The organism is Sandaracinaceae bacterium, from assembly GCA_020633055.1.
In the GTDB taxonomy this organism is placed as follows: Bacteria; Myxococcota_A; Polyangia; order Polyangiales; family Houyiibacteriaceae; genus JADJJE01.
Genome location: JACKEJ010000012.1, coordinates 113,968 through 171,638, shown reverse-complemented (window position 1 = coordinate 171,638; position 57,671 = coordinate 113,968). Strand labels below are relative to the sequence as shown.

51 protein-coding genes and 1 tRNA gene (2 of these 52 only partly in view) are annotated in these 57,671 nt (G+C 70.4%); 19 read left to right on the top strand and 33 right to left on the bottom strand.

The window, feature by feature from the left end:
* Both H6726_27155 and H6726_27150 read left to right on the top strand, forming a co-directional pair.
* Nucleotides 1-1,167: the 3' portion of an FAD-binding protein gene (locus tag H6726_27155; GenBank protein MCB9661356.1), read on the top strand. Its footprint begins 417 nt before the window's first position; 1,167 of the gene's 1,584 nt are visible here — the last part of the coding sequence; its start codon lies off the left edge, out of view; its stop codon occupies nt 1,165-1,167.
* A gap of 43 nt (nt 1,168-1,210) precedes the next feature.
* The gene (locus H6726_27150) at nt 1,211-2,881 is read left to right on the top strand and encodes a neutral/alkaline non-lysosomal ceramidase N-terminal domain-containing protein (GenBank protein MCB9661355.1); all 1,671 of its coding nucleotides are present in this window, start codon (nt 1,211-1,213) and stop codon (nt 2,879-2,881) included.
* Nucleotides 2,882-2,902: 21 nt separating this feature from the next.
* Here the strand turns inward: H6726_27150 and H6726_27145 are convergent, their stop codons facing one another.
* The gene (locus H6726_27145; protein ID MCB9661354.1) at nt 2,903-3,379 is read right to left on the bottom strand and encodes a nuclear transport factor 2 family protein; all 477 of its coding nucleotides are present in this window, start codon (nt 3,377-3,379) and stop codon (nt 2,903-2,905) included.
* Nucleotides 3,380-3,475: 96 nt separating this feature from the next.
* Nucleotides 3,476-4,018, bottom strand: a complete 543-nt coding sequence (locus H6726_27140; GenBank protein MCB9661353.1) for a TetR family transcriptional regulator — start codon at nt 4,016-4,018, stop codon at nt 3,476-3,478.
* 61 nt (nt 4,019-4,079) lie between these two features.
* Here H6726_27140 and H6726_27135 point away from each other — a divergent pair, with 61 nt between their 5' ends.
* A complete protein-coding gene (locus H6726_27135; GenBank protein MCB9661352.1) occupies nt 4,080-5,540 on the top strand; it encodes a cytochrome P450 in 1,461 nt (486 codons plus the stop codon).
* Between the two features lie 22 nt (nt 5,541-5,562).
* Here the strand turns inward: H6726_27135 and H6726_27130 are convergent, their stop codons facing one another.
* The 5 genes from H6726_27130 to H6726_27110 all read right to left on the bottom strand — a co-directional run bounded on the left by H6726_27130 (nt 5,563) and on the right by H6726_27110 (nt 12,200).
* Complete coding sequence (locus H6726_27130; protein ID MCB9661351.1) at nt 5,563-6,954, bottom strand: filamentous hemagglutinin N-terminal domain-containing protein; 1,392 nt, start codon at nt 6,952-6,954, stop codon at nt 5,563-5,565.
* 253 nt (nt 6,955-7,207) lie between these two features.
* On the bottom strand, nt 7,208-8,539 hold the full coding sequence (locus H6726_27125; protein ID MCB9661350.1) for a Stp1/IreP family PP2C-type Ser/Thr phosphatase: 1,332 nt from the start codon (nt 8,537-8,539) through the stop codon (nt 7,208-7,210).
* A gap of 33 nt (nt 8,540-8,572) precedes the next feature.
* Nucleotides 8,573-10,168, bottom strand: a complete 1,596-nt coding sequence (locus H6726_27120) for a hypothetical protein (protein ID MCB9661349.1) — start codon at nt 10,166-10,168, stop codon at nt 8,573-8,575.
* On the bottom strand, nt 10,165-11,208 hold the full coding sequence (locus tag H6726_27115; GenBank protein MCB9661348.1) for a HAMP domain-containing histidine kinase: 1,044 nt from the start codon (nt 11,206-11,208) through the stop codon (nt 10,165-10,167). Before H6726_27115 ends, H6726_27120 begins: the two co-directional genes overlap by 4 nt.
* 5 nt (nt 11,209-11,213) lie before the next feature.
* Nucleotides 11,214-12,200: a hypothetical protein gene (locus H6726_27110; protein ID MCB9661347.1), complete on the bottom strand. Its 987-nt coding sequence runs from the start codon at nt 12,198-12,200 to the stop codon at nt 11,214-11,216.
* Between the two features lie 123 nt (nt 12,201-12,323).
* On the opposite strand from H6726_27110, the gene H6726_27105 reads away from it, so the two are divergent.
* From H6726_27105 to H6726_27095, 3 genes are read left to right on the top strand one after another with little or no spacing between them, the layout of a single operon-like run.
* The gene (locus H6726_27105) at nt 12,324-12,704 is read left to right on the top strand and encodes a hypothetical protein (protein ID MCB9661346.1); all 381 of its coding nucleotides are present in this window, start codon (nt 12,324-12,326) and stop codon (nt 12,702-12,704) included.
* Nucleotides 12,694-13,359 (top strand): hypothetical protein, encoded by a 666-nt coding sequence (locus H6726_27100; protein MCB9661345.1) that lies wholly within the window; start codon nt 12,694-12,696, stop codon nt 13,357-13,359. The genes H6726_27105 and H6726_27100 overlap by 11 nt, the downstream gene beginning before the upstream one ends.
* A complete protein-coding gene (locus H6726_27095) occupies nt 13,356-14,309 on the top strand; it encodes a site-2 protease family protein (protein MCB9661344.1) in 954 nt (317 codons plus the stop codon). The genes H6726_27100 and H6726_27095 overlap by 4 nt, the downstream gene beginning before the upstream one ends.
* Here H6726_27095 and H6726_27090 read toward each other — a convergent pair.
* From H6726_27090 to H6726_27080, 3 genes are all read right to left on the bottom strand, one after another.
* Nucleotides 14,281-16,023 (bottom strand): hypothetical protein, encoded by a 1,743-nt coding sequence (locus H6726_27090; protein ID MCB9661343.1) that lies wholly within the window; start codon nt 16,021-16,023, stop codon nt 14,281-14,283. The genes H6726_27095 and H6726_27090 overlap by 29 nt on opposite strands.
* Before the next feature lie 50 nt (nt 16,024-16,073).
* A complete protein-coding gene (locus H6726_27085; GenBank protein ID MCB9661342.1) occupies nt 16,074-18,077 on the bottom strand; it encodes an OmpA family protein in 2,004 nt (667 codons plus the stop codon).
* 184 nt (nt 18,078-18,261) lie between these two features.
* A complete protein-coding gene (locus tag H6726_27080; GenBank protein ID MCB9661341.1) occupies nt 18,262-19,962 on the bottom strand; it encodes an FHA domain-containing protein in 1,701 nt (566 codons plus the stop codon).
* A 235-nt stretch (nt 19,963-20,197) separates the two neighbouring features.
* Here H6726_27080 and H6726_27075 point away from each other — a divergent pair, with 235 nt between their 5' ends.
* From H6726_27075 to H6726_27045, 7 genes are all read left to right on the top strand, one after another.
* The gene (locus tag H6726_27075) at nt 20,198-21,769 is read left to right on the top strand and encodes a hypothetical protein (GenBank protein MCB9661340.1); all 1,572 of its coding nucleotides are present in this window, start codon (nt 20,198-20,200) and stop codon (nt 21,767-21,769) included.
* A complete protein-coding gene (locus tag H6726_27070; GenBank protein ID MCB9661339.1) occupies nt 21,766-22,179 on the top strand; it encodes a PDZ domain-containing protein in 414 nt (137 codons plus the stop codon). The genes H6726_27075 and H6726_27070 overlap by 4 nt, the downstream gene beginning before the upstream one ends.
* An 83-nt stretch (nt 22,180-22,262) precedes the next feature.
* Nucleotides 22,263-23,123: an S-methyl-5'-thioadenosine phosphorylase gene (gene mtnP, locus H6726_27065; protein ID MCB9661338.1), complete on the top strand. Its 861-nt coding sequence runs from the start codon at nt 22,263-22,265 to the stop codon at nt 23,121-23,123.
* Between the two features lie 53 nt (nt 23,124-23,176).
* Complete coding sequence (locus tag H6726_27060; protein ID MCB9661337.1) at nt 23,177-24,079, top strand: sugar kinase; 903 nt, start codon at nt 23,177-23,179, stop codon at nt 24,077-24,079.
* Nucleotides 24,080-24,344: 265 nt separating this feature from the next.
* Nucleotides 24,345-26,027, top strand: a complete 1,683-nt coding sequence (locus H6726_27055; GenBank protein ID MCB9661336.1) for an exo-alpha-sialidase — start codon at nt 24,345-24,347, stop codon at nt 26,025-26,027.
* 162 nt (nt 26,028-26,189) lie between these two features.
* Nucleotides 26,190-26,429, top strand: a complete 240-nt coding sequence (locus H6726_27050) for a hypothetical protein (protein MCB9661335.1) — start codon at nt 26,190-26,192, stop codon at nt 26,427-26,429.
* A gap of 54 nt (nt 26,430-26,483) precedes the next feature.
* Nucleotides 26,484-27,131, top strand: coding sequence for an AgmX/PglI C-terminal domain-containing protein (locus H6726_27045; GenBank protein MCB9661334.1), 648 nt, complete (start codon nt 26,484-26,486; stop codon nt 27,129-27,131).
* 40 nt (nt 27,132-27,171) lie between these two features.
* Here H6726_27045 and H6726_27040 read toward each other — a convergent pair.
* From H6726_27040 to H6726_27020, 5 genes are all read right to left on the bottom strand, one after another.
* Nucleotides 27,172-27,254: transfer RNA gene (locus H6726_27040), tRNA-Leu, on the bottom strand.
* 99 nt (nt 27,255-27,353) lie between these two features.
* The gene (locus tag H6726_27035) at nt 27,354-27,761 is read right to left on the bottom strand and encodes an aspartate 1-decarboxylase (protein ID MCB9661333.1); all 408 of its coding nucleotides are present in this window, start codon (nt 27,759-27,761) and stop codon (nt 27,354-27,356) included.
* A 91-nt stretch (nt 27,762-27,852) separates the two neighbouring features.
* Entirely contained in the window at nt 27,853-30,210 is a 2,358-nt protein-coding gene (locus tag H6726_27030; GenBank protein MCB9661332.1) for a hypothetical protein, read from the bottom strand.
* An 88-nt stretch (nt 30,211-30,298) separates the two neighbouring features.
* Nucleotides 30,299-31,417, bottom strand: coding sequence for a hypothetical protein (locus H6726_27025; GenBank protein MCB9661331.1), 1,119 nt, complete (start codon nt 31,415-31,417; stop codon nt 30,299-30,301).
* Nucleotides 31,414-32,337 carry a tetratricopeptide repeat protein gene (locus H6726_27020; GenBank protein ID MCB9661330.1) on the bottom strand — a complete coding sequence of 308 codons (924 nt, stop codon included), beginning with the start codon at nt 32,335-32,337 and terminating at the stop codon, nt 31,414-31,416. Before H6726_27020 ends, H6726_27025 begins: the two co-directional genes overlap by 4 nt.
* Nucleotides 32,338-32,409: 72 nt before the next feature.
* On the opposite strand from H6726_27020, the gene H6726_27015 reads away from it, so the two are divergent.
* A complete protein-coding gene (locus H6726_27015) occupies nt 32,410-32,670 on the top strand; it encodes a hypothetical protein (GenBank protein MCB9661329.1) in 261 nt (86 codons plus the stop codon).
* A gap of 53 nt (nt 32,671-32,723) precedes the next feature.
* Here H6726_27015 and aroC read toward each other — a convergent pair whose 3' ends face one another.
* Genes aroC through H6726_26990 form a run of 5 tightly spaced genes read right to left on the bottom strand, consistent with a single transcriptional unit; the run spans nt 32,724 to nt 36,468 of the window.
* Complete coding sequence (aroC, locus tag H6726_27010) at nt 32,724-33,830, bottom strand: chorismate synthase (GenBank protein MCB9661328.1); 1,107 nt, start codon at nt 33,828-33,830, stop codon at nt 32,724-32,726.
* Nucleotide 33,831: 1 nt separating this feature from the next.
* Entirely contained in the window at nt 33,832-34,659 is an 828-nt protein-coding gene (locus H6726_27005; protein MCB9661327.1) for a chlorite dismutase family protein, read from the bottom strand.
* A gap of 42 nt (nt 34,660-34,701) precedes the next feature.
* The gene (locus tag H6726_27000; protein ID MCB9661326.1) at nt 34,702-34,950 is read right to left on the bottom strand and encodes a hypothetical protein; all 249 of its coding nucleotides are present in this window, start codon (nt 34,948-34,950) and stop codon (nt 34,702-34,704) included.
* 1 nt (nt 34,951) lies between these two features.
* Nucleotides 34,952-35,614 carry a hypothetical protein gene (locus H6726_26995; GenBank protein MCB9661325.1) on the bottom strand — a complete coding sequence of 221 codons (663 nt, stop codon included), beginning with the start codon at nt 35,612-35,614 and terminating at the stop codon, nt 34,952-34,954.
* Between the two features lie 53 nt (nt 35,615-35,667).
* Nucleotides 35,668-36,468: a hypothetical protein gene (locus H6726_26990; protein MCB9661324.1), complete on the bottom strand. Its 801-nt coding sequence runs from the start codon at nt 36,466-36,468 to the stop codon at nt 35,668-35,670.
* Between the two features lie 56 nt (nt 36,469-36,524).
* On the opposite strand from H6726_26990, the gene H6726_26985 reads away from it, so the two are divergent.
* A complete protein-coding gene (locus H6726_26985; protein MCB9661323.1) occupies nt 36,525-37,196 on the top strand; it encodes an SDR family oxidoreductase in 672 nt (223 codons plus the stop codon).
* Between the two features lie 8 nt (nt 37,197-37,204).
* The gene (locus H6726_26980; GenBank protein ID MCB9661322.1) at nt 37,205-38,173 is read left to right on the top strand and encodes a fatty acid desaturase; all 969 of its coding nucleotides are present in this window, start codon (nt 37,205-37,207) and stop codon (nt 38,171-38,173) included.
* A gap of 67 nt (nt 38,174-38,240) precedes the next feature.
* Here the strand turns inward: H6726_26980 and recR are convergent, their stop codons facing one another.
* The 12 genes from recR to hslV all read right to left on the bottom strand — a co-directional run bounded on the left by recR (nt 38,241) and on the right by hslV (nt 52,642).
* The gene (gene recR, locus H6726_26975) at nt 38,241-38,840 is read right to left on the bottom strand and encodes a recombination protein RecR (GenBank protein ID MCB9661321.1); all 600 of its coding nucleotides are present in this window, start codon (nt 38,838-38,840) and stop codon (nt 38,241-38,243) included.
* 4 nt (nt 38,841-38,844) lie between these two features.
* Entirely contained in the window at nt 38,845-39,165 is a 321-nt protein-coding gene (locus H6726_26970) for a YbaB/EbfC family nucleoid-associated protein (protein ID MCB9661320.1), read from the bottom strand.
* Between the two features lie 21 nt (nt 39,166-39,186).
* Nucleotides 39,187-41,328 carry a DNA polymerase III subunit gamma/tau gene (gene dnaX / locus H6726_26965; GenBank protein ID MCB9661319.1) on the bottom strand — a complete coding sequence of 714 codons (2,142 nt, stop codon included), beginning with the start codon at nt 41,326-41,328 and terminating at the stop codon, nt 39,187-39,189.
* 50 nt (nt 41,329-41,378) lie between these two features.
* On the bottom strand, nt 41,379-42,662 hold the full coding sequence (locus H6726_26960) for an HlyC/CorC family transporter (GenBank protein ID MCB9661318.1): 1,284 nt from the start codon (nt 42,660-42,662) through the stop codon (nt 41,379-41,381).
* 114 nt (nt 42,663-42,776) lie between these two features.
* Complete coding sequence (locus H6726_26955) at nt 42,777-43,790, bottom strand: hypothetical protein (protein MCB9661317.1); 1,014 nt, start codon at nt 43,788-43,790, stop codon at nt 42,777-42,779.
* 21 nt (nt 43,791-43,811) lie between these two features.
* On the bottom strand, nt 43,812-45,644 hold the full coding sequence (gene dnaK, locus H6726_26950; protein MCB9661316.1) for a molecular chaperone DnaK: 1,833 nt from the start codon (nt 45,642-45,644) through the stop codon (nt 43,812-43,814).
* A gap of 40 nt (nt 45,645-45,684) precedes the next feature.
* Nucleotides 45,685-47,517 carry a DnaJ domain-containing protein gene (locus tag H6726_26945; GenBank protein MCB9661315.1) on the bottom strand — a complete coding sequence of 611 codons (1,833 nt, stop codon included), beginning with the start codon at nt 47,515-47,517 and terminating at the stop codon, nt 45,685-45,687.
* Between the two features lie 17 nt (nt 47,518-47,534).
* Nucleotides 47,535-48,449: an ornithine carbamoyltransferase gene (argF, locus tag H6726_26940; protein ID MCB9661314.1), complete on the bottom strand. Its 915-nt coding sequence runs from the start codon at nt 48,447-48,449 to the stop codon at nt 47,535-47,537.
* A complete protein-coding gene (locus tag H6726_26935; protein ID MCB9661313.1) occupies nt 48,446-49,672 on the bottom strand; it encodes an acetylornithine transaminase in 1,227 nt (408 codons plus the stop codon). Before H6726_26935 ends, argF begins: the two co-directional genes overlap by 4 nt.
* 60 nt (nt 49,673-49,732) lie before the next feature.
* Complete coding sequence (gene argB / locus H6726_26930; protein ID MCB9661312.1) at nt 49,733-50,602, bottom strand: acetylglutamate kinase; 870 nt, start codon at nt 50,600-50,602, stop codon at nt 49,733-49,735.
* Nucleotides 50,603-50,666: 64 nt separating this feature from the next.
* Nucleotides 50,667-52,109 carry an ATP-dependent protease ATPase subunit HslU gene (gene hslU / locus H6726_26925; protein ID MCB9661311.1) on the bottom strand — a complete coding sequence of 481 codons (1,443 nt, stop codon included), beginning with the start codon at nt 52,107-52,109 and terminating at the stop codon, nt 50,667-50,669.
* Complete coding sequence (gene hslV / locus H6726_26920) at nt 52,106-52,642, bottom strand: ATP-dependent protease subunit HslV (GenBank protein ID MCB9661310.1); 537 nt, start codon at nt 52,640-52,642, stop codon at nt 52,106-52,108. Before hslV ends, hslU begins: the two co-directional genes overlap by 4 nt.
* 204 nt (nt 52,643-52,846) lie before the next feature.
* Here hslV and H6726_26915 point away from each other — a divergent pair, with 204 nt between their 5' ends.
* The 3 genes from H6726_26915 (at nt 52,847) to H6726_26905 (ending at nt 56,884) form a co-directional block, all read left to right on the top strand.
* Nucleotides 52,847-54,583 carry a radical SAM protein gene (locus tag H6726_26915; protein ID MCB9661309.1) on the top strand — a complete coding sequence of 579 codons (1,737 nt, stop codon included), beginning with the start codon at nt 52,847-52,849 and terminating at the stop codon, nt 54,581-54,583.
* A gap of 72 nt (nt 54,584-54,655) precedes the next feature.
* Nucleotides 54,656-55,642: a tyrosine-type recombinase/integrase gene (locus H6726_26910; GenBank protein ID MCB9661308.1), complete on the top strand. Its 987-nt coding sequence runs from the start codon at nt 54,656-54,658 to the stop codon at nt 55,640-55,642.
* A 150-nt stretch (nt 55,643-55,792) separates the two neighbouring features.
* Complete coding sequence (locus H6726_26905; protein ID MCB9661307.1) at nt 55,793-56,884, top strand: metallophosphoesterase; 1,092 nt, start codon at nt 55,793-55,795, stop codon at nt 56,882-56,884.
* 89 nt (nt 56,885-56,973) lie between these two features.
* Here the strand turns inward: H6726_26905 and trmFO are convergent, their stop codons facing one another.
* Nucleotides 56,974-57,671: the 3' portion of a methylenetetrahydrofolate--tRNA-(uracil(54)-C(5))-methyltransferase (FADH(2)-oxidizing) TrmFO gene (trmFO, locus tag H6726_26900; protein ID MCB9661306.1), read on the bottom strand. 616 nt of this gene lie beyond the right edge of the window; 698 of the gene's 1,314 nt are visible here — the last part of the coding sequence; its start codon lies beyond the right edge, outside the window; the stop codon is at nt 56,974-56,976.

The following is a 57,671-nucleotide window of genomic DNA, read 5'->3' as shown; positions in this document are numbered from 1 at the left end:
GCCGGGGGTAGCACCCGCCATTCGATCTACGACGCCATCGTGTGCGTCCGGATGATGGACGGCACGGGCGCAATCCACCGCTGGACCCGAGACGATCCACGCTTCTTCGCGGTAGCCAGCTCGATGGGGCTGCTGGGGATCCTCGTCGATGTCACGTTCGCGTGCGAGCCGCGCTACGACGTCATCGGAGAGGAGCGAATCACGTCGCGCTCGGGCGCCGCGTTTCAGTGGGACCCCGCTGGTTCTCACGACGCATCGCCGCGTCCCTCGGTGGCCGAGTTCCTCCGCGCGACGGAGTACGCGCGCTTCATGTGGTGGCCACAACGCAACGTCGACCGCGTCGTGTCGTGGACCGCGGGCCGCGCGTCGCCGCGCGACCTCCCCGAGCACCGGGCGCCTTCCGGCAAGCTGACGCCCAAGCCGTACTCCGCGCTGGGTGATGGTCTGCAAAACCCCGCTCTCACGCCCGTGGTCAACTACGCATCACAGCTCGTGGCAGGAGCGTTCTACGACTCCATGGCCCAGTCGCGCCGCCACCGAGACACGCTGCTGCGGGCACTGCCACCGTCGAGCGTCGTATTGAGCAAGCTCCGCGACACATTCGAAGAGCACGTATTTCCCGCGGTGCTCGACGTATTCCTTCCCGAGAACACGAACTCCCACCAGCGGTTCTGGGGTCCATGGCACCACGTCTTGCCAATGGACAACCAGATGGTCGACGCCTTTCTCCCCACGGACTTCACCGAGCTCTGGTTCGACATCGACCAAGCGGACGAGGTGATGTGCGCGCTCCAAACGCACTTTCATCGCGGAGGACTGTCCGCGACGGGCACGTTTCTCTTCGAGTTCTACGCGTGTTCGTCCTCGGACTTCTGGATGCACCCGTCCTACGCACGAGACTCGTTTCGCGTCGATGTATTTTGGTTCAAGCGGAATCGTGGAGAGGCGGCCACGTTCTTCGAGCAGTTCTGGCAGCTCCTCGCGCCCTTTGGGTACCGGGTGCACTGGGGCAAGCACTTCCCGTCTTGGTCATCGGACCCGATGCGTGGCTGCCTCGCGTCATACCCGCGCGTGCGCGACTTCTTGGCACTCCGCGCCGCGTGCGACCCAGACGGAACGTTTCTGAACCCTCATTGGAGCGGGCTGGTGGCCTATGGCGAGAGCTAGTCGTGTTGGTCTGTGGGCGGGCGCCGCAACGTGCGAAATTGCCGTGCCGCAAACCGATCTCTGTCTGATGGGTTGGGGCGTCCCGACGAACGTCGGACGGTCGAAGGGAACCGCGCTCTGCGCTCGGGCCCTCGTCCTGGGCACACCGGGGTCCATCGCGTTCGTGTACGTCTGCTTGGACCTGTGCTTCATCAGCACCGAGGTCCGCGAGCGCGTGTTCGTCGCGCTCCAGCGCAGGGGCCTCGCGTGCGCGAGCGAACGCCTCCTGCTCACCGCGACCCACACTCACTCGTCGCTTGGTGGCTACACCCGTGACGTGTTCTACGCGTCCTCCGGTCCTGGCTTCTCCGAGGCGAACACTACCGCGATCGTCGAAGCCGTGGCTGGCTCGGTGCACGCCGCACACGGACGTCTTCGCGCAGCGAGCGCGTACGTCCACCAGGGGCCGCTGGCAGCACCATCGCCCGTCGCGTTCAATCGTTCACTCGCCGCCTACAACCGGAACCACGACGTACGCCCGCTGGGGGCTTCGGAACGGCATGAGGCCGTGCCCGACCACCTCACGGTCCTGCGCGTGGATGCCCGCGAGACGGGCACACCGATGGCGATCGTCTCCTGGTTCGGCCTGCACGGTACGTGCGTCCACGCGGACCAGAACGTCTTCCACGCGGACCACCCCGGAGCGACCGCGGACCACGTCGAACGCGAAGCTTCCCGCCGCGGCTGGGCCGACGTCGTCGCCATCGCGTCGCAGAGCGTGTGTGGCGACGTCACGCCGAACCATCGCTTCGACGCCGCGCGCCGGTGCAGAGTTGGCGCTTCGGAGGACGACTTCGCGGCGGCCAAACGCATCGGGCGTTTGGTGGGGGCGCGCGTGCTCGAGCTGGCAGAGGTCGCCCGCGAGGATGGAGTGGAGCTGAGTGGCAACGTCCAATGCTCCCTCACGTGGATCGACCCCGTGGGCGCCCCGGTCTCGCCCGAGTTCGCGTACGGACGTCGAGACGCGACGACGGACCCACCCACGCTCGGCCTGGCGTTCGCGTTCGGGACGGCTGAGGGCCCGGGCCCTGCTCGCCCCGCGCGGTGGCTGCAGCAGCGTTTTCGTCGCGTGGTCGGCGCTCTGCCACGGCACTTCGGCGTCGGGCGGCGATGGAGCAAGCTCCCGTTGTGGTCGTTCGGCCCACGAGCGCCGGCCAAGATCCTCGGCTTCCTCCCCGCGCACGAACGATTTCTCACCCATGTTCCGAACCGCTTCCTTCGGTACATCGGACGCGAGGTCCACGAACACGGGCTCGACACTCCGTGGGTTCCGCGTCTCCTACCGTCACAGCTCATCCGTGTTGGAACGCTCGTTCTCTGCGCGGTTCCCTTCGAGCCGACGACTCATGCCGGCACGCGCCTTCAGCGCACTGTGCGCGCTCACGCCCGCGATACAACGCACATTGTCGTGTGCGGATACGCCAACGACTACGCGAGCTACCTGTGCACGGACGAAGAATATTTGGAGCAAGCCTACGAAGGCGCATCCACACTGTTTGGCCGGTGGACACTGGGCGCGTGGCAGACCGTGGTCAAGAGGCAGACCGTTTCGATGCTCGCCGCGCGGGATTCGCCAGCGCCACTGCGCGAGCAGATGAGCGGCCGCGTCCAGCTGCGCGCTCCATCATCCGCGCAGCTGGACGCGGCCCTGGCCCGGCGCCACGCATCAAGGTGAGCTTGTGGCCCCAGGTGAGGCTCAGCGGATGGGGTCCATACGGCCGGGGGTTCCTTCGACGGACCGACCACCGCTGAGGAGCTTCGAGACTGCCCAACGGTATCCCCGAAAGGCCGGGACCCAGATGCTCGCGACGCCCCCGACGTTGTCCCAGTAGTCGATCTGCTCATGGCACTTTCCGTCGCGGACACGAAACAGCGCACCCACTGGGGTCTCCATCGGCCTGCCAACGCGCATCTGCACCTTCATCGTATAGAAGAGCGCAAAATTGTCCGACCCATCGACGAGCGTGAAGTCGTGGAACTCGAACATCTTGTAGGACGCGAAGGCGAACTCCCATGACCGCTTGAAGGTCGCGAGACCGTAGCGCGTTTCCATGGGACAGAAGAAGGCGATGTCGTCCGTGTAGAGGTCTGGTAGCTCCTCGAGAGCGCGCTCTCGATCGACGTTGAGCCTCTCATAGAATCTCTGCATTCGGACGCCGAGCGTGTTCGTCATGCGCGGGACTCTAGCACACCGAACCGGCCTTGCTCGGCCTTTGAAGGAGCCGGCCCAGAGTGGCGCACCTGAAGTAGAGTCCGCCGTCCGGGCACACTACCCGCTCGCGCTGAGCGCCACATCGAGCGCTCGCTCCAGGTTGCTCTCGAACACCCGCTGCGCACGCGTCGGTGTCCCGTCCGCGTGGCTCATGGTGATGGCACCGAGCGTGAAGCTCATGAGCAGGTGGTAGGCCTCCTGGGCGCGCCGGGCGCTGTGACCCTCCGCGGCCAGCTGCGCGAGCAGTTCGGTCATGACGCTGAGCGATACCTGGCCGCGCGTCTCGGGCTGGCCGATCAAGGGAAGGATCCCGGGGTGGTCGTTCAGCCCTTGGTACATGGTGCGGAACGTCTTGCGTGCGCGGTCGCGCAGGGTGCCCCCCTGACCAGGATGCACGTCGTACTGGCCGACGACGTAGTCCACCAGCTCGGCGACGAGCGCCGCCTTGTTGTCGAAGTGCCAATAGACGGCCATCGCCGAGACGCCCAGCTCGGCCGAGAGCGCGCGCATCGTCAGCCGGTCTACGCCGTCGCGGTCCACGAGCGACAGGGCGCTCTCCAGCACCTGGTCGCGAGTGAGCGGCGTGCGTCTCTTCGGCATCCCGCGAGTATGGATCGCGCGGCGACTTGTACTTAGTAAAGTTTGCCGCTAGAGTGTGCCCATGCCCAGCCCGAGTCACGACCTCCGCCGCAAGGCCACGCGCCTCGCCGTCCGCTCGCTCGCCCGCGCCCGCGGGCTCTCGCCGGAGAGCGCGATCGCGTGGCTCCCAGCTCCGCTGCGCGACCGGCTGGCGGGGCTCTTCCCCGCTCCCAGTACCGTGGGCATCGACGGCTTCGACGCGTTCGCGCCCGAGACGCTGGCCAACCCGTACGCGTTCTACGACACACTTCGGAGGAAGGCGCCGGTCTATCGCGTCCCGGGCGCCGACTACTACTGCGTGAGCACCTACGACCTAGTGCGGGAGGTCGCCCTCGACACTCAGACCTACTCGTCGAACCTCGTCGCCATCCTGCTCGCCAGCGGACGCAAGGGCGCCAAGACCTGGCAGCTGCCCACCGGACAGGGGCCGGTCGACGTGCTCGCCATCGAGGACCCACCCGTGCACACGCGCCACCGCAAGCTCGCGACGGCGGCCCTCTCCTCGCGCTTCCAGAAGAGCCTGGACGACGACATCCGCGCGATGGTCGACGAGCTGCTGGCCGCCGCTCTCGCGCGCGGGGAGTGCGAGTGGATGGACGACGTGGCGAACGTGGTGCCCATGCGCATCGCCTTGCGATTGGTGGGCTTCCCAGAGGAGGACCACCGTCGCGTGAAGTTCCTGTGTGACCACGCCGTCGCGCTGCTGAACGGCGTGAACACGCCGGCGCAGCTCGCGGAGCACGTGGACTTCGGCATCGAGCTGTTCGCGTACGTGCAGCGGCAGTTCCAGCGCCACGTGCGCGCGCCCGGCGACGACCTCACGGGCAGCTTGGTGCGGGCCACGCGCGGCAGCGGTGACGACTCGCTGAGCGAGGCCGAGGCGCTTAGCATCTTGCTGCAGATCCTCATCGCGGGGAGCGACTCCTCGGCGAGCGCCCTCGGCAGCTGCGTCGCGCGTCTCGCGGCAGACGCGGAGCTCCAGGCGGCCCTACGCGCCGCGCCAGAAGGCATCCCGGCGTTCGTGGAGGAGATGCTGCGGCTCGAGGCGCCCTTCCAAGGACACTTTCGCGTCACGACGCGCGCGGTGTCGCTCGGCGGAGTGCAGCTCCCGAAGGGCGCGCGGCTGATGCTGCTGTGGGCCAGCGCCAACCGGGACGCTGCGCGCTTCGAGGAACCTGACGCGCTCCGTCCGGAGCGTCCCGGGCTGCGCCAACACATGACGTTCGGCTATGGAGCGCACCTGTGTCTGGGCGCGCACCTGGCGCGGCGCGAAATCCAGATCGCGCTCGCGCAGCTTCTCGGCAGCACGTCGCACATCGCCCCTGGGCCCTCTCCACAGCGGCACCGACCGAGCGTGTTCACCCGGACGCTCGTGAACCTCCCCCTCACGCTCACGCCCTCCGCTCCAGCGACCGACGCGCGGCCCCCCACGCCCGCGCCTGAGGCTTCCCCGCTGCGCGCGGTCGGCGAGGACGCGCGCTGAAGGCGACGCGTTGTCCGCGCGCTCAGAGCCCGCGACGACGCAGCGGCACCAACACCGCCACAGCGACCAGTACGAAGACCCCGAGGGGCCACTCGCCACCCGGGTGCGTGGGCACATCGCAGGCGCCGCCATGCAGGTCGAGCGGGCCGTTCGCGCTCTGGCAGTCCACCCGGCAGCGCATGGGTTCGTCGTCCGAGTTGAACGGACCGTCGTCGCAGAATTCGCCGGTGTCCACTACGCGGTCACCGCAGCGCGGCAGCAGGCAGTCGTCCCGGCACGCGTCCGGAGCCCCCGCCGAGTTGTTGGGCCCGTCGTCGCACTCCTCCCCCGTGTCCGGCACGCCGTCGCCGCAGCTCGCGGTGCGGCAGTTGGTGCGGCACGCGTCCACGGCCGTGTCGGAGTTGGCGCTCCCGTCGTCGCACTGCTCCCCGGACACGCGCACGCCGTCGCCGCACACCGCGAAGGTGCAGTCGGTGCGGCACGCGCCAGCCGTGGTGTCCGAGTTCATGGCGCCCATGTCGCAGGTCTCGCCCGTGTCCTTCACCCCATCGCCGCAGCCCGCCGCTTCGCAGTTGGTGCGACAGCCGTCGATGGCGGTGTTCGAGTTGCCCGCCCCCAGGTCGCACCCCTCGGTGCTGTCGTGGACGCCGTCGCCGCAGCTCGGGGCCACGCACCCGGGCCGACAGGCGTCTGGCGTGGTGGCGCTCATGTCGTCGCCGTCATCGCACTCCTCGCCAGCCTCCACGAACCCATTTCCGCAGCCCGCTGGGAGCACCAGCGCGGGCATCGCGGAGGTCAGGACCACGCCCGTCAAGCGCACCATGCCCGTCGGCGCAGACATGCTGGTCACGTCCAGGGTGGCGAGCGCCAGCTCGCCGACGTTGCTGGCGATGACCGCCACGTGGTTGGCCACCAGCGTGGCGTCGTTCACCGTGACGTCCCCCGCGACGAGCCGGAGGTCGCCCGTGAGCGTCAGCGACGCAGCCTCGTAGGTGAGCGCGCCGAGCGCGCCCGACAAGAAGCCGAGGTGCGCCGGCGCCGTGTCGGGCAGCACCTCCGACGGGAAGGGAGGCACCTGGAAGCGGTCGCCGCTCGATGCGCGCACGTAGTCCGCCGTGGTGAGCACCAGGTCACCAGGGACGGTGAACAGCCCCCCCGCGCCAACCGTGATCCCCGCGGGGTTGGTGAGGATCAACGACGCCCCCGCGATGCTGACGGTGACGGGGCCGTCCAGCTGGGTGGCACTGCCGCCCGTGACGCGCACCACCACGTGCTCCACGGTGGCCGGACCGTCGATGACGAGCGACTCCGTCGCGCCGAGGCTCAGCGTTCCGAACGAGAGATAGAGCGTGTTGCCGACCACCGCGCCGTTGGACTCGTCCACCGCAAACGCTGGTCCCGTCAACGACGCCATGGAGGCGATGGTCGCGTCGACGACCACTTGCGCCCTCGTGGACGCTGGCGCGAGTGAGCCGAGCACGAGCGACGCCAGACACGCGAGCGCGGCGAAGGGGCGACGTGAGGCCCGGGGACGCGCGGCAGCGCCATGGGGCGTGGACGTAGACTCGGGCCAAGGGAGGGGATGGGCGCGGTGCGAGGGCGCGTGCGACATGGCGCGAAAGTACACGTTTCTTCTCCGAATGCGAGCGCAGCCTGGCGTCGCCCGCTCAGTCCGAGTCGGGCTTGCCCGGCGGCGCGCTGGGAGCCTTGGGGGGCACGGGGGGGGGTGCAACGCTGGCGCGTGCGGTCAGGGTGCGGTGCAGCTCGTCGCGGGCTTCACCGAGCTCGCGGCTGGTGGTGCGTAGGCGCTGGTTGAGCACGCCGAGGAAGCTCCACAAGAGCTTGACGGCAATGTCGTGGTTCTTGCGCACCAGATCGAAGAACCCCCGGCGGCCGATGATGAGCAGGCGGCTCTCCTCCTCGGCGGTGACGCTCGCGCTGCGCGGCGCCTTGTCGATCAGCGACATCTCGCCCAGGTGCTGCCCCGGCCCGAGGTGTGCGATGAGCGTCTCGCCCGTGTGGATCCGCACCTTGCCCGACAACACGAGGAACATCTCCTCGCCCTCGTCCCCCTCGGTGACCACCGTCTCGCCCGCCGCGAACGTCTTCACGTCGGTGATGTTCACGACGCGCACCAGCTCTTGGTACGTGACGAAGCGGAAGAGCGGCATCTTGTGCAGCATCTCCAGCTTGAGGTTCACCTCGCGCGCCAGCTTGTCGACGCCGCTGGTGTCCTCGGGCACACGCACCACGAGGGCCGTGATGTTGTCCTTGCCGCCACCGTCGTTGGCGAGCTGAATCAGGCGCTGGGCCAGTTCATCCTCGGCGATCTCGTCGAACATGCGCGCCAGCACGCTCTCTTCGAGATAGTCGTGCAGGCCGTCGCTGCACAGCAGGAACCTATCGCCCGGGAGAACGTCGAAGTCGAACACGTCGGCGTCGACGCTCTCGTACACGCCCACGGCCCGAGTGACCGCGTTCTTGTAGTTCATCTTGCCGATCTGCTCGCGGGTCAGGCGCCCGCGCTTGAGCAGCTCGTTGATGAGCGAGTGGTCCTCGGTGAGCTGATGAACGGCCCCCTGACGGTACAGGTAGATGCGCGAGTCGCCCACGTGGCAGATGAACCCGCGGTTGCCCACGATGGTGAGCGCCACCAGCGTGGTGCCCATCCCGCGCTTGCTCTCGTCGCGCACACCCTCTTGATGGACCGCCGAGCAGGCGCGCTGGCTGGCCTTCTCCATCAACTCGAGGATGGCCTGCCGTGAGGTGTCGTTGCCCTGCTCGTAGCTGAGGAGGAGGTCCTGCTCCTCGGCGAGCGACTCGCGCACGACGCGCGCGGCGATGGAGCTCGCCACTTCGCCCGCGGCGTGTCCGCCCATTCCGTCACAGACGACGAAGAGGTTGAGCTTCCGATCCACCAGGAAGCTGTCCTCGTTGTGGTCGCGGACCCTGCCTACGTCTGTGAGCGGCCAGAATCGGAGGCCATCGCTGCCGGACATGTCGGACGGCGTACTATGCCCAGGCGACCCCCGTCAATGACCGTCGCGTGGTAGGGCGACGCAGACGGTCCCCGGCGCCTCGAACCAGATCGCGCCGCCCTGGGCATCCACCAGAGCCCGCGCCAGGTACAGGCCGAGGCCGAGGCCCCCCCCGTGGGTCCCGGACGGGCGTCGCGCGACGCGAAACGCCTGGAAAAGCTCCTCTGGATCGCCCGGCGGCGTCATTCCCGGCACGTCCACGTACAGGCGCACTTGGCTGACGGGTCCCGGAGGACCTGCGGCGCGCCCGACTCGAACCGCGATCGCACTCCCAGGTGGGGACACGTGGGCAAGGTGAATCAGCAGCCCGACCAGGGCTTGCTGCATGCGCTGGGCGTCGACGTAGATGGCTGGCACCCCCGGCTCGACGCTGGTGTCCAGCTCCACACCCAGCGCGCGGAGCGTACGCCGCGCGCTGCCCACCGCACCGCTCAAGATGGCCGCAACCGGCACGTACGCAGAGTACAACTTGAGCTTGCCGGCCTCGAGCCGCGCGGCGTCGAGCACCTCGCTCACCAAGCGCAGCAGATCGGCAGCCGCATCGCGAACGATGGCGAGGCTCTCCGCCTGCTCGGTGTTGAGCTCGTCCCCCGCCACCAGCATGTCGCTGAAGCCCAGGATCGCGTTGAGTGGGCTGCGCAGGTCGTGGCTCATGTAGGCCATGAAGCGCGTCTTGAGACGCTGCGTCTCGGCGATGGACGAGCGCGCGTTGAGCTCTTCTTCGCACAGGCGGTCGTGAGTGGTCACCAACAGCTTCACCGCCAGATCCAGCTGCGCGCCCTCGCGGGTCTCGGCGTCGCTGGGGCGCTCCATGCGCACGACGCTGGTACCCTCTTGGATGCGAGCGACCCGACCGCGAGCCCGCTCGAGGTCCCGCACGACGCGGCGCCCGTGTTCGTAGAAGAAGAACCCGACGAGGGGCGCCACAATGCCAAGGAGCAGGAGCGCGGGGTCGAGCGCTGCGCGGGTGAGCCAGGAGAACATGGCTGCGCCCGGCAACAGCGGAGCCGTCGCGAGGGCCGCCCAGGCGCCCAGCTCGAACGGCAGGCGCGCGCCGAGATCGGGTACGTCCTCGCTGCGAACGACGCCCAACCGGTCGAGAGAGCGCAGGGCGACGAAGTGACCGGCAACCCAGGTCGCGAGCGCACTCGGGGCCGCCGTCGTCGCGCCGAACAGCAGCAGCAGGGTCGCCTCCTCGCGCCCCCAGGTCGCACCCGCGGCGATCGACGCCCCGGTGTAGACCGCGACGTGCACGGCGAGCGTCACTCCCGCGGCCACGCGTGAGCACGCCAGCAGGCTACGGCTCCCAGCGACGCGGCCGAGGAAGGTGCGCGCGCGCCGCTGCTGGCGCACACCGCGTCGGCAGAGCTCGAGCAGCCACGGGAGCGTGACGACCCATGCGGCCACCGAGGCGAGCAGCGCCCGCACGAAGTAGCCACGCGGGACGACGCCGAAGCCACGCGAGACGAGCCAGCCCGCGCACGCCAGCCCGGCGGAGCACAGGACGCCCGCGGCCATCGCCCAGCCCAGCGCCGTGAGGGCGCGCAGCTCGTGGCGCAGCGGGGCCCGCTCGAACACGCGTCCCGTCATGCGGCCGGCTCCGGGCCACGCGGCAGGAATACGCGGAACAACGAGCCTTTGCCGACCTCGCTCTCGACCTCGACGCGCCCGTGGTGAAGGTCGACGAGCTTGCGCGTGATCGCCAGGCCGAGCCCCGCGCCTTCGATGCGCGGGTCTTCGTCGGTGGCGCGCTCGAACTCCGCGAAGATGGCCTGCAGGCGGTCGCGCTCGATCCCCTGACCCGAGTCGCGCACGGCGATCTCGATCTCCCGCGCGCCCGCCGAGCGCACCGTGACGTCGACGTTGCCCGCCGCGGTGAACTTGAGCGCGTTGTGCGCGAGGTTGCCGAGGATCTGCTGAAGGCGCACCGGGTCGGCCCAGACGGTGTCGAGCTCTGGGTCCACGTACCACCGCACGTTGACGGAGCGCCCCGCGCGCGCCGCGTCCACTTCGCTGACCACCTCCTCGATGAGCGGCCGCAGCGGAACGTGGCGTGGAGCCACCGTCAGCTGGGCCGAGGTGGCTGCGGCGAGGTCGATGACGTCGCGGAACAGGTTGCTGAGGTACGTCCCGGCCCGGCGGATGTGCTCGAGGTCCTCGCGCTGCGAGCGCGTCAGCGGTCCGTCGAGTTCTTCGAGCAACACGTCCGTGAACCCGAGCAGCGCGTTCAAGGGGGTGCGCAGCTCGTGGCTCACCGACTGCAGGAAGTCCGACTTGTCCCGGTCCGTCGCCTCCACCGAGGCGCGCATCTCACGTTCGCGCGCGAGGCTCTCGGCCAGCAGGCGCTGAAGGTCGTTCAGGCCCGCGCCGAGGGGCGCGGCGTCATGGCACTCGTGCCACGAGAGGGGCTTGTCGGTCGCGCTCAGCGTGCTGGGGAGGCGATGCAGGGACCGCGTTCGCATCTGCACCAGCCAGGTCAAGGCCGCGAACGCGATGCAGCCCATCACCCACAGCGCCAGGTCCACGCGCGGGCTCCAGTCCCCGACGAAGGTCACGACCCCGAGCATCCCCACGAGCACCGACGCGCTGAGCCAGAGGTTCGTCTCGGTGGATGGTGGACGCGCGGGCACCGGACTCAGCTCCGAGCAGCGGCGGCGGAGGACGGACTGCGCGTGGCACGCGTGCGACGCCGGAGGGCGAGGCCCAGCGCGACGATGGTCCATGCGGTGAGCGGCGCGCCCGGTCTACTCCGCGACGACGGTCCACCCACGGTGCACAGCCCTGCGAAGTTGGCGCCTTCCACGGGGTCGAGGCAGTACGGAGACCCCACGGTGACATTCCCCACGCTGTCGCTCACCTGCAGCTGGAGGCAGATTGGACTCTCGGCGTAGCGACCCTCGAGCACGAACGAGATTGGGACGCGGGCGCTCGCGTCAGCCGTGAAGTTCCGCTGGACCGCCACCTCTACGGGCGCTTCGAGCCCCTCCGCGCGGGCGAGGTACAGGTGGTACTCGATGCTCCCCGGGGTGCCGTCGTCGTGCGACACGGGAAAGGCGAGGTCGAGCCGGTAGCCGCCCTCGGGCGCCTGGCAGGACGGCCCGACTGGAGTGGAGCCGAGGGAGCTGAGCGGCGCCACCGTCGGAGCACGCATGTCCACGCCAGAGCCCGTCCGGAATGCAAACGGCAGGTCGACCTCCCCGAATGCGGTCCCGGTGTAGGCGGCTCCCGACTGCCACCCGCCAGTCGGAAGAAAGAAGAGCACCTCCTCGCTGACGAGCTGGACGGATCCCGCGACGGGGAGTCCGTCGGGCCCCAGGATCTCGAGCGACTCCTCGGGCAGCGGCGCTGCCGCGGACGCGAAGTATCCGACCGTGAAGCGGAGACGCAGCGGCGCGTCCAGCAGGACGCCGTTGGCGCCCGACGCCGGCATCACCTCGATGGGTCCGCGTGCGCCAACCGGCTCGCAGTCGTCCTGTGCGTCAGCTCCGCGCGCGGCGAGCAGCGACAGGAGGAACACCGACACCGCCCACGGCCGGAAACACCGGGCGAGCACCTGCGGAGAGGGGGAGGCGGCGTAGACGGTGCGCCAGCTCTCACCCGGCGCGCCGAGGGGCTGCGCCATGGGGGGCGGGGTCGGGACGTGAGACCGTGGAGACGGCATGGATGCATTATGCACGCCCCTGAGCCGGGATCCCGAGCAACGGCGGTTGGCCGGGTCGAGGGATGTGATGCAAGGTTCCGTGCCATGCAGCGCGTCAGCCACGCCCCCCCCCTCGCGGAGGTCCTCGACGGGTTCGAGCTGGCCCACGCCATCGCGGGCGTGCGCGCGGGTCTATCGCGCCCGGACGAGGCGCTCGATGACGGGCTGGGGGCTCGGGTCGCGGCGACGGAAAGCGGCGCCGCGCGTCGTGCGGCGGCTGCGCTCACCACCCGCTTGGTGCCCGCTCACACCAGGCAGCTCGGCGCCAGGGAGAAGGCGCTGCTCGGGGCCGAGGTGGGTGGCGCGACGGGGCGGCGCTGGATGCGCGAGGCGCCCACGCGACCAGGGTTCAGCGTCCACCCGGAGGTGCGCGCGTGTGTCCGGGCGCTGGCGGTCGTCGCAGAGGGGGACGGTGATGGCCAGTAGCGTCGTGCGATCGCAGTATCCAGAGGTGCGCGCGCGCGCTGTGCTGGATGCCGAGCTCGAGGCGGCCCGCGTGCTGGCCGACGCCCACGCCGAGGCCGAGCGCGTCCGTCGCGCAGCAGAGGAGGAGTACGAGACCTGGCGCGCGCAGGCCCAGAGACACGGGGAGGAGCAAGCGTCGAGCGACGCGCGCGCGGCCCAGCTCGCTGCCCTCTCGCGCGAGCAGCAGGCCCTGCGCGCGCTGCGCGACGGGACCGTGCCGTTGGTGGTGCAGGCGACGCACAAGCTGGTCCGGGGCGCCTTCGAGCAGCACCCGGAGATCGTGCGCGAGGTGGTCCTCGAGGCGATGCGGCACCTGCGGCTGGCCACGACGCTCGAGCTCGAGGTCCACCCCGACGACGTCGCGTACGTGAACGGCCTGCGCGGCCTCGAGCGGCCACTCGTGGTGCGCACCGCCGACGACCTCCTGCGCGGGGAGTGCCGCGTCCTCTCCGACGTCGGGTCCGTGGACGCCCGCTTCAGCACGCAGCTGGAGGCGCTGGCCACCGCGTTGCAGACAGCCCTGCGTGGCGCCAGCGAGGCGGGTGCGTCCACACGCGACACCCGACCCCCGAGCGGGCCGACGGAGCGCGCCGACAGCGGCGAGGCGGAGGCGTGAGCCGCCGACCGTGGGGAGACGGCTGGCCCGCCTCGCTCGGGCTCATGGCGGTCACATGGTACAGCGTCTTCTACGTGGGGCAGATGCACGAGGGTGCGGAGTCGCTCTGGGGCGGCTACCCCTTCGCAGTGCCGCTCATGTCCATCCTCCTGGCGCACGAGTTCGGCCACTACATCGCTGCGCGACGCCACGGGGTCGACATCTCCCCGCCGTACTTCATCCCCTTCCCCAACTTCCTCGGCACGATGGGCGCGGTCATCTCGATGCGCGGGCGCATTCGGTCCCGTGACGCGCTGCTCGACATCGGCGCGGCGGGCCCCTTGGCCGGGATGGCCGTCGCGCTCCCGGTGCTGGTGGTGGGCGTCCTCGAGAGCCCGATCGCGCCTGCTCCCGCGCGAGGCACGCTCGGCCCCCCGGACGCCCTGGGCATACCGGAGTTCGTCGGGGGCTTCATCCAAGAGGGGCACAGCCTGCTGTACGACGCGCTGATCCTGGTGCTGCGCGGGGGCATCCCGGACGGCTACGACATCCACCTGACCGGCACGGCGCTGGCGGGCTGGGCTGGGTTCCTGGTCACCATGATCAACCTCATCCCGGCGGGGCAGCTGGACGGCGGGCACGTCGCCTACGCCGTGTTCGGCGCGCGTCAGGACACGTACTCACGGCGCGTGGTGGCCGTCCTGCCGTGGGTCGCGCTGGCGTCGAGCGCGCTCCTGGTCCTGCGCGGCTGGTGGTTGCATCACGGCCCGGTGTCCATGGCCGGCAACGTGCAAGCGGGCTTGCCCTGGCTGGTGTGGTGGGGCTTCCTGCGGTTCATCACGCGAGGTGACAATGCCCAACACCCGCCGACGGACGACGATCAGCTTTCGCCAGTGCGACGCAAGGTGGCGTGGGTCACGCTGCTCTTGTTCCCGCTGCTGTTCATGCCCGCGTGGATACGCATGCAATAGGGCGCTCACGTACGGGGCCGAGCACCCCCACGCTGGAGACACTCGGCGCGGGGGCGAGGCACAGCGTGTCGATGACCGCCGCAACACGCGACAGGGGCAGCGTCCGGGCCCGCCGGCCGCCCGGAGCGCTGCGGAACGGAACGGCCGGGAGCGCGGACGCGAGCCTCAGCTCCGCATCGCTGTCCTCCCGTGTGACCACCAGCAAGACGGGCTCTCGGACGTAGCGGCCCATGCGACGGCAATCCGCGATGGCCACGTCCAGCCGCACGAGGCCGCGGGCGCGGTGCTCGGTCACGAGCCGCAGGCGCGCGTCCTGCCCGTGCCCCGCCGCGTCGCGGTGCAACACCAGCTGGAGCGCCGCGGGCACGTTGCCCAGCTGCGCCGGGAAGCGACGTGCGAGGGCCACGAGCGCGCAGACACGCTCTGCCACGGAAGACGGTAGCTGCGCGCGTGTGGTCGTCAGCATCAGGGCCGCGAGCGGCACCAGCGCGTGGAGGACGGTGGCGTAGCCCGGGGGCACGTAGCGCGGGGCGTCAGCCACGACGAACCGGTCGACCGCCACCAGCGCGAGGACCATGCCGAGCAGCGACCCGAGCCCCGGTAACGTGGAGGCGTCCAGCCAGCGTGCGGGACCGAAGCGCTCGATGCGCGCGCGCGCGGCCGCCCAGAGCCGCTCTCGGGGCCCAACGGGGGCGTACGCGCCCAGTCCTGGCGCGCGTCCGACGCGGGGCGCCCGCTCGAGCACCAGCAGCACGACGGGCAGGAGGCAGAGCACGCCCAGGTCCGTCCGCAGCACGTACAGGAACGGGGCGAGCGCGGCGAAGAACACCACAGCCGCAGCGCGTGCAAACGGCGGGAGTGGCACGAGCCCGACCGGCAGCAACCCGAGGCCGCGCGCCGTGCGCCGGTGGAGCAAGAGCTTGGCGAGCGCCACACACGCGAAGAAGGCGGACAGCAGCGCGAAGGTGGGGTCGAGGGCCCGCTCACGCACGGTCGCCCATGCGGTGGGCTCGAGGGGCAGGCCCACGGCGGGCGCGCGACGCGACGGAGGGACGGCCGCGTTTGGCAGCGTGAACGCGACCCTGAAGGGCACCGTGCGGGGCAAGTGCGCCCGCACGTAGCGCAGCCGAACCCGTCCGTCGGGCAGCGTGTCGACCTCGCGCGTCACCATGGAGTCGCCGACACGCGCCTCCTCGTCGGGCTCCGCGCCGGCGGGCGCGATCAGCTCGACCCGGACATCGTCCAGACCCGAACGCCACCCGGGCAGGATCCACTCGTAGCGAGTGCGCTCACCATCGATGGCCTGCACCGCCGACTCTGCGAGCTCCGCGCGGTACGCGACGGCCAACGCGTAGTCCCCGCGCCGCGGCGCGTCCCGACGGCGAAACGAGAGCGCGATGGTGCCCGGCTGCGCGGCGTCCACGGTCGGCCGGAAGCGCTGCCCGCCGCTCTCGAGCAGCACGATGTCCTCGCCTGGGAGGAGCGTGAGCTCCGGGTCCAACCCAGCAATGTCGAGGCCCTCCAGCCAGCCTCCATGGACGTGCACGGCCAGCTGAAGACGCGCTTCGAGCGTGCCGCTGGGGCTGACCTCGACGTGCGCGTGGGCCGACTGCACCTGCGCCTCGGTCCATGCGCGCGCCGGCGCTGCGGCCCACGAGGCGGACAGCGCGAGAGGCACGAGCAGGGCGCGCGCGAGCAGAGAGTGGCGGAGCACAGCCGGAACCTATCCGGCGCCGCGCCCGGCGCCGAATTTCCGACAAGCGGCTACTGGCGGAGGTTCGCTGCCGCGTCGCAGGCGACCTGCACGCCCGTGGGTCCCTCGTCCGTCTCGATGACCTTGAACTCGACGCGGCGATTCTCCTCGTACGCAGCGCGGTTGTGAGCCGGGTTCACCGGGCAGAGCTCGCCATACCCTGCGCTGCGCAGGCGGTCGCGCGGGACGTTGCGCTGCACGAGGGCCTCCACGACCGACGCTGCTCGGTCCTGCGTCAAGCGCAGGTTGTGCTCGTCGTTGCCGCGCTCGTCCGCGTGGCCCTGCACCTCGATCAGCCGGATCTGCGGGTTGCCCAACAGGGTCGCGGCGACGGCGTCCAGGATCGCGTTCGAGCGGCTCAAGATCTGCGCGCTGTTCGTCTCGAAGTAGATCTTGTCGAGGATGATCAGCGAGTTGTCGTCGAAGATGACCGAGCCCTCGTCCGGGCAACCGTCCTGGTCATTCGTGCCGTTGTACGTCTCCGGTTCGTCCGGACACTCGTCGTCGGCGTCGAGGATTCGGTCATGGTCGTTGTCGGGCTCGGGACAACCGTCCTCGTCCTCGAACGCGTCGATGTCCTCGGGGGTGTCGCGGCACAGGTCTTCCGTGTCCGGGATGCCGTCTTCGTCGTTGTCCAGCTCGGGGCAACCGTCCTCGTCCTGGAAGCCGTCGCGGTCCTCCGCCTGGTCGGGGCACTGATCGACGTCGTCGGGGATACCGTCGCCATCACGGTCGCTGTCGTTGCCCTCCGGGCAACCGTCATCGTCGTGGTCGCCGTCCATGTCCTCGGGGATGAGGGGGCAGTCGTCCAGATCGTCGGGGATCCCGTCGTTGTCGTTGTCGAGCTCGGGGCAGCCGTCCTCGTCCAGGAAGTGATCGAAGTCTTCCGGGTCGTTCGGACAGTCGTCGATGTCGTCCATGATGCCGTCACCGTCGCGGTCGCCGATGGGCGGCTCGTAGATGAACGCCAGCATGGCGCGCCACTGAGCGGCTTGATAGCCCCGGCCGTCCGGGTTGGTCGGGATGCCCGCGCCCGCGCCGAACATCAGGTAGCTGTGGTCCTGCACGAAGAGCTTGAAGCCCAACAGCGCCTCGAGGGAGAGCGCGCCGCGCGTGCCGATGGAGTCGGCGATCTGCGTGCCGTAGACCTCGGTCACCAGGTCGAAGGTGCGCGCGAGGCGGAAGCTGGCGCCCGCCCCGAAGGTCATCACGTCGTCCACCTGCAGCAGCGTGCCGGTCTCGACGAGGGGGGACAGCGTGCCGTTGTTGCCCATCGTCAGCTGCGTCTCGCCGTAGATCGGGAAGGTGGCGCCAGTGCCGAACACCGCGCGGTACCCGAACTCGAGCGAAAACCGGATACGGGAGATGCCGTTGAAGGCTTGGTCCGGCCGGGTGCGGGCCTCCATCACCACGGACGGCCAGAGAGACACGCCCGGGGCGCCCGCGAAGCGGCGGTCGTTGCCCGTCGGGAGGCCGACGCGCACGATCGCCGCGAGGCCCACGGGGTCACGCTCCGCGCGCAGGATGCGCAGCTTGCCGTGGATGGACAGATCGCCGAGCCCCTGGTAACGCAACGCGCGGATGGTCGTGGAGGCCGGGTCCGTGTCGCTCCACCCGTAGTAGGGGTGAATGTGCACGGCCTCACCGTTGATGATCTGGATCGGCAGCTGGAGACCCACCACCGCCCAGTTCGCGATCCCGAAGTTGACCAGGATGGTGCCGGTGATGGCTTGGTCGACGATGTGGTCCGTCGTGCCGCCATCCTCGAGCCTGGCGTTCACCGCGCCGCTGAACTGGAGCAAGTTGAAGCCCGCGTCCAGCACCAGCCCGAAGCTCAAGCGGTTCTCGGGGAGGATGTCGGTGCCGTTCACCGTGAGGTGCCCGCGCGAGTCGATGGCAGGGCGGAACATCTCGATGTTCATGCCGCCGGTTTGCAGGCGGCTGGACTGCGCCGAAGCGAGCGAGGGGGCCGCGAAGGACAGCATCAAGGCGGCGAGTGCGAAACGGCGCAACATCAGGCGACTCCTTGCGGGTCGACGAGACCCGCTCGAGGCGATTATTCACACAACACTACCTGGGGGCAATCTTTCCTACCTCACCATACAACGCAAGCTCGTATCGATCGCGTGCACGAGTCGTAAGGCGAATCGCCTCGTTGGCGAACACGCCCCTGCAGGGGAACGTCAAGCGCCCAGACGGTCAGTTGCCGAGAGCAGCGGCGTAGTTCGTGGCGCGGCGATCGTCGGGGTAGCGCGTGACGAAGGTGCGCATGTGGCGGCGCGCAGCCTCTTGGTTGCCCATCTGCCGGTAGGTCTCGATCAGCAGTGAGAGGGATGCCGCGCTGCGCGCCCGGCCCCCCTCGAGCGCCGCGACCACACAGGCGTTGTCACCCGCGCGCATGCAGTCGCGCGCCTGGTCCATCGGGCTGCGTTCGTCCTCGGGCTCGGGAGCTGGGGCGGGGACGGGATCCCGCCGCGGGGTGGAAGCCTGCGCGGCGCCTGGTCCGGTCCCCTCGGTGCTGGCGCCCTCCTCGCGACGCTCGGCTGCAGCGATGCGGCGCTGCGCCGCAGTGAGGATGCGTTGCGCGTCCGCGACGATGTTGCGCGGGACGTCTGGCGTCTGCACGACCATCTGCGCCTGGTTGGCCGCCTCTTCGGGGTTCGCGGCCAGCGCTTCGCGCGCCAGTCCCACGTGGTGCCGCGCGAACGCCAACTTGGCGGCCGCGAACTCCGGCCGCGCCCGGAGCTCGCTCTCCACGGAGAGCTGCTCGAGCGTGAAGTAGGCGGAGTCCACGTCGTTCGCGGCCAGCTGTTGCTTGCCGCGCTCGAAGATCTCGAGGTCGGCGATGAGCTGCGCCGCGTAGAGCTTGCAGGCCTCCGCGCCCTCGAGCCCGGGCACCAACACGAGCGCGCGCTCGGCTCCGGCGAGGGCCGCCTCGAGGTCGCCCGCGTCGAGACCGTCGTGGCAGCTGTCGAGGGCCAGCTGCGCCTCTTGGCGCTGCGCGTCGGTCGGGGCGGGACGCACGGCCCCAGCGTCTTCGACCGCCGCCGGCTCCGCCGCGTGCGTGTCCGGCTGGCTGACCGGAGCGGGGGGCTCGGGCGCGGGGAGATCCGAGCTCGACCCCGACGTGGCGATGGCCGCCGCGAGGCCGATGGCGGCGCCCAAGATGAGGACCGCCGCGATGATGGGGAGACCCTCGCGCTCGTCGTCGTCCTCCTCCTCTGCGTGGGCGGACGCGCCCGTGAGCGCGGCACTCTCCCCAGAGTCGAACGAGAAGACTTCACCGAGCTCGACGTACCGGAACCGGACCTGGCCGAGCTCGACGATGTCACCCTGCTTGAGCACCGCCTCGAACACCTCTTGGCCGTTGACACGGACACCGTTCGCGCTGTCCAGATCCTGGATCTCGAAGGTGACGGTGTCGTTCTGCCCTTCCACCGGCGAGGGCTGCACCTTGCGGGTGATCTTGGCGTGCTCACGCGAGATGGAGCGGTGGTTGACCCACACGTCCATGACCTCCTCGCGGCCGATGCACACCTCTTCCTTACTGAGCGCGAACTCGGCGCCCGGAGCAGGCTGACTGAGCATGACCAGCCTGGCGGGGGGCACGAGGTCGTGCGCGCCGGACAGGCTGATGTCCAATTCCCCCGACGCGACCTCGGTCTGCTCGGACTCCAGCGCGATGCGGTAGTCGCCGATGAGGATCTGGTCGCCCGCGCCAAGGTCGGACTCCCCCCCCATGCGCGAGCCGTTCACCTTGATGCCGTTGTAGGACCCGAGATCCTCGAGCAAGAAACGCCCGTCCACGCGAGACAAGCGAGCGTGCTTGCGCGAGACGTTCCGTTCGGTCAGGCGGATCGTGTTCCCCTCTTCGCGGCCGATGGTGATCTCGTCGCGCACGAGCGGAACGACGGTCGTTCGGCCCTCATCATCTGAGATGACGAGTTTGTACATTCCCTAGGGGTCCTGCTTCTCTCGGTTGGCGGTCAAGGGCCAATGCCCGGAAATATCCCGGCAATCTGGCGATGGTACTGACCGCACGCAGGGTGTCAATTGCGTTGTCGTAGGGGGGATCAGAAACTCCCGTGGCTTGGAAGACAGCCCATCTTCATGGCACGAAGGAGCCGACTGCCCCATGCGCCGTCCACGCCCCACGCTCCTCGGGCCCCCCCGCCGAACGACGACCACCTCCCGTCGCGCCCCGCTCTTCGCAGCCGTGCAGCTCGCGGGATGGGGAGTCGCGGCGTGCATGACGGGCTGTAGCGATCCCCCCCCACCCCGCCCTCCCGTCGTGGACGGCGCGCTGTTCGTCGACGGCGGCGCCGGGGGCGACCTGGGGGCCGGCAACTCGCGCCCCGAGGAACCGAGGCTGCCCGCCGCGGACCGCACCGTCTCCCTTCCGTACCTCGCCCCCACCCTGTTCATCCGCTACACGGTGCAGGCCGTCCCGGCGCAGCTGGACGTGCACTTCTCGGTCGACACCACGGGGAGCTTCGGCGCAGAGATCGACGCGATGCAGCGCGACCTCGAGCGTCGCCTGATCCCCGAGATCCGGGCGCGCGTCGCCGATGCCGCCTTCGGCGTCTCACGCTTCGAGGACTTTCCCGTGCATCCGTTCGGCGAGCCGACGGACCACCCGTTCGAGCTGCTCAGCCCCATCTCCACGGACGTGGCCCGGGCGCGGGCCGGCGTGGACGCGCTCGACGGTCCATTGGGATCCGGTGGAGACATCCCGGAAGCGGGGTTCGAGGCGCTCTACCAGGTCGCCACTGGCGACGGGCTCGCGAGCGATGGGCTGCTGTTCATCCCGCACTACACGGGCGCCGGCCTCGGGGGCGTCGGCTTCCGTCCTGGAGCGCTGCACGCCATCGTCCACATCACGGACGCTCCCTCCCATGCAGCGCAGGACTATCCGGCGTCGATCCCTGGAGCTCACGGAGAAGCGGATGTCGCGCAGGCGCTCGCTGCCCTGCCCGCGTACCTGCTGGCCGCCGTGGGCACGGAGGAGGCCCGTAGCAGCGTCCACGACCTGGTGGTCGGGAGTGGCGCGACGATCCCTCCGACGAACGGCCAATGCCGTACGGGTCTGGGAGGCGCATCGCGGGCGCCCGAGTCCGGCCGCTGCCCGCTGCTGTTCGACATCGCCAGCGACGGGACCGGACTGTCGGACGTCATCCTGGACGCCATCGCAGGCTTGGTAGGGACCCTCAGTTTCGACCGCGTGAGCGCCGAGTTCGACACCGACCGCCTGGGCTTCATCGCATCGTTCGAGGCCGCGAGCGCCACCCCCCCTGACGGAGTCCCCCCTCCGACGCGCGTCGACAGCACCCCGACCGACGGCATCCTCGACGCGTTCGAGGGGGTCCACGGAGGGACGGAGCTGGTGTTCGACCTCGGGCTCCGCAACGTCCTCCTGCGCCAGCTCGACTACGAGCAAGTCTTCCGCATCCGCGTACGGATCGTCGGCGACGGGGTAACCCTGCTGGAAGAGACGGTGCGCGTGGTGGTCCCAGCCGCGACCCCGGTGTCCATGGACGGCGGGACGGACCTGGGCGCGATGGACCTGGGCGGGATGGACGAGCTCGGCTGGACCGATGGCGGGGCTCTCGATGGCGGCGCGACAGACGGCGGCGTCACGACCACGCAGGACGCCAGCGCAGAAGACCAGGGCGCTGTGGGGGACGGCGCGACCGGAGACGGCGCGTGACGGGGACGCACGACGGGCGACGCCGTCGGCCGGCGTGTGCGGCCGGCGCTTGGCTGAAGGCTGGCCTGATCAGCGTGGCGCTGCTCCATGCCCTCCCGAGCCTGACCGCGTGCGCCATCCTCGGCGGTGGTGAGGAGACGGGCGGGGTCTTCATGCGCCTCGGCTATGCGGAGAGCACCGGGCTGCGCGTGGCGGACGTGCCCGAGGGTCCTGCGCGCGAGGCCGGACTGCGCGAAGACGACCGGGTCACGCGCATCGACGGGGACGACGTGTCGCGCATGCCCATGCGCGAGATCGTGGAACGACTACGTGGTCCCGTGGGGAGCACGGTGGAGCTCGAGGTGGTGCGCGACGGAGAGTTCCACACGTTCGTGGTGCGACGGGCGGCCTACGAGCGCGAGGGGCGCTGATCGACGCGGACATCGGGCTGGGGATCACCGGGCGCGGGCCGGTTGCTCCGGGTCGGGCCGGGCTCTACAACCGGCCGATGTCGGTGAAGCGCACGCTAGGAGTGCTCGGGGGCAGCGGCCTCTACGAGCTGGACGGTCTCGAGCAGGTCTCGGAGCTCCGCGTCGACACGCCGTTCGGTGAGCCCAGCGACACCCTCGTCGAGGGCATGCTCGGGGACACGCGGCTGATCTTCCTGCCGCGCCACGGCAAGGGCCACCGCATCCCGCCGCACCGCATCAACTACCGCGCGAACATCCTCGCCCTCAAGATGGCGGGGGCCGAGCAGATCCTGAGCGTGTCCGCCGTGGGATCCATGAAGGAGGCCATCGCCCCTGGTCACATGGTGGTGGTGGACAACTTCATCGACCGCACGCGTCACCGCATCGACACGTTCTTCGACGACCTCGGCGTCGTCGCGCATGCCAGCTTCGCCACCCCCATCGACGACGCGCTCGCAGGGGCCGTCTACGACGCCTGTCAGCGCGTCGGAGCCACCACCCACCGAGGGGGCGTCTACCTGTGCATGGAGGGGCCGCAGTTCTCCACCCGCGCGGAGTCGCTGCTCTACCGCTCCTGGGGCGTGGATGTGATCGGCATGACGAACATGCCGGAGTGCCGCCTGGCCCGGGAGGCCGAGCTGCCGTACGCCACCTTGGCGCTGGCGACCGACTACGACTGCTGGCACGAGGGTCATGACGCGGTGACCCTCGAGGCCGTGCTGGAGGTCATGCACCAGAACGTGACGGTGGCCAAGCGCGTCATCCACGCGTTGGCCGCGAACCTCCCCGACCCGGCGCTGAGCCCCGCCAGCACCGCCATGGCGACCGCCATCGTCACGGACCGCAGCACCATCACCGACGCCGCCCGTGCGAAGCTCGCGCCGCTCGTCGGACGCTACCTGTAGGCACGGCCACCCTCGGCCTGCTCTCCTCGTTCCTCTCTCCCTCTGGTTCATCCATGTCGCCCATCCTCGTCGTTGGTTCCGTCGCGTTCGACACCCTGCACAACTCTCAAGGCTCCTTCCCGCGCGTGCTGGGTGGCTCTGCCGTGTTCGCGTCCGTGTGCGCCTCGCTCATGAGCGACGTGCGCCTGGTGGGCGTCGTCGGTGAGGACTACCCCGAGAGCGCCAAGGCGATGCTGCGCGATCGGGGCGTGGACCTCAGCGGCCTCGAGGTGAGCCCCGGGGAGACGTTCCACTGGGAGGGGCGCTACACGGACGACCTCACCAGCCGCGAGTCGATCCGCACGGACCTCAACGTGTTCGCGTCCTTTCAGCCCAAGATCCCCGAGGGCTTCAAGGACAGCCCGTTCGTGATGCTGGCCAACATCCAGCCCGAGCTCCAGCTCTCCGTACTGGACCAGATCCGTTCCCCGAAGCTCGTGGTGGCGGACACCATGAACCTGTGGATCGACATCGCCAAGCCCGCCCTCCTGAAGCTCCTCGCCCGTGTCGACGTGCTCATCATCAATGAGGAAGAGGCGCGGCAGCTCACCGAACGCCACCACCTGGTGGAGGTCCAGCGCGCACTGCTGGCCCTAGGGCCCAAGACGGTCATCGTGAAGCAGGGAGAGTACGGCGCCTGGCTTTTCCAGGAAGGCGTGGCGTTCCACGCGCCCGCGTTCCCGCTGGAGCAGGTGGTGGACCCCACCGGAGCGGGTGATTCGTTCGCGGGCGGGTTCCTCGGCCATCTGGCACAGAGGGACAGTATCGCCCTCCCCGATCTGAGGCAGGCGGTGGTCGTCGGGTCGGCGCTGGCCTCGTTCTGCGTCGAGGGGATCGGGACGACTCGCCTGGTGGAAGTCACAAAAGCGGACGTCGAGCAGCGTGTCGCCGACTTCGCAAAGCTCGTCCGGGTCTGAGCCGGGAACCCATCGACAGGGGAAACGCGCGAGATGCTTGTTCCCTGATGGTCCCATCGGGTATGCTGCGGGCCAGATCTTCATACGCACTGCGGCGGTTTCGGCTGCGGATGCGCGCCCTATCGACGCTCAAGACAAGACGGTGAGCCGAGTGTTTAAGAAAATTCGCGTATTTTGCCTGCTTTTGGCGTGGCCCCTGGTTCTGGGCGTAGCCGGTTGTGACTGTGACGAGGGTCGCTCCTTCACAGTTGACGATGGCGGCCTCATGGACTCGGACATGCCACCGGACATCTACGTTCCGCTCAACTGCCCGGGGACCGACCCGATGGTGTCGGTGGAGTGCAACGGCAACTCCCAGGTATGCTGCGTGAACGCTCAGGGCGCGCCGACCTGCGTAGCCCGAGTCATGTGCTTCTCGCCCTTCCTCTGCGATGACGCGTCCATCGAGCAGCCGAGCGCGGACAACAACTGCACATTCCGCGCGCCGCTCAACCCGGGTCAGCTCGCGACGCACCTCGACATCGCGACGGCCGCAGACGGCACCGTCATGCTCAGCGGGTATTCGGCGGGCATCGCGCCGCGCAGCCGCTTCGGTGACCTGGTGGTGGGGCGCGTCGAGAACGGCGAGGTGAGCTGGTCCATCATCGACGGAGTGCCTGAGGGCACTCCGCTCACGCAGGGCGGGTTCGCGGCGATCGAGTCGGGTTGGCGTGGCGGCATCCTCCCGGCAGGCGACAACGTGGGCGAGTTCAACGCCATCGCGTTCAACGGAAACACGGTCGCCATCAGCTACTACGACCGGACCAACGGCGACCTCAAGTACGCGAGCAGCACCGACGGTGGCACCACGTGGAGCATCCACACCGTGTTCACCGATGGAGACTCGGGCCGCTACAGCTCGCTGGCGTTCATGGTCGACGGTCGCCCGGCGATCTCGTTCCTGACCATGATGCCGAGCGAAGATCCGGGCCAACCCGCCCCCGGGTGCACGCAGGGCTGCCCCCGCAGCCTGCCGCGCGTGGCCGTGGCCTCGAGCCTCACCCCCAGCTCTGCGGCCGACTGGGTGACCTTCCCCATCGTGGCCGAGCCGGGGACCGCGATCGCGTGCCGCGCCGACCTCTGTGGCGATGGGCTCGTGTGCCGAGCGGACGGGGGCTGTGGCCTCACCTCTGCGGACGCGGACATCGATTGCAGCCACGTGGACTCGGACGGCGTGACCCAGCCCGGGTGCGGCAGCGGGACCCGCTGCCTCAGCGCTGCGGACGGCGTCACGTTCTCCTGCAGCGCGGTGACGCCGGACGAATTCATCGAGGACGTTCCCGAGGTCAACGGCCTCTACACAGCGCTGCGCGCCACCAACACGGGTCTCGCGCTGGTCTGGCACGACCGCGTGCGGCGCACCTTGTTGGGCAGCGCGTTCGACGCCTCGAACATGACGTGGCGTGCCCCGTTCCGCATCGACGGCTTCGACGCCGGCCGCGGCGGCGACTCGGGGTACAACGCGGACCTGTTCATCGACGCGGCGGGCAACTGGCACGTGGTCTACGTGGACGGTGCGTTCGAGGAGCTGCGCCACGCACAGATCGACGGGACGACGCTCGGTAACGCGAACCCGAACATGGTGCGCACCATGATCGACGACGGGACTCGCCCGCCCCGCGAGCGGAGCATCATCGGCAGCGACGCGGACATCGCGGTCCTCGCCAGCGGTGAGGTGCGTGTCGTCTATCAGGATTCCACGCAGTCCGAAGCTCTCCTCGCCGTGCGCGAGGCGGGCCAGACGGCGTGGATCCTCCAGGGTGGGACCCAGGGCGATCCGCTGGACGACACCGACTCCACCGGCTACTGGACCACCCAGGCGCTGGGGGGAGACACCTCGTTCATCGCGACCTGGTGGTTCAACGCCAACGAGGGCACCAACGGCACGCGCGTCTTCACAATCCCCTGACGCGCCGCTCCGAGCGACTCGCTTGGGCCACCCCCCGCGGGGTGGCCCTTTCGTTTCCGTCGACTCGGTCGGACCGCCCGCCCGTCGCATTTTTTGACATGCTGGCCGTTCCTGAGGCAGCTCTCGTGAGGTCGCGCCGGTGGTGCGACGCTGGAGGTCCACATGACGAGAGACGAGCTCAAGGACGCCCTGCGTGGGATGCTTCGGGACACGCTTCAGGCCCGCTTCGAGGGCGGTCGGTACGCTGACCTGGCGCGCGCCCACGGCTACGCCGACGGTTACATGCGCGCCCTACTGGACACAGGCGTTCTGGATCAAGCAGAGCTCCTGCAGCTGGTCAGCCGCGAGCGCCGTCGCTTCGTCGACGACGCTCAGGTGGGCGTGACTGGCGCCGTCGCCTGACCCCGCGGGAGGCACATGGTGCTGCGTGCCAGGGTATTGGGCTACAGTCGCACCATGCACGCACGTCCCGCGCGCTCGAGCGCCTCCCTTCACCTCCCGCATGCGCCCCTCGCGCTGCCTGCGATTGTCATGAGCACGCTCCTGATGTGCATCGCCGCCGGATGCGGCGGTCGGCAGCATGAGGAGTCCACACCCGAGCCGCCAGAAGACACCTCCGAGCCCGCACCGGCGCCCGAGCCGCCCGCTCGCACCGTCGCGACACCCCTTGCGCCCGCTGGCGGTCCCCGCACGCTCCCATCGACGGACCGCGCGACCCCTCCCGGCAGCGGCGTGGCGATGGAACCGTTCGTCGAACCGACGCGCGTTCCCCGCGTGCAGCCTCCGGGCACCACCCCCGAGCCCGAGCCCGAGTTCGACACGGAGATCGTGTCCGCCCGCATCCAGGCCTCCGCAGACGCCATCACGGCCTGCTACGACCGGGAGCTCGCGCGTGACCCGAACCTACGGGGGCGTCTCCACATCGAGTTCCGCCTGATGCCGGACGGCAGCGTCATCGACGTCATCGCCATCCAGAATTCCCTCACCCCCGTGGTCGCATCGTGCGTCACCGCCATCATCGGCGGCTTCCAGTTCTCGCCGGGCCCCGTGGGCGGTTCCATCCTGTACCGCTACCCGTTCGAGTTCGAGCCCCACAGCCGGTAGGGTGCCAACGCAATCAGCCGCGAGACGCTCGTACTGCTAGTGCCGGGAGCGGGACTCGAACCCGCATGATGTCGCCATCGAGCGATTTTAAGTCGCCTGCGTCTGCCATTCCGCCATCCCGGCCGGCGGACCGCGCAACGCACGGCCCATGAAGCCGAAGGGCCGCGACCAGCGCAGCCCTTCTCTCATTCTCGCGACGGGCCGCTCGCGCAGCCCACGGCGTCAGTTCGCCAGCTCGTCGATGTGCCGGGGCATCATCGGGCCGGGACGCTCCTTGGCCATGTCCGTCATGCGGTTCTGCGCGTCCACCAGCACGACCTTGGGCGTGTGGGCGCGGGCCTCTTCGTCGGTCATGTCGCCGAAGCTGGCGATGATGGCGATGTCGCCGGGGCGCATGAGGTGGGCCGCGGCGCCATTGATGCAGATGACGCCCGAGTCCCGGGGGCCGCGCAGCGCGTACGTGGCGAGGCGCGTGCCGCGCGTCACGTTCCAGATGTGGACCTCCTCGTGCTCGAGGATGCCGGCCGCCTCGAGGAGGCGCTCGTCGACCGTCACGCTCCCTTCGTAGTCGAGATCGGCGTGCGTCACGGTGGCCCGGTGAATCTTCCCGAGAAACATGCGTCGGCGCATTGGCGTTCCTTTCTGATGTCCGTGGCGTCCTCGTGGGTACACCCGGTGGCAGTACACTAGCGGTCCTAGGACGCCCCCGCAAGGACGAGATTCAACGCACCCGCATGCGGACCCGCGGCACGGGCAGTCGGTCGCGCGCGCAGGTGGCGTCCGCCCCCTGACAAGCGCGCAGCAGCCGGGAGGCGTCGTCGTGCACACGGTACGTCAGCGAGGCCTCGCGGGCGGCGCTCCCGTGCGGGTGACCGGCGGGCAGCGAGAGGGACTGCGTGCGAAGCATGTCGGCGTCGCGAGGCAGGAGCGCGAGTCCACGGCGCGCGGCCGTGAGCGCGGCCGGGTCCTCTCCCGCGCTCCCGAGCGCCCGCGTCCACTCCCGCAGCGCGACCGTGTCACCAGGCGACGACCGCACCACGTCGCCGAACGCCCGGGCCGCCTCGGGCCAGCGCCACACTTGGGCGTACGCCCTGCCGCGCGCCCGAGACGTGGAGGGGTGGTCGGGCAGCAGCGCCTCGGCGACGCTCACCTCGCGCAGCGCCTCCTCGGTACGTCCCTGCGCACCGAGCACGCGCGCCTGCAGGACGTGGAGCGCTGCGCGCATGCGCGTGTCCCCCGGGTCGGTCGCGCGCAGCGCCGCAGCCACGCTCGGGCGGACGTCGTCCAGGTGTTCCTGCAGCTCGTGGGACAGCCCCAGCGCGTGCTCGAAGAGCCGCGCGGCCACGTGGGCGCTCGCTCCCCCTTCGCCCGCCATCCCACGGCTCCCACGACCGACGTACACGCGCGCGAACGCGAGGTCCACGACGGGTTCGGCCACACACGGGTCCACCCGAGTGGAGCGCAACGCCGCGAAGGCGCGCCCCGCCGGCGTGCGCGACGTGTCGCAGGCCATCTGCGCGAACGCCAGCGGGTGACGCCGGTAACGCAGCTTCGCCTCCACGCGCAGAGGCCACGCGTCACGCGCGATGGGGGGCAGCGTGACCTCGTAGCGCACCACCGTCGCGTCGCGCGCGGCGATGCTGCGATCGTATCCGCCCACCTCGAACGCGTGTGCATCGTGCATCTGCTCAGGTAGGCCGTTCGAATCGAGGGGGACCGCACGGAACACGAACGCGGTCGGGTCGTCCCCGGTCCGCTCGTGCTCGGTACCCGCCTCGGCCACCGGCCGCCCCGACGCGTCCGTCAGCCTGAGCTCGAGGAACGTATCCTGGAGGTCGCGGGTCCCCCCGGGGAAGCGGTGGCCAACACCCAGGTTGCGAACGACGACGTCGAGCGCGAGGCGGGAACCGCTGCGCACGGCAGCCCCATCCAAGGGCAGCCGCAGCTGCCCGTCGACGCGGCCCGCCGGTATGTCGACGCGTACCACGTCGGCGAGCCGCGCCCGGACGGCCTCGTGTTGTGCGCGCACATCGGTGAGCGCCAGGTGCGACCCGGCGAAGCGATGCGAGGCCAGGGTCCCGTTCTCTGCGGCCATGTCGCGTGGCGCGGGGACGCGCGGCATGTGGCAGCCGCGACAAGTGGTCTCCTCGGGATCGGCGTCCAGGCTGTCTCCGTGCGCGCCTGCGAACCCAGACGTCGCGAAGGCGTCCAGGTCGTCCACCCCGGCGAAGTGGTGGCCATTGCCCATCTCCTCCCCCATGAACGAGCGATGGCAAGAACCGCAGAGGGCCTGGCTGCGCAGCACGTCGGAGGCGACCCGCGCGCGGTGGCGCTCGACCTGCGCCGGCACGGCTGGGTCTGGCAGCGGGATGGGCTCGGCGCTCCACACGAAGCTCCCGTTGCCGTCCGCGCGGGCCTCGGTCACCCCGTGGCACAAGCGACACGGGATGCCCACGGAAGCGACGGGGCTGGCGAGCACCTCGGGCTGGTCGATGGCGCCAGAGAGGAGCAGCGCAGGGTCGTGGCAGCTCGAACAGAAGCGGCTGGCGAGGGCACCCCGGGCCGCCCGGAAACGTTCGACAGACGCGCGATAGAAGGGATTGTCGAAGCTCGAACGCGCGTGCGCGCTGGTGGCCCAGTGCTCGGCTGCGTCGGGATGACAGCCAGCGCAATCTTCCGTGCGGCCGAGCTCGGCGATGGCATCGGGGCCCAGCGGGAGGCCCGCCCCATGTACCGTCACGTGGGCTGGGGCCAAGCTCCCCGGCGCCTGGGGCAGCGACACCCCGCGGTCGGCCGTGTCCGCAGGCACCGGCACGCGGCGTCCAGGCTGCTGCGGTGCGACGGTCTCGTCGCCGCGGCCCGGCCGGGCGACGATTGGGGCCGCACCCATCGGCGCCGAGACGCTCGGGCCGCCCTCTTGGGTGCGTGGCCCCCGCCCCGCCTCGGGTCCCGCGCCGCAGCCGAGCGCGACGCACGTGAGCCAGGTCAGCGTCAGGCGCGAGCCCATACGCCGCCGCGCGGCGGCTCGTGGCGAGGCGCGGCGGCGGGGCACAACGAGCTGAACGGACGGGTGCACCATGGTTCGACCATGGAACGCACCGGATGCTTGGTGCCTTACACACGCGACGAAGACGCGAGCCGTCACACGTAGGGCGGCGAAGACGCGGTCACGGTCGTGGCGCACGCCCCCGCCCACGTGGGACGCGCACCGCCGAGCGACCCGCCCCCTCCCGCTGAAGCTCGCTCAGCTGCGCCTCGATGGCGTCGATCCGCCGCTCGACGACCACGTCCCACGTCGACGGCACCTCGACCTCGCGCAGGTACGTTCGGAAGGAGCGCAGCGCGCGTTGCAGTGCTGCCACCTTCTCCGCCCGCTCCGTCTCGGACTCGGCCTGCGCAAGCGCACCGAGCCCCTCGTACCAATGCAGCTCACTCTCGGGCTCGAAGAACACCCCGTTGCTCCGCAGGATCGCCATGTCGCCCCCGCTCGCGCGCAGCGCCTGCACGGCGCGCTCGACGGCGCCACGGCCCTCGCCAAGGCGATCGCTGGCCACCGCGCTGCCCCAGAGAGCGAGCGCGAGGCTGACGCTGTCTCCTGCATACTGGCGCGCGATGTCGGTGGCGCGATCGTAGTGCCGCAGCGCGCGGGCGGCGTCCCCGCCGAGCATGATCACCTCGGCCATGTTCGCGTGTGCGGAGACCGTCGAGCGCGGGTCGAAGGCGCGCATGATCCCGCGCTGGTACTCCTCCACAGCGCGGTCGTACTGACGGAGCCTCGTGTACAAGAGGCCGAGCTCGAACGCGACCGACTCCGATTCGTAGTCCGCGTCGAGCGCGCGCAGCTCCTCGTACAGTCCGATGGCCTGTCGGATGGCGTCGCCCGCGTTGCCCTGCGTCTGCACGAGCTGCCGCTGCGAGCTGGCGAACGCGAGGAAGTAGAGTACGTCGAGATCGGCGGGGTCGTGCTCGTGGGCCCGCTCGAGCCGCGCGACGGCGCCCAACAGGGCGGCTTCGCGCTGCCGTGGGTCGTCCGTGCGCAGCGCCTGGGTGAGCTGGCGCAGCCCGTGGCGCAGCAGCGTCCCCGCACGGCGGACCCCCGGGGTCTGCACCTCGCGCCAGAAGTCGCTGACCACGGCGGCTCCCGGGCTGGCCTGACGCTGCGCGTGGGCCCCGGTCACACTCGATGCCAGCAGCGTGAATGACGCGAGCGCACCGCCCATCCAGCGTTGGACCGAGCGCCGCTTGGCGCGCCCCGCGGCCGTCCGAGACCGTACGCGTGGGGTCATCGAGCCCTCGCGCGTGGGCGCCTCGGCCCCCGCGTGGTGGTCCTCGACGCAGGGCGCGTGCCCTCCACGTCGTCGAGGGTGGCCCGCGCCCACGTCGCATGCGGCGAGTCCACGGCGGCCACCGCCAGCGCGGCACGTGCCGCGCTCACGTCCCCCGCAACGACGGCCAGCACCGCCACGCGCGCGGCGCGCTCCGCCGCGGACAGCGGCAGCCCAGCGATGAGCTGATCCAAGGGCCCCGGAGCCGCCGCGCGACGCAGCAGCACCAAGGCCTCCTCACGCTGGCCGCTACGATGGAGCGACAGGCCGAGGCCGAGGATGGTACGGGAGTCGGCGGGTCCGCTCTTGAGCGCGACCCTGTACGCCCGCGTCGCCTCCTCCAGATGCTCGGGGCCGAGCGCCTGCGCCACGTCCCCGAGCAACGTGTAGAGCTGCCGCCTGAGGTGCGTGGCGGGCATGGTCGCGAGCGCCCGCCGCAAGACGCGTGCGGACAGCTCGGGCTCGCCCCCGGCCGCGAAGGCCAACGCGGCGCGCGAGCTCCACACCGGGTCGCCGAAGACGTCCTCGTCGAGCGAGAGCGCGAGCGTTGCCTCGCCCGCCATGCCTGCGGCGTCGCCGCGCTCCGCCAGCGCGATGGCGCGCAGGCCGTGCGCTTCGGCTTCGTCGGGCAGCGCGGCGATGGCCTGCTGGGTGGCCTCGAGAGCCACGTCCACCTGGCGCGAGGCGAGCGCCGTGCGCGCGCGGCGTACGTGAGCCTGATAGGCATTCAGCCCTGGTCGACGCACCTCGTCCCAGAAGTCGCCCGCGAAAGCGCGGGGAGCGCTGGCGAGGCTCGCAGCCAGCGCCGCGATGACCGCGCCGACGTGCATCCATGACACGGCTGCCGGTCGGCGGCGGACGGTGTGGACGGGATCGCGCATGCGGACCCCAATGTAGCAGGCGAGCGGCGATTGCGCGCTGCATCCGCGTCGTGAGCTTGGTACCTTCGCCCGATGGGAAAGACCCGCCCGAAGAAGTCCGGCACCCCCAAGAAGAAGCGCGCCGACAAGCACCACCACCGCGCGCCCACCCCGGGCGGCCCAGCCGACGCGCCGATCGAGGGCGTCTCGGGCATGATGTCGGGCATGGTCGGGGGGTTCAAGCGCGCCGTGGGGGCCGAGCGCCCAGCCGAGAAGTCGTGGATCGACGGCGCCCTCCTGTGGGTGCTGTTCGCGGTGGTGGCGGGCATCGTCGCTTGGCGCTTCTGGGGCTGAACAGCCCACACCGAACCTCGCCGTTGGGCGTCGCCACCAACCAACGCGCACCATCAGAACGCGCGCGTCTGTCCTCGGTGCCGAAGCCAGTGATCTGCCAGCACGATGGCCACCATGGCCTCTGCCATCGGCGCGAAGCGCGGCAGCAGGCAGGGGTCGTGACGCCCGCGGGTCGCGATGGTGGCCGGTGTCCCGTCGCGGCGCACGGTGTCCTGCTCGCGTGACAAGCTGCTGGTGGGCTTCACCACGGCGCGCAGCACGATGGGCATGCCGCTGCTGATCCCGCCGAGCATCCCGCCGTGCCGGTTGGTGCGCGTGCGGGTGACGTCGCCCTCGCGCACGAACGTGTCGTTGTGCTCCGAGCCGCGCATGCGCGCCGCGCCGAACCCCACGCCGTACTCCACGCCGAGCACCGCCGGGAGCGAGAACAGCGCGGCGCCCAGGTCCGCCTTGAGCTTGCCGAACGCGGGCTCGCCGAGGCCCGCGGGGACGTTACGGGCCACGACTTCGGCTACACCGCCGATGCTGTCCTGGTCCTTCCGCACCGCCTGGATCAGCTCGACCATCTGCGCGCTCACGACCGGATCGGGACAGCGCGTGATGTTGGGTGATCCGTCTGGCAGCTGCTCGATGGCGTCGAACGTGACGGTCTCCGGGTCCACCGACGCGACCAGGTCGCCGACCTGCACCACGTAGCTCAGCACCTCGCCGCCGAAGGCCCGCGCGATGAGCTTCTTGGCGATGACACCCGCCGCCACGCGCGCCACCGTCTCGCGCGCGCTGCTGCGCCCGCCGCCGCGGTAGTCGCGGAAGCCGTACTTGGCGTCGAAGGTGAAGTCCGCGTGTCCCGGGCGGTAGAGGTCCGCGATGTCCGAGTAGTCCCGGCTGCGCTGGTCCTCGTTGCGCACCAGGATGGCGATGGATGTGCCGGTCGTGCGGCCCTCGAAGACCCCCGCGAGGATCTCGGGGGTGTCCGACTCCTTGCGCTGGGTGACGATCTTGCTCTGCCCGGGCTTGCGGCGGTCGAGGTCGACGACCAGGTCGTCGACGCTCAGCTCGAGGCCGGGGGGGCAGCCGTCCACGATGACCACGTTGCCTGGCCCGTGGCTCTCACCCGCCGTGGTGACGCGGAAGGCCTGGCCGAAGCTGTTGCCCGCCACCTCAATCCTCCGAGCTGGGAGCGAGGTCGCCCGGGAGCGGGTGCCGCGCACGGACGCGCCCCACGAAGAACGGCCCCATCTGCGCGATGTACGTGGACGTCTGCTTGGTCCCGCGCATGGTCTGGACCACGTGCGACAGCGGGTGCAGGGACTTGCCCACCAGGCCGATCACGAACTCGTTGTCGTTGGTGTCCAGGCCGTGACACGCCAGGCGCACGTCGTGCGCCAGATCGGCGCCCCCGTACGCGCGGCCGATGGTGGCGTGCTCACGCAGGATCTCGCCCTTCTCGCGCCCGCTCAACAGCTCGAACGCACCGCTGCGGCGCAGCGGATACCACACGGCCCAGTCCCAGCCCGCGTGCTGCACCGTCTGGCGGGGGCGGTCGAGGATCCAGTGCGAAAGGTCCTGCTCGTAGCCGCTGCTGTAGGTGCGGCCGAGCATGGTGAACTCCGGACGCAGCGTGAGCGCAGCCAGTGACTCGCTCGCCAGTGCTGGACGCAGGCGTGTGACGAAGTCTCCAGCGTCCTGGCTGTAGCTCAGCACCGCGACGCCGCGCGGGTCGTTGACGTCCTCGTAGACCACGGCGCCGATGCCCGCCTCGGCGAGCGCCCCCGAGAGCGTCTCGAGCAGCGCGGGCAGCGCCACGTCCTCGCGCACGTGAAACACCAGCAGCTGCATGAAGAGGCGCTCGTTGAGGGTCTGCGGGACGCCGTCGATGGGCGCGCCCCTCTCGAACACGTCGATGTGCGGGAGCTGCGGCTCACGACCCCGACCGGGCTCGGCGGCGGGAGGGCGGAGGGAGGGGTTGAAGCTGTCGGGGTCGGACATCCCCGCGAGCATAGCCCGCATCCCGCCCCGCGGTAGTGCTCTTCAGCGGGCTTTCGCGCGCTCGTCGCCCCGCGCACGCCGCCGCTCCGCGAGCACCGCCGACACGACGGCCCGCAGCGCGCGCTCGTCGAGACCCACGATGACGCTGGCGTGGTCGGCGATGCGGTTGAGGCCGAGCTCCATCAGGCGACGGCGCTCGAGGGGGAATGGGATCTGCCCCTGGTACGCGAGGCGGATGAGCGCTTCGAGGTCTTCGTCGGGGACGAGGGTGAGGCCGATGGCAGCTTGCATGCTAACGAGGGGTGGGTCGGGGCGCGGCGAGGCGCTCGGCGGACTCGGGGTTGCTCGAGTGCGCCCAGGGGTTGAGGACCTCGCTGCCGTAGTAGTAGCGGTCGACCGCGATGTTGACGTCCACGGCGGGCTCACCCTCGAAGGGGTCGGCCAGGTCCGAGAGCATGTGGATCTCGCCCGGCGCCGACGGCTGGACGCGCTCGAGCAGCCAGGGATCCAGCACCTCGCTCGCGGGGGTCATGTCGTTCCAGCGATCCAGCGTGCGCACGGCGGCGGCTGCCGGTTCGGCCACCCAGCGGCCCGCCGCGTCAGCGCCACGGCCCGCGACCACCTCGAGCAGCACCGCCGCCTGCTCGCCGGAGGCCTTGCGGAAGTAGATGTGTGCGTGGCGTCCGTCGGACGAGAACGAGATGGAGAGCGTCCCGCGCGCGTGCTGCGCACCGGGGTCCGTGAGACGCACCACGGGGGTGCCCAGGGCTTCCGCGATGGCGGCGCGCACGGCCGCAGCGTCGGTCCTGCGGAACTCGGACTCCACGACGACCACCAGGGGGTCCGGAGCCATCACGCGCGCGCTCGCCCGCGAGGGCACGGCCTGGGCTGCCCCGAGCGCGGCGATCAGGAGCCCGACTGCGGCCAGGGTGCGCGAGCAGCGGTGGACGTTCATGCGCTGGGATTATGGCGCCAACACGGCAGCCACGCGAACCCTTTCTCGGCTCGTCAGCGGGGCGGAGAACCAACCAGCGACGCGAACGGATCGGCGTCGGGGTACAAGTCCGACAGCGCGCTGGCGCCGCGCACGTCGCCCAGCTCGAAGCCCAGCAGACCGTCGCCGTGACGAGTGGCCACTTTAGCGCCCGTCGGTAGGGTCACGTAGCCGCCCCATGGCGTCGACACACCCCCGATGGGGAGCACGCTGACCCACATGCGCCACTCACGTGGCAGCCCGTCGTCGTCGAGAATCCACAGGTACGCATCGCCGGGCGTGACGCCACCCGACGCGTACTCCACCAAGAGGGCGTCGCGCCCGTCCACCGGGACGATGGACCGCGAGGTGCCGTCATCGAAGACCTTGACGATGGGGTTGAGCCAGAACGAGTCATTGCAGAAGTACGCCCAGGCATCGTCGAGCGCGTCGCGCAGCTCGCTACCACGCAGAGGCTGACCTCCTCGATACGCCACGCCCGTCTGGTCGTGGGTGCGCAGCAGCACGCGCAGGTCTCCATGGCGCACCTCCACGAAGCCCCGCTGGCGGTCCCACAGGTGGTGGTTGACGAAGAAGCTCCACTCCACCGCGCCCGTCTCGTCCCAACGGTCGCGCGCGACGGCGTCTTGCATGCGCCGCGCGAGCGCCTCGGCCGCGGGCCCCGGGATCCCGACCGGGCGAGGCTCGTCCAGGGCAAAGCCCACCCCGACCAGGACGACGAAGATGATGACGAAGAGCACCGCGACGCGCTTGAACCAGCGACGGAGCCTGCCAACACGAGGAGCCGGGGTGGGTGACGGTGTGAGCGAGGACACGTCTCGCGAGCGTAGCCCGGTGTCGACATTTGGGGCCAGCGCCGCGATGATGAGCCATGCCTCATGCAGTCGTGGTGGGTGGAAACCGGGGGATTGCCCTCGAGATGGTGCGCCAGCTGTGCGCGCGCACGGAACCGGTGTGGCAGGTCAGCGTGGTGTGCCGTAGCGGGAACGACGAGCTCGCGCCGCTGGGAGCCCGCGTGTACGCGGGCGTCGACGTGACCCGCGACGAGGGCGTCACCGCGGCGAGCGATGCCTTGGCCGGCGCGCCGATCGACCTCTTGGTGCTGGCTGCGGGTGTCCTCGAGCGCAACGCGCTCACGCCCCTGGACGTCGCGTCGGTCCGGCGGCAGTTCGAGGTCAACGCCTTGGCGCCATTGCGCATGGTCTCGACCCTGCTGGAGCAGCTCGCGCCCGGATCGAAGGTCGCGCTCCTGACCAGCCGCATGGGCTCCATCGCCGACAACGACAGCGGCTCGCACTACGGCTACCGCATGAGCAAGGCCGCGCTCAACGCTGCAGGCAAGTCACTGGCCATCGACCTCGCGCCCCGAGGCATCGCGGTGGGCGTGCTGCACCCCGGCTACGTGCGCACGCGCATGACCGGCAACACGGGGCTCATCGACGCCGACGAGAGCGCGCGCCTGCTGCTGCAGCGCATCGACGAGCTCGACGCAGGGACCAGCGGCTCCTTCCGTCACGCCAACGGCGACGAGCTCCCGTGGTGAGGACGGGTGTGCGACACCCAGCGTTCATCTACGAGGCGATCCGCGCGGGCCAGGCGTACCACTACCGTACGAAGCGCGCCGTCGTGCACAACGCCATCAACGCGGGCTGTGCGCTGCTGCTGCTGGCGGCGCTCGTCGTGACGGCGTGGGCGGGCACGGTGATCAGCCCGCTGCTCTACGTGCCTGTCGCGTCCGTGGTGTTCGGGTGGCTCTACTTCGCGCTGTTCGTGCTGGTCGTGCACGAGGCCTCGCACGCGATGTTCCTCATCGCGGAGGACCGGCGCCTCCACCTGTGGCTCAACCGCATCCCGGGCACGTTGGTCGCCACCGTGTTCGCGACGCACTACGGCAAGCACTGGGAGCGCGGGCACCTCGAACACCACGTGCGGCCGCTCGAGGTCAACGATCCGCAGCAGTACAACTGCGAGGTCGGTCGGCCCCTCGCGGTGGGCGTCGCGCGCAACGTCTTCATCCCGGGCTGGCTGTTTCTGGAGCGCACCATCTTTCGCACCAAGCGGGCCGGGGGGAAGTCGTCCAGCAGCAAGGGCGTGATCGTGGCCTTCATCGTCATCTGGGCTGTAGGGCTGACCGTCGCCGGGCTCACGCTCGGCGGCCCGGTAGCCCTCGCGGCGTTCCTCGGGATCCACGTGCTGACGGCGTGGAACCTGGTGAAGGGCGCGCTGGAGCACGGCGGCGCGCTGCGACACGAGCGCGATCCATTCTTCCGCTCGCGCACGACGCTGTTCTTCGGACGCAGGGCGCTGATGCCGTTCAACATCACGCTGCACTTCGAGCACCACCTGAACTTCTGCGTCCCCTGGTACGACCTCCCGCGCTACCACCGCGACGTGCGCCGGATCGTGCCCGCGTCCGTGGCGGAGGACATGATCAACGCGGAGCCGCTACGCCAGCTGGCCGGCCAGCTGGGAGGCCTCAGCCCGGAGTCCGTGCGCGTGGTCAGCCAGTTGGTCGGCTGACCCGACGCCCGAGGGGCCGCCATCGCGATGACCGCCTGCGGCGGGTGGTCCCGCCACCCGCGGTACGTCAACCGAGCGCGCGGCGGCCGGAGAGCGCGCGGCCGAGGGTGACTTGATCAGTGAACTCCAGCTCACTGCCGTGCGGCATGCCGCTCGCGATACGGCTGACCGTGACGCCCTCGGCGGCCAACACCTGCGCCACGAACAGCGCCGTGGCCTCCCCCTCGACGTTGAGCGGCGTCGCGACGATGACCTCGCGGGTGCCGTGCCGACGCACGCGCTCGACCAGCGCGTCGAGCGGGAGGTCTGCCGGGCCGACCCCGTCGAGCGGCGCCAAAAGCCTGTGCAGCACGTGATAGCGCCCCCGGAAGCTGCCGCTGCGCTCGATGGCGTGCAGGTCGGGCACGCGGGCGACGACGCACAAGACGGCGTCGTCCCGGCGCGGGTCTTGGCAGATTCCGCAGCGCTCGGTGGCCCCGAAGTTTCCGCAGTCCACGCAGCGCTTCACGCGCTCATGCAGCGCCGCCAGGGCACCCCCGAGGGCCTCGGTGTAGGCCGAGTCCCCCGCCAGGAGATGGAAGACCAGCCGGCCGGCGCTCCGCTCACCGATGCCCGGGAGGCGCGCCAGGAGGCGAATCAGCTCCGCGATGGGGTCCGCGTCGGCCACGGACTCAGGTCATGCCTGGGATCTTGAGGCCACCCGTGACCTGCTCCAGCTCGCCATCGACGTGCTCGCGGGCCTTGGTGAGGGCGGCGTTGCAAGCCGCGACGACCAGGTCCTGCACCATCTCGAGCCCCTCGGACTCGAGCAGCGCCGGGTCGATGGTGATGCGGACGATCTCGGCGTTCCCCGTGGCGACGGCCTTGACCTGATCGTTGCCCGCGCCGGCCTCGAACTCCTCCGTCGCCAGCTCCTCCCGCCGCTTCTCGATCTTGCGTTGCATGCGGCTCGCCTGCCGCATGAGTTCGTTCATTCCACCGCGAAACTTCATGTCGCCGTACCTCTCAGAGGGTCATGCCTCGAACCGAACGACCGCCTTACCGCGGGCGTCGGGGAAGATGTCGAAGGCTTCTAGCACCATCGGGTGGGCGAGCGCCTCGTGTTTTCGTTTGTTCTTCGCCGCGTCCCGGCGGGATTGGCTGACAGCCGCCAGCGACTGTCCTGCCCCTTCACTGGCGTCGAGCAGGTCGAGCGCCAGCTCGGGACGCTGCCCGAAGTGCGCCGCGGCTGCGGCCAGGAGCACGTCGGCCCCCTGCTCGACCAAGGAGCGCGTGAAGTCCGAGTGGAACGCGAGCAGCACCCGGTCCGCGTTGACGAGCCTGGGCACCGCCTCTTCGAGGGCGCCGGCCAGCGCGGGCGACGCGTGCTCGATGCGTGCGACGAGCTGCTCCCACTCGAGGAACGAGGAACGCCTCAGGGTGGGTTGGGACGGCGTGGGTCGAGCGGCCCCAGCCTCCGGAAAGGCCTGGTGCGCCACGTCGCGGGGTCCCGCTGCGCCCGCTCCAACCTCGGGAGCGGCGCTGGGGCCCTCGGAGACCCCTTGCTCACTGCGCGCTTCGTCGCGGGCGGGCCCGGAAGCGCTCGGTGGCTCGCTCGCGCGCTCCGCGTACGCGAGCGCCGCAGCGAGGGCGCTTCGGCGCGGCGGAGCGGGACGCTCCCGAGGCGGGGCTCCCGACCCGGTCGCTGCGGTTGCCCGCGCGGGCTCGCTGGCCTCGGAGTCCGAGGCGGGCTCCACCACCGCGTCGCGCATCGCGGTGGGGGCGGACGCGAGGGGGGTGTTTGTCCCGACGGTCGCCACCCCCTCGACCGCTCGGCTCGGCCCAGCTTCGTCGCGCGGCTGCGGAGCGGCGTCGGCTTCCGGAGCGAGGTGTGCCTCGACGTTGCCCCCGCCCACGTCGGACGGCGCGGCGTCTGCCCGACGGGGCGCCCCACCCCCGCGCGCGGGGCCGCCGCCGCGTGCGTTCTCCGGCCCTCCGCCGAGCGGGCCCCGCCCACCACCGTCCCAGTCGGACAGGGCCTTCTGCACCGCCGCGAGCCGCGCCAAGAGTGTGGCCACGTCCTCGAGGGGCGGCCGCGTGGCCACACGCACCAGGCCCATCTCGAGGACGCGCAGCGGCTGACTGGACACCGCCACGTCGTCCACCAGCTTGGACACCGCAGAGAACACGCGCTGCAGCTCGAGGACCGACACCTTCTCGGCCAGCTCGCGAGCTCGCTCGCGCTCCGCGTCCACGAAGTCGACCAGCTCGTCGACGCCCTCCGCCACGCGCAGCACCACCAAGTCGCGCAACAGCTGGACCAGCTGACGGCTGAGGTGACCCGTGTCCACGCCCTTGCCGGCCAACGTCTGCACCGCCCGGAGCACGGCTGCACCGTCGCCCGTCAGCGTCGCCTCCACCACCGCGAAGAGCGACTCCCGCGCGGCGATGCCGAGCGTCTCTGCCACCTCGGCGCCGACGAGCTCTCCATCGCCGAACGCGACGATCTGGTCCAGCAGCGTGAGGGCATCTCGCATCGACCCGGCTGCTTCGTTCGCCACCAGGTTCACCGCCGCGTCGTCTGCGACGACCCCCTCCGCGTCCAGGATGCGGCGCACGGCCTTCGCGACCACGCTCTGGGGGATGAGCCGGAAGTCGTAGCGCTGGCAGCGCGAACGGATCGTGACGGGGACCTTGTGGCTCTCCGTCGTCGCGAAGATGAACTTCACGTGCGGCGGGGGCTCCTCGAGCGTCTTGAGGAAGGCGTTGAAGGCACCCGCGGAGAGCATGTGCACCTCGTCGACGATCACGATCTTGAAGCGGTCCCGCTGCGGCCGGTACGGCAGGGACTCCTGCAGTCGCCGCACATCGTCCACGCCGTTGTTGGACGCGCCGTCGATTTCCTGCACGTCCACGTCCACGCTGGCCGTGATGTCCACACACGGGGGGCACACGTTGCACGGGGTCGCGGTGGGGCCCTGCTCGCAGCACAGACACTTGGCCAACAGGCGCGCGCTGGTGGTCTTCCCGACACCTCGCACGCCAGTGAACAGGAAGGCGTGCGCCACGCGGTCGGCCGCGATGGCGTTGCGCAGCGTGCGCGCCACGTGCTCCTGGCCCACCAGGTCCTCGAAGGTCTGTGGACGGTACTTGCGAGCAAAGACGGTGTAGGCCATGGACCGCGGAGGGTAGCAGGGGATGCTGCTTCCGTCCCCCTGGGTTCCCGTCAGCCGGTGGCGCCCTGCTCTTCGGGGGTCGTCCGGGGGGTGAGCTGCAGGAGGCTGACGCGGCGTCCGTCCACCTCTTTCACCGTCAGCTCGAAGTCGCCCACCTGCACCACGTCGCCGACCACGGGTACTCGTCCGGCGAGCTCGACCATGAGACCGCCGATGGTGTCCGACGAGGTCCCCTCTCGCAGCGTCGCATCCAGCTCGGTCTCGAGGTCGTCGACCAGCATGGCGCCGTCGACGTTGTACTGCCCCGGCGTGACCTCGGAGATGCGCGCGACGTCTTCGTCGTCGTCGTACTCGTCCTGGATCTCCCCGACGATCTCCTCGAGGATGTCCTCCAACGTAATGACCCCCGACGTGGCCCCGAACTCGTCCTTCACGATGGCCAGGTGCGACCGACGGGCCTGCATCTCGCGTAGCACGTCCACGATCTTGGCAGCGTCACTCACCATGAACGCGGGCTTGCGGATGAGCGACCCGAGCTCGAGCTCGGCGGGGTCCTGCACCCCTCGCAGCGCTTGAAACAGGTCCTTCGCGTAGAGAATACCCTCGATCTGGTCTGGACCGTCGCCGTACACGGGGTAACGGCTGTGCCCGCTCTCGACCACGCCGTCCAACAGCGCAGGCATGTCCGTGGTCAGGGAGAACGCGACCACCCGCGGCCGCGGCACCATCACCTCACGCGTCACGGTGTCGCGGAAGTCGAGCAGGCTGCGCAACATCTCGGCGTGCCCCTCTTCGATGGACCCCTGCTCTTCGCCAGCGTCGATCATGTGCTCCACGGCGAGCGCGGTGATCTGCGCAGGGTTCTCTTCCTGCGCGGGCTCCACCCACCGCTCGGTCAGCCGACGAAGCAGCACCATGGGCACGGCCACGGGCGCCACCAGCAGCTCGAGCGGACGCATGAAGCGCACGAGCGGGAGCGCCATGCGCGCTGCGCGGCGGCGGGTGATGGACGAGGCGACGTCCGCGAGCACCCCGTACACGATGGCCGCAGGGATGAGCCAGAGCACGGCCGCCTGCGGGTCCTGGGTCGCGCGCAAGGCGAGCAGCGCCATCGCCACGATGCAGATGAAGCGACCGACGACCAAGCGCGTTCGGAGCTGCGGGAGCCGCGCGAGCACGTCTTGCGCGGCACGGCCGCGCGCGTCGCCCTCCTCTGCGATGGCGTGCAGGCGAGCCTCACCAAGCGCCGCGAGCCCTCCGCTGGTCGCAGAGAAGGCGACACCGGCGAAGGTGACGAGGGCAAGCGCGAAGAGGGTTTGAGGAGGGTCGTCCAAAACTCGATCGCCGTCCTCGATGCCGACGGCACACACCGCTCCTTCAACTCGAGCAGAACCGCAGGCTAGCCGCGAAGGCGACGGGTCGCAAGCGCTCGCCAGCAGCGCGCGCCACTACCGGGGAATGCGGATGGCGCCTGCGTCGACGAGGCTGAGCACGGTCTTGAGCGCCTCGAGCCGCTCCATGCCGCTGAGGTCGAGCAGCTCGTCCAGGGTGGTGAGTCCGTCGACCCGAGAGAGCAGGAACCCCGCGCGGTGGTCGAGACCGAGCCAGCGGATGTCCGTGTCGGGGACGTCCACACGCGGCACCGCGTCCAGCGGCCCGAGCTGGGACGTGTAGAGCAGCTCGAGTCGGTGGCGGCAGCTCGACGCAAAACCCTGCGCCTCGGCGTTGGCGTCGTCCGCCCCCAGCACCAACTCGGCCATCTTGAGCGCGCCGGTCAGGTCGTCGAGCGCGTAGCGCGCGCGCACCTCGGCCATCAGGTCGATCTGCGGCTCGGAGGGCCGCCCGCGGTCCGCGAGGGTCAACGCATCGCCCCCCGCATCCGGGAGATCGATGGCGCCGGAGCTGGGCTCGCTTCGCAAGCGCGCTTGGTGGGCGGACACCCAGCGATGTTGGAGGGCAACCCCGGCTGCAGCCTGCGGACGCACACTGGGGGTCGCGATGCCGGCGGTGGGCGGGAGCGTGCTGCGCCGCTTGCGCTCCGTCACCCACGCGTCGTGATCGTCCTGCGCGTCGTCCTCCCCGACGTCGCGCTCCCGCGCGGGCATGGACGCCGTCGAGGGGGCGCGGCGTGGAGGGCGCGCCGTGGGGGCCACGGCATCCTGAAGGGCGAGTGGCCCGGGAAGGGGCGCGGGCGCCAGAGACGACGGGGTGGGCGGCGAGCCGATGGGCGGTAGGTCCAAGGGGGGCCCGCTGAAGTTGATGGTCACACGACCGCGGTCGCGTTGGCCCAGGGCATCACCCAACGGGCGACGGTCGAGGCTCAGCGGGACGGACGCTGACGGCGCCGGGATGCCCCCTGGCGACGGGGGCACGTAGCGACGACCCGAGGTCCCAGGGTCGGTCTTCGCTGCGGGCTTGCCTGGCGGTCGGGTCGCTCTGTCGTCACGCGATTCGTCAGACATGGGACTGTGGTGGCCACCGCGCTACGCGGACTTGCCCACGACCCCCTTGAACATGCGCCGCGTACGGTTGAGCGCGTCGATCTGCTCCGTGAGCGCGGCCGAGTCGCCTCGCTCCATCAGCTCTCGCGCGCGCGCCACCACGGCGCGGGCCTTCTCGATGGCGTCGCGGCCGAAGTCGCTGCCCGCCACCACCGCCTGGACCTCGGGGAACAGCCCCTCGATCTCCGCGATGAGCGTCTCGGCCTCCTGCTTGGCCTTCTCGGAGGCCTCGTCGGAGCGGCGCGCCACGGCGTACTCCTGCGCCTGGTCCATCATGGACGCGACCTCGTCCTTGGTGAGGCCGCTGGTGGCCGTGACGGTGATGGACTGCTCTTTGCCCGTCTCGATGTCGCGCGCGTGCACGCTCACGATGCCGTCCGCGTTGATCTCGAACGTGACGTCCACCTCCACCTCGCCCGCCGGCGCGCGGCGCAGCCCGGTGAGGACGAACTCGCCCAGCAGCTCGTTCTCCTCGGCGCGGCGGGACTCGCCCTGCAGCACCAGGATCTTCACCGCGGTCTGGTTGTCGCGCACGGTGGTGAACGGCTTCGAGCGCGCCGTGGGGACGGTGGTGTTCTGCGGGATGAGCTCCTCGAAGTACCCGCCGACGACCATGATGCCCAGCGTGTGCGGCGTGACGTCGAGCAGGACCATGTCCATGTCGCCGTCTTCGGCGACGAGCGCGGCCCCCTGAATCGACGCACCCAGGCCGACGACCTCGTCGGGGTGGACACCCTTGCACGGCTCGCGCTCGAAGAACTCGCTGACCACGCGCTGGATGGCGGGCATGCGCGTCATGCCGCCCACCAAGATGACGTCCTCGATCTCGTCGCGCTCGAGGCCCGCCTCGCGCAGCGTCATCTCGCAGATCTCGATGGTGCGGTCGGCCAGGTCGCGCGTGAGCTCCTCCAGCTGCGAGCGCGTGAGCAGGCGCTGCAAGTGGAGCGCCTCGTTGCGCGCGCTCGAGATGATGAACGGCAGGTTGACCTCGGTCTCCACCACCGAGCTCAGCTCGCACTTGGCCTTCTCGGCCGCGTCCTTCAGGCGCTGCAGGGCCATGCGGTCACGGCGCAGGTCGATGCCGTGCTCCTCGAGGAAGCCCTCCACGAGCCAGTCGATGATGCGCTGGTCGAAGTCCTCGCCACCGAGGAAGGTGTCGCCCGCGGTGCTGATGACCTTGAACACGCCGTTGCTCGAGATCTCGAGGATGGAGATGTCGAAGGTGCCACCACCGAGGTCGTAGACCGCCACGGTGCGGTCGATGTTCTTGCCGAAGCCGTAGGCCAGCGCTGCGGCCGTGGGCTCGTTGATGATGCGGATGACGTCGAGGCCGGAAATCTGGCCGGCGTCCTTCGTGGCCTGCCGCTGTCCGTCGTTGAAGTACGCGGGGACGGTGACGACGGCCTTCTGGACCTCGTGGCCCAGGTAGTCCTCCGCGATCATCTTCATCTCCTGGAGGATCATCGCGCTGACCTCCGGGATGCTGTAGAGCTTGTCGCGCAGCTTGATGCGGCAGTCGCCGTTCGGCCCCGGGACGATGGAGTACGGCGCGTTCTTCGCCGTGGACTCCACCTGGGGCGAGTTGAACTTGCGGCCGATGAGGCGCTTCGCTGCGTAGACCGTGTTTTCGGCGTTGGTGACGGCCTGCCGCTTGGCGATGTGCCCGACGAGGCGCTTGCCGCCCTCCGTCACCGCGACCATCGACGGAGTCACCTTGTAGCCGCCGCGGTTCGCGACCACGACGGGCGTGCCGTTCTCGACCACTGCCACGCACGAGTTGAAGGTGCCGAGATCGATTCCGATGACCTTATCCATGGATCTCCTGAGAACGTTCGCTCGTCACGCGGACGGACGACTAGCCAAGCTCACGAAGGAGATTCTTCACGATCTCGTTCTCGGGGTCCAGCTTTGTGGCAGCGTCCAGCTCACGGCGGGCGCTCGAGGCCATCCCGGCGGCGACGTAGATGCGTGCCAGCAAGGTGCGCGAGCTCACCCGTTCTGGTTCGACGGCCACGACGCGCAACGCCAGGTCACGAGCCTTCTTGAGGTCCAGGTTCGCCTCCAGCAGCGCGTTGGCGCAGCTCCGCGCAGCGTTGATGTCGTTGGGGCGGCCCTCGACCACGCGCAACCAGGACAGCGCCGCCTGGGACCACTGCCCAGCTTTCTCCTCGGCGAGAGCGCGCTTCTCGAACATCGGCGCCTCCTCGACCGAGCGCAGCCCCTCGAGGCGCTGGATGTGGCCGAGCACCGTCGCGTCGTCTGGGGCCAGCCCGGCGGCGAGCTTGAGCGCGCCGAGGGCTCCCTTGATGTCACCGCTGGCCTCCGCCTCCCCCGCGGCCACCAGGTGCCTGCGGAGCTGCCCGCTGCCGGTGACCATGGACGCGTCTCGGAGCGACCCGGCGAGACCGCGGAGCACATCGCCGCGCGTGACCTCGGGGTTGCGCGCGACAGGCGCTTGGGACACGGTCGTGGTCCGGGCGCTCAGCGGGTTGGGCAGGTCGGCCCCCGTCGTGATGCGGCGCCCCCCCATGAGCCGCATCTTCAGCAGGTCCTGGGAGCGCTTCATCTGGTCCGCGGACGGCGGGCTGGGCGCACGGGGAGCCGACGGCGGCTCCGGGAGGGTGGACGGCACCGGGAGCACCACACCCGCGCCCGACGTCGGGCTCTCGGCGGACCCCGACGGTCGGGTCGCGGGAGCCATCGACGGTTGTGTCACGCTGTGCTGGCCGCCGGGCGTCGGTGGCGCCACGGCGCGACGCGCGGGGGCGTGGCCCAAGACCGTCGAGCGCACGTCGGAGGGCGTGGTGGGGCGAGGGGCGACGGGCGGCGCGGTGACGGTCGTGGACACCGTCGGCTTGGACGCCGCCGCTGGAGGGACCTCGACCGTGGCCGCTTGCTGCACCTTGGGGGTGGTGAGAGGCGAGTGTGCAGGTTCTGCCGTCCGCTTCGCCCCGCTCGCCGCCGCTCCCGGCTGGCTGCCGCGGCGCTCACGCCACTGCAGGTCTTCGGGGGTCGGGGGCGGCAGCGTGGCATCGTACTGAGCGCGACGGGCCTTCCTGGACAGCACGTCGTACGCCGCGGTAGCCGCCGTGAAGATCTTCTCCATCTTGGCCTTGTAGCTGCCGAGATCCTTGCCGAACGCCGTGTCGGGGTGGAACTCCTTGGACAGCGCGAAGTAGGAGTCGCGTATCTCGTCTTTCGTCGCATCACGACCGACCTCGAGCAGGTCGTAGTGGTCCGCCGTGCCGAGCTTGTAGAACACGTCGAGCACGCGCCGCTTGCGCGTGTCGTCGAGCGCGACCTCCTCCTCGAGCTCTTGCGGATCGTACAAGCGACGAGGAGTCCCGGCTGGCGGGGGGATGGTGTGGACGCGCTGCGGAGCGACCGACTTGGGGCGGCCGAAGCGCTTGTTCGGTTGCTCGTCGGTCACGGGGGTGGAAGCGGCGGGTGCGGGTGAGGCGGCGGGCTTGGCTGGCGCGGGGCGGGCGCGGATGGCGCCCAGACCGACCAGCCGCGAGAGCGCCGTCAACGCGAGCTCTTCGCCGATGCCGGTGGAGTCCGCGATCTCCTTCGCGGTGGAGACCCCGTCCACGCGCGACAGGACGAACCCCTCCACGGCCGAAAGGGGCAGCGTCTTGGCGTCCAGCCCCTCGACCAGCTCAGGAATTTCGTCGAACGCCAGTGACATCTGTCGGTGCTGTCAGCCTATCCCAAAAGGTGCAACAAGAGGGCCTTCTGCGCGTGCAGGCGGTTTTCCGCCTCGTCCCAGACGCGGCTCTGCGGGCCATCGATGACGTCGGCGCTGACCTCTTCGCCGCGGTGCGCCGGCAAGCAGTGCAGGAAGATGGCCGACGCGTCCGCCAGGCGCATGGCCTCGCGGTCGACGATGTAGCCCTCGAAAGCACGCAGACGAGCCTGCGTCTCGGCCTCTTGCCCCATCGACGTCCACACGTCCGTGGTGACCACCTCGACCCCGGCCAGCGCTTCGCGGGGATCATCGGTGAGCGCTATGTTCGCGCCGAGCGCGCGCGCGTTGGCGAGGATGGCGGGATCCGGTTGATACCCCTCGGGGCAGGCCAGCCGCAGCTCGAGGCCCGTGCGAGCTGCGGCGTTGATCCACGAGTGGGCCATGTTGTTCCCGTCCCCGATCCACGCGACGCGTACACCCTCGAGCCGACCACGCTCCGCACGCACGCACTGCAGGTCCGCCAGCAGCTGGCACGGGTGGTACGCGTCGGAGAGCGCGTTCACGATGGGCACGCTCGAGGCGGTGGCCAGCGCCACGATCTTGTCGTGCCCGAAGGTGCGATAGGCCACCGCATGCACGAAGCGGCTGAACATCTGGGCGGTGTCGGACAAGGGCTCGCCGCGTCCCATCTGCGTGTCCGACGCCATGAGCACGACCGGCTGCGCGCCGAGCTCGTGGATCCCCACCTCGAAGGAGATGCGCGTCCGTGTGCTCGCCTTCTCGAACACCACCGCGACCGACTTCCCTGCGAGGGGCTTGTCCGCGAGCGCGGCGGGGGTCCCACGTTGGGCCTTCAGCCTGTCGGCGAGGTCGAGCACCTCGACCAGTTCGTTGGCGTCGAGGTCGAGCAGCGTCCGGAAGTGCCGCGTCACGCCGCCACCTCCGCGGTCTTTGCGAGCACGGCCGCGACGGTGGCCAGTCCCTCGTCGAGCTCTTCGCGGGTGACGTTGAGCGAGGGGGTGAAGCGCAACACGTTGCCACCCGCCAACGTGAGCGCCACACCCGCGTCCAGCATGGCTCGCCAGACGGCACCGGGATCCACGCCGTCGCTCAGCACGAGGCCACGCAGGAGCCCATCGCCACGCGCCTCAACCACCGCGTCCAGCTGCGTCGCGAGCTCGAGAAGGCGCTGTCCCAAGTAGTCGCCCTCCCGTACGACGTTCTCGAGGACGCCTTCCTCGTCGAAGATGCGCAGCACGGCGAGGCCCGCGGCGCACGCGAGCGCGTTGCCGCCGAAGGTGCTGGCGTGGCTGCCGGGCGGCAGACCGTTGGCCAGTCGCTCCGTGACGGCGATGGCGCCTAGAGGGAAGCCGCCCGCGATGCCCTTGGCGAGCGAGCACGCGTCGGGGACGACGCCACTGCGCTCCGCCCCCATGAACGTACCGAGGCGCCCGTAGCCAGTCTGCACCTCGTCGAACAACAGGAGGGCTCCGGCCTCGTCGCACAGCGCCCGCACGGACTCGAGATAGCCGGGGGCGGCAGGGATGATGCCCCCCTCCGCCTGCACCGGCTCGAGGAGGACGGCGGCGGTTCGCGGCCCGATGACGGCCCGGAGCGCGTCGACGTCGTTGTACGGGACGAAGCGTACGCCGGGCAGGAGCGGCCCCATGCCCACGTGATACTTGTCCTGACCCGTGACCGAGAGCGCTCCGAGCGTTCGGCCGTGGAAGCTGCGGTGTGTGCTGACGAGCTCCACCCGGTCGCCCTGCCCCTGCTCGTGATGGAAGCGACGCGCGAGCTTCAGGAGCGACTCGTTGGCCTCCGCGCCCGAGTTGCAGAAGTACACGCGATCGAACGCCGTGCGGTCGACGATGGCGGAAGCCAGCTCGATGGCGCGGTCGTTATAGAAGAGGTTCGATACGTGCATCAAGCGCGCGGCCTGCTCCGCGATGGCCGCGGCGAGCACCGGGTGCCCATGCCCGACGCTGTTCACCGCCACCCCGCCGCTCAGGTCGAGGAACGCCCGCCCGTCGCGGTCGTACAAGCGGCGGCCTTCACCGCGGGTGAACACCAGGGGTGCTGGAGCGTAGTTGCCCAGCTGGACGGCGCGGGCGCGCGTGAGCAGCTCGGACTGCGTGGCTTCGTGACTCGACATGGGCCGGCGAGTGTAGCAGCGTCGCCCACCCGTTCGCACGTGATGCGCACACGCGCGGCCTCACCGCGTGATCTCGGTCCCGATGCCCTTGTCCGTGAAGATCTCCAGGAGCGCCGCGTGCTGCACGCGCCCGTCGACGATGTGCGCCTTGGTGACCCCGCCCGCGAGCGCGTCGAGGGCACAGCGCACCTTCGGGATCATGCCCCCCTGAATGACCCCCTGCGCTTCCAGGCGCTCGATGTCCTCCGCCGTGAGCGAGCTGATGACTTGGCCGTCGGCGCCGCGCACTCCCTCGATGTCGGTCATGAGCACGAGCTTGCGGGCCGTGAGGGCGGCGGCGACGTTGCCGGCGACGGTGTCGGCGTTGACGTTGAGCGACTGGCCGTCCGCGTCCGCCACGATGGGCGCGATGACCGGGATGAACCCGCCCGCCATCAGCGTGCGCAGCAGCTGAGGGTTGACCGACGTGATGGCGCCCACGCGCCCGGGGTCCACCACACGGCCCGACTTCGTGCGCATCTGCGTGACGCGCTCGCCGCGCAGGAACCCATCGTCGCGCCCCGTGAGCCCGACCGGACGCCCGCCGTGCGCCGCGATGAGCGAGACGATGGCCTGGTTGAGCTTGGCCCCGAGCACCATCTCGACGACGTCCATGGTCTTGTCGTCGGTTACGCGCAGGCCGTCGAGGCGCTCCGACACGACACCCATCGAGGCGAGGGTCTCGTCGATCTGAGGCCCGCCGCCGTGCACGACCACGGGGTTCAGGCCGACGTATTTCATGAGCACCACGTCGCGCGCGAAGCCGTCGCGCAGCGCAGGGTCGATCATCGCGTGGCCCCCGTACTTGATGACGAAGGTCTCGCCATGGAAGCGTCGGATGTAGGGCAGCGCCTCGAGGAGCACCGCGGCCTTGTTGATGATGTCCTGCATCGCGGGCCGCCGTATAGCACCCTGCGGTCAGCGACGCCCACCGACCACGCGCCCGGCGCTCGCGTCAGAGGATGTAGCGGGCGACGTCCTGGTGGGCCATGACCGGCTCGAGCGTGCGGTTGACGAAGGCTGCGTCCACGACGAACTCCGAGTCACCGCGCTCGGAGGCCGAGAACGAGAGGTCCTCGAGCAGCGCCTCGAGGATGGTGTGGAGCCGACGCGCACCGATGTTCTCGGCGCGCTCGTTGGCCTGCTCCGCGTAGGCGGCGATGGCCTCGATCGCGTCGTCCTGGAAGCGCAGGGTGACCCCCTCCGTCGCCATCAGGGCCTCGTACTGGCGGGTGAGCGCGTTGCGTGGCTCCTTGAGGATCTGAGCAAAGTCCGCCTTGGTCAGCGGCTTGAGCTCCACCCGGATGGGGAAGCGCCCCTGCAGCTCGGGGATGAGATCGCTGACCTTGCTCACGTGAAACGCTCCGGCCGCGATGAAGAGCACGTGGTCGGTCTTCACTGGGCCGTGCTTGGTGCTGACCGTCGACCCCTCCACGATGGGTAGCAAGTCGCGCTGCACCCCTTCGCGGCTGACGTCCGCCCCCTGATGCCCCTGGCGGGCGCCCACCTTGTCGATCTCGTCGAGGAAGATGATGCCGTCCTGCTCGGTGCGGCGCAGCGCGTCGCGCTTGATCTTGTCGTGGTCGACCAGCTTGTCGGTCTCCTCCTTGAGGATGACGGCGAACGCCTCGGGGACCAGCAGCTCGCGTCGCTTCTTCGGCGCTTGCGGCGGCTTGAAGCCAGGGATCTGCCCCAGCATGTCCTGCAGGTTGATCTCCATCTCCTCGCCGCCGCCGCCACCGAAGATGGTCATGAACGGGTTCCCCGCCGACGCCTCCACGTCGAGCGGAACCTTGCGGCCGTCGTACTGTCCTTCGCGCAGCATGCGGCGCATCTCGCCGAGCTCGGCCTCCGTGGGTTCGGGCCCTTGCGGGGGTGGCGGAGGAGGGGACCCCATCATGAACGGCACCAGCATGTTCGGCTTGGGCGCGTTGCTGCCAGGCGGCGGTGGAGGTGGTGGCGGCGGCGGCGGGTGGTCGATGGCCCACAGGAGGCGAATGACGCGCTCCTCGGCCTGCTCGCGGGCGCGGTTGGCCACCGCCTCGCGCTCTTCGGCCTGACAAATCTGGATGGCGTTCTCGACCAGGTCGCGGACCATCGACTCCACGTCGCGGCCCACGTAGCCCACCTCGGTGAACTTGGAGGCCTCGACCTTCACGAAGGGCGCGGCCGCGAGCTTCGCCAGGCGCCGCGCGATCTCGGTCTTGCCGCAACCCGTGGGGCCCACGAGGATGATGTTCTTGGGCGAGATCTCGTCGCGCAGGTCGCCGGGCACCTGCTGACGGCGCCAGCGGTTGCGCAGGGCCACGGCGACGGCGCGCTTGGCGGCCTGCTGACCGATGATGTAGCGGTCGAGCTCGCCGACGGTCTCGCGCGGAGTGAAGGCCGAGCGGCTCACTGGGTGATCTCCTCGAGCACGATCTCGCCGTTCGTGTAGACGCAGATCTCGGACGCGATGAGCAGGGACTCGCGCGCGATGTCCGCCGCGGACTTGTCCGTGTGACGCATGAGGGCCCTCCCCGCTGCGAGCGCGTAGCTCCCGCCGGAGCCGATCGCCAAGATGCCCTCGTCTGGCTCGATGATGTCGCCCGTGCCGCTCAGCAAGAGCGTGTGCTCGGCGTCCATGACCACCAGCATGGCCTCGAGGCGGCGTAGGTAGCGGTCCGTGCGCCAGTCCTTGGCCAGCTCGACGGCCGCGCGCTGGAGCCCTCCGCGGCTCTCCGTGAGCTTCGACTCGAAGCGCTCGAGGAGCGTGAAGGCGTCGGCCGTCGCGCCGGCGAAGCCCGTGACGATGCGACCATCGGCGATGCGACGCACCTTGCGCGCGTGGCCCTTCATGATGGTCTGGCCGAGCGACACTTGCCCGTCACCCGCCATGGCGGCGTGCCCGTTGCGGCGCACCGCGACGATGGTGGTGGACCGGATGCGCATGGATTCGTCGTGGGGAGCAGTCACAAGGGGCCGAAGCTAAGAACCCACCCTGCACCTGTCAACGTGGGCACGCGACGCCCGGCGCATTCCGTCGGATGTGCAGGGGCGCGGCAGAGCCCGCATGCCCAGCCGCCGCGCAGGCCGCCGCCACGCGGCGCAGGCGCGGGCCTGGGGCCGATCAGGTCACTCATGTATGCTCGCGCGATGCCCACGGTACACTGGCTGCGCGTCGCGCGGACCTGCAACAACGCCTGCACTGTCTGCTCCGAGTCCGCCACGCTGGACGGCGCCCAGGTCCCCCTCGACGACCTCTTGCGCGCCATCGACGCCGTGCCCGGCCCATCGACTTCCCGTCCGGGCGAGGTGGAGGTCCGGCTGTCGGGAGGAGAGCCGACGCTGAGCCCGCACCTCCCGCAGCTGATCGAACGCGTCGCGAGCCGCGGGGTGTCACCTGTCCTGGTGACGAACGGGAGGGCACTTGCGAAGCCAGGGCGACTGGCGCAGCTGGTCGCTCGCGGACTGGCTGGCGTTCGGGTGTCGCTTCACGGCGCGACCGCCGCGACCCACGACGCTCGGGTGGGGGTGGCGGGGGCGTTCCGGCAGACCGTGACCGCGCTCGCGCAGGCCACGACGACTCAAACGCGCCGCACACTCTGCTTCGTGGTGACGCGCGACAGCGCGCCGGAGCTGCCCGCGCTGTTCGCGCTGGCGAAGCGACTGTCGTGCGACCAGGTGGAGCTCCGGGACGTCCTGCCCACCGACGACCGCGGCATCTGCGCGGCGGCCCGGCTGTCGGACGAAGAGGCCCGAGCGGTGCTGACGGACGCGGACCGCGAGGCGACGCGTTGCGGCATCCACCTGCGCGTCATCGGCTTCGAGCGCGCCGCGACGAACCGCCGAGCCACGGTGTTCGGGCCAGCCGCGACGTGGCCCATGGCGCCGGCCGCGACTCGGACACCGTCGCCAGGGCGCGTGGTGGTCTTCGGGCTGCCGGCAGACCCGGTCATGAACCGCTCGACCGTGCGGCGCGTGATCGAAGAGATAGAGCGGCGGGGCGTCCCGGCGGTCCACGTTCCCCCCGCGGGTACGCTGGACCTGCGGCACGACGACCTGGTCCTCTGCACGGGCTACGAGGAGCTGCGCGACCTCTACGCCAGAGCGCCGTGTGCGTCCGACATCGACGTCCGCGTGATGGACTTCCACATGCTCGGCATGTTCGACGCGTTTCGCGCTGCGTGGGTGCCGGACGGGGACGCGCGGGCGCAAGGCCCCTGGTGGCCGAGCGACAGGCTCGAGGTCATCTCGTGCTTCCCGGGCTACGCCGCCCTCTACGACTGGTACGGCGTGCCGCGGGGAGCCGTGCGGGTGCACCCGTATGTGGTGGACCCACAGGACTTCGGGCGCGGGGACGAGCCCGATGCCTCCTACGTCTTCTCCGGCGGCAACCACCTGCGCGACCTCGAGACGCTCGTCGAAGCCAGCGCCGCTCGGCGCTCCGCGTCGTCGGACATCCACGTCTTCCACGGCGGCACCGCGCCGCCACCGAGCGCGGGCATCGTGTACCGCGGCACGGTCGAGTTCATGGCGTTCTACCGCGCGCTGGCAGCGAGCCGCTTCGTCGTCCTGCCGCTGTCGCGCGACCCGACCTGCGCCGCAGGCATCACCGTGGCCGCGATGGCCCTCGCCGCCGGCCGCGCGGTCGTCGCCTCGGCCACCCCCGCCATGCGCGATCACTTGGACGATGGCGAGAACGCCCTCCTCGTCGAGCCCGAGGATCCACGCGCGCTCGCTGCAGCCATCGACCGCCTCGACCAAGACGACGCGCTCCGTTGCCGCCTCGAAGCGGGCGCGCGACGCGCGGCGACCACAGCGACCGCGGCGACCTTCGTCGACGTGTTGCTGGGGGCTCGGCTGGCGCGTGGCGACGCTCCGTCGAGCTGACCCCTGGTCGCCCCCGTGCCCCACGAGGGACGCGAATGCGGTGCTTTCGTCCGTGCCTGCTACGGTGGACGGGTGGACACCCTCCGCCGCCAGCTCGACGACTACGAGCAGCACCTCGCAAACGAGCGGCGCGCCTCACCGTTGACCGTGGCGACCTACCTCCGCGACCTCGCCGCGCTGCACGCGTACTGCGTCGAGCACGAGCTCCCGTTGGACGCCGCGGCGCTCACCACCGGGACCCTGCGCGCGTTCCTCGCGCGCTCGTTCGAGGGGCGCTCGTCCGCGACGATGGCGCGCAAGGTCAGCGCGCTGCGCGCGTTCTACCGCTACTTGGAGAAGCGCGGCCACGTCCGCAGCAACCCCGCGGCGACGCTCAAGCGACCTCGGGTGCGCAAGCCGCTGCCCGAGTTCGTGACGGTGGAGGACGCGCTGCGCGTCGTCGAGTCGCCCACCCGTCCGACGGAGAGCCCAGCAGACGAGGCCCGCGCCGCCACGCTTCAGCTCCGCGACCGCGCCCTGCTCGAGCTGCTCTACAGCAGCGGCGCACGCGTGAGCGAGGTCGCGGGGCTCTCGCTCGGCGCGCTCGAGCTGGGCGAGGGTCGCGCGCGGGTGCTCGGCAAGGGACGCAAGGAGCGGCTCGTGCCCCTTGGGCCGGAGGCCGTGACGGCGCTCAGGAACTACCTGGAACGTCGCGCCGACCTCGTGGACCGCGACGGTCAGCAGGACCCACAGGCCGTGTTCTTGGGGCGCTTCGGCACACGTCTGGGGCCACGTCAGGTGCAGAACGTCGTGAAGCGCTACGGTGAACGGGGGGCCGGTCGCCCCGACCTGCACCCACACACGCTCCGGCACACCTGCGCCACACACCTGTTGGACGCTGGGGCGGACCTGCGCAGCATCCAGGAGCTGTTGGGGCACGCCAGCCTCGGCACGACCCAGCGATACACGCACGTAACGACCGACCGCATGATGGCGACCTACGAGCGGGCCCACCCTCTCGCGCGCAAGACGCGCGACCTGCGACGCAACGGGCCCGAGTCAGACGCCGGAGACCACTGAGTGTTGCGATTCGCCTTGTTCGTCGGGTTGTTCCTGGCGCTCCCCCACGTGTATGTGGCGGCCCGCGTGGTACGCCCTCTCACGCTCGGGCGAGTCTCGAAGCTCGGGCTGTACGGCCTGCTCGCCGCCTGCTTCGCGCTGGGGCCTCTCCTGCTGGCGCTCGGGCGCGACGCGACGGGCCCTTTCGTGCTGGCGCTGCGCTACGTCACGTGGACGTACCTCGCGTTCTTCAGCGTGTTGTTCGCGGTCACGCTTGCGCGAGACCTCGGCCTGCTCGTCACGCGCGCGGCGGTTCGCCTCGGGCGCTGGGCCGGCCGCGCGGGCGGCGGCGCGGAGCGCGCGGCCGACACACGCGCCGCCGACGGGTGGACGACCGAGACGCGCCCCGACGACGCGCCGCGAGACCCGGGCCGGCGCGCCTTCTTGACGAACGGGGGCGGCGCGCTGGGGGCCGGCTTCAGCGCCCTCTCGGTCGGCGTCGGCGCCGTGCAAGCGCGCCTCGGGCCAGAGGTGTACGAGGTCGAGGTGCGCATCCCGGGCCTGCCCGAGGCGTTCGACGGGTTCCACATCGTCCAGATCAGCGACGTCCACGTGGGCATGACCATCGACGCCGAGTTCATCACGCCCATCGTGGATCGCGTACTGGCGCTGGGGCCCGACATGATCGCGGCGACGGGCGACTTCGTGGACGGCAGCGTCGCGAACCTCCGACGCGACGTCGCCCCGCTGGGCCGCCTGCGCGCTCCGCACGGCGTGTACTTCGTCACCGGCAACCACGAATACTACTCTGGGGTGGACGCGTGGTGCGCCGAGTTCACCCGCCTGGGCATGCGCGTCCTCGAGAACGAACACGTGGTGCTCACCCACGGGGACGCTCGGCTGGTGGTGGCCGGCGTGACGGACTACAGCTCGCGCGGACGCCGCGGCGAGAAGGGCAGCGATCCGCAAGGCGCAGCCCGCGGAGCGCCCGCGGATGCCAAGAAGATCCTCCTGGCGCATCAGCCACGTAGCGCGTTCGAGGCGGCGGCGGCGGGCTTCGACCTCCAGCTCAGCGGACACACCCATGGCGGCCAGTTCTTCCCGTGGAACCTGTTCGTCGGCCTCGTCCACCCCGTCTCGAAGGGGCTCGGCGTCGTCGACGGAATGCAGGTGTACGTCAACCGTGGCACCTGCTACTGGGGCCCGCCGGTGCGCACCATGGTTCCTCCGGAGATCACGTCCATGCGGCTACGCCGCGCGTGAGCAGGCCAGTCCGCGCGACCGCGTCGCGGTGGGGGACGCCCGCCGCCGTCCGACATGGGCGCTAGGACCAGAACGCGGACGAGGAGCCCCTACGCGATGCGCTCGAGCCACGCGCCGAGGTCGGCCAGCGCGCGCTGCCCCATGCGCTCTTTCTTCAGCTTCTTGTCGCGCAGGGGCGCGCCCGGCAGCTCGGGGAACATGCTCCAGACCACGTTGCTGGGCTGAAAATTGGGGCTGTCGCGGCGCAGGTGGCCGCGCAGCGCCCCGAGCGCGGTCGTGTCCGGGACGGGGACCTCGGGCAGCCCCTGCACGGCGCGCGCGAGCTGCACGCCGAGCAGGAAGCCGAGCGCGGCGCTCTCGATGTAGCCCTCCACGCCGCTGACCTGCCCCGCCAGGTACACGCCCGGTCGCGTGAGCAGCGCCAGCTGATCGTCCAGCACCTTCGGTGCGTTGACGAACGTGTTGCGGTGCACGCTGCCCAGCCGCTCGAACTCGGCGTTCGCCAGGCCCGGGATCATGCGGAACACCCGCTTCTGGTCGGGCCACTTCATGCGCGTCTGGAAGCCCACCAGGTTGTACGCGGTGGGCGGATCGTTCTCGGCCCGCAGCTGCACCACCGCGTGGGGACGCTTGCCCGTGCGTGGGTCGGTCAGGCCCACGGGCTTCATGCAGCCAAACGACAACGTCCGGTAGCCGCGCTCGGCCATCACCTCGATGGGCAGGCAGCCCTCGAAGTAGCGGATCTTCTCGAACGTCTTGGGCTCGACCTTCTCGGCCGCGAGCAGCG

Excerpts from the sequence above, each read along its gene's own strand:
- H6726_26970 (MCB9661320.1), bottom strand. The coding sequence starts at position 39,165 with ATGAAGTTTCGCGGTGGAATGAACGAACTCATGCGGCAGGCGAGCCGC.
- H6726_27000 (MCB9661326.1), bottom strand. The coding sequence starts at position 34,950 with ATGCAAGCTGCCATCGGCCTCACCCTCGTCCCCGACGAAGACCTCGAA.
- H6726_27060 (MCB9661337.1), top strand. The coding sequence starts at position 23,177 with ATGTCGCCCATCCTCGTCGTTGGTTCCGTCGCGTTCGACACCCTGCAC.
- H6726_27035 (MCB9661333.1), bottom strand. The coding sequence starts at position 27,761 with ATGCGCCGACGCATGTTTCTCGGGAAGATTCACCGGGCCACCGTGACG.
- H6726_27020 (MCB9661330.1), bottom strand. The coding sequence starts at position 32,337 with ATGCGCGATCCCGTCCACACCGTCCGCCGCCGACCGGCAGCCGTGTCA.
- argB (MCB9661312.1), bottom strand. The coding sequence starts at position 50,602 with ATGCAGGACATCATCAACAAGGCCGCGGTGCTCCTCGAGGCGCTGCCC.
- H6726_26995 (MCB9661325.1), bottom strand. The coding sequence starts at position 35,614 with ATGAACGTCCACCGCTGCTCGCGCACCCTGGCCGCAGTCGGGCTCCTG.
- H6726_27120 (MCB9661349.1), bottom strand. The coding sequence starts at position 10,168 with ATGACGGGACGCGTGTTCGAGCGGGCCCCGCTGCGCCACGAGCTGCGC.
- hslV (MCB9661310.1), bottom strand. The coding sequence starts at position 52,642 with ATGCGCATCCGGTCCACCACCATCGTCGCGGTGCGCCGCAACGGGCAC.
- H6726_27135 (MCB9661352.1), top strand. The coding sequence starts at position 4,080 with ATGCCCAGCCCGAGTCACGACCTCCGCCGCAAGGCCACGCGCCTCGCC.
- H6726_27130 (MCB9661351.1), bottom strand. The coding sequence starts at position 6,954 with ATGGCGTCGTTGACGGGACCAGCGTTTGCGGTGGACGAGTCCAACGGC.
- H6726_26915 (MCB9661309.1), top strand. The coding sequence starts at position 52,847 with ATGCCCACGGTACACTGGCTGCGCGTCGCGCGGACCTGCAACAACGCC.
- H6726_27140 (MCB9661353.1), bottom strand. The coding sequence starts at position 4,018 with ATGCCGAAGAGACGCACGCCGCTCACTCGCGACCAGGTGCTGGAGAGC.
- H6726_26945 (MCB9661315.1), bottom strand. The coding sequence starts at position 47,517 with ATGTCACTGGCGTTCGACGAAATTCCTGAGCTGGTCGAGGGGCTGGAC.
- H6726_26935 (MCB9661313.1), bottom strand. The coding sequence starts at position 49,672 with ATGTCGAGTCACGAAGCCACGCAGTCCGAGCTGCTCACGCGCGCCCGC.
- H6726_27105 (MCB9661346.1), top strand. The coding sequence starts at position 12,324 with ATGCAGCGCGTCAGCCACGCCCCCCCCCTCGCGGAGGTCCTCGACGGG.
- H6726_27110 (MCB9661347.1), bottom strand. The coding sequence starts at position 12,200 with ATGGCGCAGCCCCTCGGCGCGCCGGGTGAGAGCTGGCGCACCGTCTAC.
- H6726_27045 (MCB9661334.1), top strand. The coding sequence starts at position 26,484 with ATGCACGCACGTCCCGCGCGCTCGAGCGCCTCCCTTCACCTCCCGCAT.
- dnaX (MCB9661319.1), bottom strand. The coding sequence starts at position 41,328 with ATGGCCTACACCGTCTTTGCTCGCAAGTACCGTCCACAGACCTTCGAG.
- H6726_27085 (MCB9661342.1), bottom strand. The coding sequence starts at position 18,077 with ATGTTGCGCCGTTTCGCACTCGCCGCCTTGATGCTGTCCTTCGCGGCC.
- H6726_27125 (MCB9661350.1), bottom strand. The coding sequence starts at position 8,539 with ATGTCCGGCAGCGATGGCCTCCGATTCTGGCCGCTCACAGACGTAGGC.
- H6726_27145 (MCB9661354.1), bottom strand. The coding sequence starts at position 3,379 with ATGACGAACACGCTCGGCGTCCGAATGCAGAGATTCTATGAGAGGCTC.
- H6726_27050 (MCB9661335.1), top strand. The coding sequence starts at position 26,190 with ATGACGAGAGACGAGCTCAAGGACGCCCTGCGTGGGATGCTTCGGGAC.
- dnaK (MCB9661316.1), bottom strand. The coding sequence starts at position 45,644 with ATGGATAAGGTCATCGGAATCGATCTCGGCACCTTCAACTCGTGCGTG.
- H6726_27100 (MCB9661345.1), top strand. The coding sequence starts at position 12,694 with ATGGCCAGTAGCGTCGTGCGATCGCAGTATCCAGAGGTGCGCGCGCGC.
- H6726_27075 (MCB9661340.1), top strand. The coding sequence starts at position 20,198 with ATGCGCCGTCCACGCCCCACGCTCCTCGGGCCCCCCCGCCGAACGACG.
- H6726_26955 (MCB9661317.1), bottom strand. The coding sequence starts at position 43,790 with ATGTCTGACGAATCGCGTGACGACAGAGCGACCCGACCGCCAGGCAAG.
- H6726_27025 (MCB9661331.1), bottom strand. The coding sequence starts at position 31,417 with ATGACCCCACGCGTACGGTCTCGGACGGCCGCGGGGCGCGCCAAGCGG.
- H6726_27055 (MCB9661336.1), top strand. The coding sequence starts at position 24,345 with ATGGACTCGGACATGCCACCGGACATCTACGTTCCGCTCAACTGCCCG.
- H6726_26985 (MCB9661323.1), top strand. The coding sequence starts at position 36,525 with ATGCCTCATGCAGTCGTGGTGGGTGGAAACCGGGGGATTGCCCTCGAG.
- H6726_27030 (MCB9661332.1), bottom strand. The coding sequence starts at position 30,210 with ATGGTGCACCCGTCCGTTCAGCTCGTTGTGCCCCGCCGCCGCGCCTCG.
- H6726_27015 (MCB9661329.1), top strand. The coding sequence starts at position 32,410 with ATGGGAAAGACCCGCCCGAAGAAGTCCGGCACCCCCAAGAAGAAGCGC.
- H6726_27005 (MCB9661327.1), bottom strand. The coding sequence starts at position 34,659 with ATGTCCGACCCCGACAGCTTCAACCCCTCCCTCCGCCCTCCCGCCGCC.